Genomic DNA, 55,627 nt, shown 5'->3' on the forward strand with positions numbered 1-55,627 from the left:
CTTCCGATGCGGTCGTGCGTGCTGGCAGGTTGGTGGTGAATTCCGAAAAGTCGGCCATGAGAAATCCCGGTCTGGTTAGATTGAACTCGGATACGCACTATCTGCCTGGTGGAGCATGATCTTTCCCAAAACTGGTTTCGCTTCCGGGCATGCCTTAAATCTTGATGTCTGTCCTGATGGTGGTCTCGCCACCGGTGATTGATCGCGCCGCCTTGCGCTGCAATTCGTGGACCAGCGAGGTCGACAAGCTGCCCTGTTGATCGATCTCGGTTTTTTCCGGCCCGCCCGAAACCGGACCGACCGGCACGATGCGCTTGCCTTCGACATAGTGGTCGGCCAGCATCGACTTGGCGATGCCGATGCCGCCGCGCTCGGCCATGACGTCGGCCACCCGCTCGGCAAGCTGCGATTTCCACATGTCGCCGGCCAGGCCCTTGCCGTAGACGCCTTCGGTGTCTTTGGGCAGCATGTTCTGGATGAAGGTCTGCAGCACCATGGCCTCGAACTTCTTGAACTTCTTGGCGGGGTCGGTTGAAGCGGCGGCCTTGTCGGCGGTGGCGCGCGACAGGATCGAGCCGGCATTCACCGAAGCGGCGTCACCGACCGAAAATGCGCCAGCAGCACCACCGGCTCGCTTTGTAAGCGCGGCGCGGGCGGCTTCAATATCCGTCGGGTCGACGGCTCGGGCCACATCCATAACGATGTCGCTGGGTGGAGAAATCGCCAAGAAAGTCCGCCTTTTGTCGGTTTTCCTTAGCCAGACCATGCCTCAACAAGCTTGTGGCAGGCTTGCGCGGCGTAAGGGAGGAAAGCGAGATGAAGGCGTGTGGGCGTCAACCGGCGGTAACCGGCATTGTCGTACTTGTGCCCTTTGGCTGCTCGCCGAGCGCAAAGACGGAACTGGCCTTGCTGACGATGGAAACGTGATCCTTGGCGGCGTTTCCCGCAGTAACTCCGTCACCGCGCATGATCGCGGTGACGATGGCATCGTGCTCCTGCCAGGATTTGGCGAGCCGGCCTGGCAGCATGAACTGGGCTCGGCGGAACGGCGCCAGCCGACTGCGCGTCATCACGGTCATTTCGTAGATATGTGCGTTGTGGGCGCCGCGATAAAGCCGGCTGTGGAACTCGGTATTGAAGTATTCGTAGTCCTCCTCGGCGCCCAGACGCACCATTCGCGCCGAGGCCTGGTGCTCGACCTCGAGCGCGCGGCGCTCGCTGCTGGTCATGCGCTCGGCCGAGAAGCGCGCGCAGATCGCTTCCAGTTCGGCCATGCTCTCGAACATCGAGGCGAGATGCTCCTGCGTCACCACGGCGACGATGGCGCCGCGGTTGGGCCGCCTTTCGACCAGGCCCATGGCGCTCAGCTGGCCGAGCGCCTCTCGCACCGGGGTGCGTGATACGTCGAAGCGCGCGGCGAGCGAGGTCTCGTCCAGCTTTTCGCCGGGGCGCAAGAAGCCGGTGACGATCCGGTCACCGATCGCCCTCACCATCTGATCTACAGTCGTACCCGACCTGATCAAGCTGCGCTTCCCCGACAAGTTTCCTCCGTTTGGTCTTCTCGTTGGGCGGCTCAGCGGCCGTCGAATCGATATTTCTTGTTTATGCCTCTATTTTAATCTGCCTGTCAAACTGGCTGTTTTCAAGGCAAAAAGTGCATGCAATTGCCTTTGACGTGAGCAGGTGCGTTTCATGTAGGTGCTGATTTATTAGATAAATTTCGTCTTCAGAATTGGCACGGCGATTGCATGCACTTTCTCGAAGGCATGTTAACCGACCCGGAAAAGGGTCTTACAGGGGAGCATTCACTATGACCGCGAAATTCACGCTTAACCGCCGCGAGTTGCTCAAGACCTCCGCTGCCGGAGCCGCACTTGGGCTCGCGTCGGCATCCTTTCCCATCGGCCGCGCCTTCGCCGCTTCGGCCACTGTCGGCTTCATCTATGTCGGCCCGAAGGACGACTATGGCTATAACCAGGCGCATGCCGAGGGGGCCGCGTCGCTGAAGGGTATCGAAGGCCTCTCCATTGTCGAGGAGGAGAACGTGCCCGAGACCGTCGATGTCCAGAAGACGATGGAATCGATGATCAACCTCGACGGCGCCTCGCTGATCTTCCCGACCTCCTTCGGCTACTTCGACCCGCATATGCTGGCCATGTGCACGAAATTCCCCGACGTGCAGTTCCGCCATTGCGGCGGCATGTGGAACAAGGACAAGCATCCGAAGAATGCCGGATCCTATTTCGGCTATATCGGCATGGGCCAGTACCTGAACGGTGTCGTCGCCGGCCACACCACGAAGACCAAGAAGCTCGGCTTTGTCGCCGCCAAGCCGATCCCGCAGGTGCTGCTCAACATCAACTCCTTCCTGCTCGGCGCGCGCTCCGTCGACCCGACCATCACCTGCCAGGTGATCTTCACCGGCGAATGGTCCCTGGCGGTCAAGGAGGCGGAGGCCACCAACGCGCTGGTCGACCAGGGCGTCGATGTCGTCACCTGCCATGTCGACAGCCCCAAGGTCGTGGTCGAGACGGCCGCTGGCCGCGGCGCCTTTGTCTGCGGCTACCATGCCAATCAGAGCCCACTGGCGCCCGAGAAATACCTGACTGGTGCCGAATGGAATTGGGCAAAGGTCTACAAGATGTTCGTCGACGACCTCGTCGCCGGAAACCCGCTGCCCAATTTCACCCGCGGCGGACTGGCCGATGGCTTCGTCAAGATGAGCCCGCTTGGCCCGGCCGTCGGCGAGCCGGCGCGCAAGCAGTTCGACGCCACGCTGGCCGAAATGATGAAGGGCGGCTTCGCCGTCATCAAGGGTCCTCTAAACAGCAACAAGGGTGCTGTTGTAGCCACTGCGGGCCAGGCCTTCCCCGAGAACGCGATCGAACTCGAAAGCATGGACTATCTGGTCGACGGGGTCGTCGGCTCGACCGCCTGATCGAAGGGGAGCGGGGCGATGGCCGAGATAGTGACAGAAGTCGGCATGCCGGTGACGTTCGGCGCCAGGAGTCATCCGGCAGCGCTGGAATGGATGGCCCGGCGGGCCGAGGCCTTCGTCATTCCGCTGGCCGCGCTGGTCGTCGGCATGGCCCTGTTCAGCCTGTTCATCCTGGCTGTCGGCAAGTCGCCGGTCCAGCTCTATGAAACGATGTGGCGTGGCGGCTTCGGCTCGTGGTTCTCGATGCAGAACTCGTTGTCACGCGCCGCACCCCTGTTGCTGGCGGCGCTCTGCGTGGCGCTACCGGCGCGGCTCGGCCTCGTCGTTATCGGCGGCGAGGGCGCCATCGTGCTGGGCGGCGTCGCCGCCGCGGCTGCAGGCACGGCGCTCGACGGCGTCCCCTCCTTCATCGTCATTCTCGTCATGGGCGTGGCGGGCATGGCCGCCGGCGGCATCTGGATAGGTGCCGTCGGCGCGCTCCGCCATTACCGCGCCGTCAACGAGACCATTTCGAGCCTGCTGATGGCCTATATCGCCATCGCCCTGATGAACCAGCTGGTCGAAGGGCCGCTGCGTGACCCAGCGTCGCTCAACAAGCCCTCGACCCAGCCGCTGGCCGATATCTACCGCATCGGCGACATGCCGGGCATGGAGGTGCATTGGGGCCTTACCGTTGGCGTCATCGCCTGCGTCGTGTCCTGGGTGCTGATCGAAAAGACCCGCTGGGGCTTCGCCGCCCGCATCGCCGGCGGCAATGTCAGGGCCGCCCAGGTGCAGGGGCTTGCCGTCGGCTCGCTGATCGTCGGTTTCACCGGGTTGGCCGGCGCCTTCGCCGGTCTCGCCGGCATGCTGGAGGTCGCGGCGGTGCAGGGCAGCGCCAACGCCTCGCTTGCCGCCGGCTACGGCTATACCGGCATCCTCGTCGCCTTCCTCGCCCGCCACAATCCGCTGGCCATCATCCCGGTCGCCTTCCTCCTCGGCGGGATCGACGCCTCCGGGGGGCTGATCCAGCGCCGCATGGACCTGCCTGATGCCACCGTGCTGGTGCTGCAGGGCATGCTGTTCATCGTCATCCTGTTCAGCGAGACCTTCTACGGCCGCTTCAAGGCCTTCAACCCCGATCTGTGGCAGAGGAGCAACTGATGGACGCCAGCGGGATCGGCCTCTGGGGCGTGCCGCTCGCCATCCTCGGCGGCGCCATCCGCGTCTCCACGCCCTTCATCTTCGTCTCGCTCGGCGAAGCCATCACCGAGCGTTCGGGCCGGATCAACCTCGGGTTGGAAGGCACGCTGGTGTTCGGCGCCATGGCCGCCTATGCGGTGGCCGTTATAACCGGCTCGCCCTGGCTCGGCCTCGTCGCCGCGGCCTTCGCCGGCCTGTGCTTCGGCCTCTTCCACGGCTGGATCTGCAAATTCCCTCGGGTTAACGATATCGCCATCGGCATCGCCTTGATGCAGTTCGGCTCGGGCCTCGCCTTCTTCTTCGGCAAGCCGTTTATCCAGCCCTCGGCGCCCGACCTGCCGGCCATCCCCTTGGGCGCATGGTCCGACATTCCGCAGGTGCAGGCAGCCCTCGACGTCAACGTGCTGTTCCTGATCGGCGCCGCTCTTGCGGTGTTCCTGTGGTGGGCCTTCCGCAACACCCGCGCCGGCCTCATCGTGCGCGTCATTGGCGACAGTTCCGACGCCGCGCGCGCCATGGGCCTCAACCCCAACACCGTGCGCCTGATCGCCACCGGCGTCGGCGGCGCGCTCGCCGGCATCGGCGGCGCCTATCTGTCCCTCTATTATCCCGGCAGCTGGACTGAGCGCATCTCGTCTGGACAAGGGCTGATGGCGGTGGCGCTGGTCATCTTCGCGCGCTGGAACCCGCTCGGCTGCTTTGCCGCCGCACTTCTGTTCGGCGGTGCCGGGGCGCTCGGGCCGGCGCTGCAGTCGGTCGGCGTCACGCAAGGCTATTACCTCTTCTACGCCGCACCTTACATCCTCACCCTGGTCATCATGATCGCCACCTCGTCGCCGAGCCGCTCGCTCGCCGGCGCTCCGGGCGAACTGTCGATCACCAAATGAGACCGGAGTTTTTGCCATGAACGCCAGAGCCGGTATCACCCAGCGCTATATCGACGCCGATCCTTATCCATGGCCCTACAATGGCGAGCTTCGTCCAGACAACACGGCGCTGATGATCATCGACATGCAGACCGATTTCTGCGGGCCGGGCGGCTATGTCGATCATATGGGCTACGATCTGTCGCTAGTGCGTGCGCCGATCGAGCCGATCAAGTCGGTGCTGTCGGCGATGCGGTCCAAGGGCTACACGGTCATCCACACCCGTGAAGGCCATCGGCCCGATCTCGCCGACCTGCCGGCCAACAAGCGCTGGCGCTCGCGTCGCATCAATGCCGGCATCGGCGATCCCGGCCCCTGCGGGCGCATCCTGGTGCGCGGCGAGCCGGGCTGGGACATCATCCCGGACCTCTATCCGGCCGAGGGCGAGCCGATCATCGACAAGCCGGGCAAAGGCTCCTTCTGCGCCACCGATCTGGAGCTGATCCTCAACCGGCGCCGCATCGACAACATCGTGCTCACCGGCATCACCACCGACGTCTGCGTCCACACCACCATGCGCGAGGCCAACGACCGCGGCTTCGAATGCGTGATGCTGGAGGATTGCTGCGGCGCCACCGACTACGGCAACCATCTGGCCGCCATCAAGATGATCAAGATGCAGGGCGGCGTCTTCGGCGCGGTGTCGAGCTCGGCCTCATTCGTCGCTCAATTGCCGTGAGGAACCGAGGATGAACAAGATCACCGGCCACAAGGCCGTCGGCGTCGAGACCATCGGCATGACCATGCGCTTCGGCGCCTTCACGGCGCTGGGCGATGTTTCGATCAAGGTGCCGGCGGGATCATTCCATGCGCTGCTCGGGGAAAACGGCGCCGGCAAGTCGACACTGGTCAAATGCATGATGGGTTTCTACCATCCGACCTCCGGCGAGATGCTGGTCGACGGTCGCGAGGTGGCAATCGCCAGCCCCCAGGACGCCTCGGCGCTCGGCCTTGGCATGGTCTACCAGCATTTCACCCTCGTGCCGTCGCTGACCGGCGCGGAAAACCTGGTCATCTCGCGCGAAAAGGTGCCTGCCATCATCGACTGGCGCAAGGAGCGCGACGAACTTGCCGTGTTCATGGACCGGATGCCTTTCAAGCTTCCGCTCGATGTCAAGGTGGCCGAACTTGCCGCTGGCGAGAAGCAGAAGCTGGAGATCGTCAAGCAGCTCTATCTCGGCCGCTCCTTCATGGTGTTGGACGAGCCGACTTCGGTGCTCACCCCCGCCGAGGCGCAGGAGGTGCTCGGCCTCGTGCGCGCCATGACCAGGGCCGGCGACCTCACCGTGCTGATGATCTCGCACAAGTTCCACGAAGTGACGGCGTTCGCCGACGACGTCAGCGTGCTGCGCAAGGGCAGGCTCACCGGGACCGGCCGCGTCGTCGACCTCGACCACAGGCAGATGGCGGCGATGATGATCGGCGACCAGCCGATCGCGGCGCTCGACAGCCGCGCCGAGCCGAAGCCGGACGCCGAGATCGTACTCAAGGTCAAGGCGCTGAAGGCGCCTGATCGCACCGGGCTGAAGTCGATCCGGATCGAGGACCTCGGCGTGCGCTCCGGCGAGATCGTCGGCATCGCCGGTATTTCCGGCAACGGCCAGAAGGAATTCCTCGAAGTACTGGCCGGGCAGCGCCCGCGCGACGCCGGCGAAGTGATGGTGCGCGGCACTGCCTATGCGGCGACGCGCGCCGAGGCGCGTGCGCTCAACGTTCGCCTCATTCCGGAGGAGCCGCTGAAGAACGCCTGCGCGCCTAAGATGACCGTGGCCGAAAACATCTCCTTCCGCACCTTCGATATTGACGGCAATGGCAAGCCGGTGAGTTGGATCAGTGCCGGTGCCATCAAGGCCTTCAGTGCCCACCTGGTCGAGCAGTTCAAGGTCAAGACCGCCTCGCTATCCTCGCCGATCGCCTCGCTGTCGGGCGGCAATGTGCAGCGCGCCGTGCTCGCCCGCGAACTCACCGGCGAAGTCGACCTTCTGATCGTCTCCAATCCGTGCTTCGGCCTCGACTTCTCGGCAGTGGCCGAAATCCGCGCCCGCATCATGAAGGCGCGCAATGCGGGTGCGGCCGTGCTTTTGATGTCGGAAGACCTCGACGAGCTGCTCGAACTCTCCGACCGTATCCTGGTCATGTCGGACGGCGCACTGGTCTACGAGACGCCGATCGCGCAGGCGAGCGTGCAGACGATCGGCGCGCATATGGCTGGACATCATTGATGGCTGAAATCGCAGCGCAGCCGTTTCCGTTCGCCTTCAAGCGTGAGAGCATGGTGCTGGTCGTCATCGACATGCAGCGCGATTTCGCCGAGCCCGGCGGCTTCGGCGCCAGCCTCGGCAACGATGTCAGCCGGGTCGTGGCGATCGTGCCGACGGTGAAGCGGCTGATCGAGGGATTTCGCGCCGCCGGCCTGCCGGTGATCCACACGATGGAGTGCCATCGTCCGGACCTTTCGGATCTGCCGCCAGCCAAGCGCAATCGCGGCAATCCCACAATCCGCATCGGCGATGTAGGGCCGATGGGCCGCGTGCTGATCGTCGGCGAGCCGGGCACGGCGATCCTCGACGAGCTTGCGCCGCTGCCTGGCGAGATCGTCATCAAGAAGCCCGGCAAGGGCGCATTCTACGCCACTTCCTTTAACGAAGATCTTAAGAGGCTTGGCGCAGGGCAGCTGGTCTTTGCCGGCGTCACCACCGAGGTTTGCGTGCAGACGACGATGCGCGAGGCCAACGACCGTGGCTATGAGTGCCTGCTCGCCGAGGACGCGACGGAAAGCTATTTCCCCGAGTTCAAGGCCGCGGCGATCGCCATGATCAGGGCGCAGGGCGCCATCGTCGGCTGGACAGCGACCACCGATCAGGTACTCAAGGGAATTGCCAATGCCTAATCTTGCCTTTGCCGGCCTGCTCGACGGCGGCTGGCGCGATCTGGCGTTCGAGCCTTTCCGAGATGGAATCAGTGTGCACTGGCTGCTGAAGGGCGGGCCGGTGGAGCCGTCGGTCGCCGTCCTCAGCTACCGGCCCGGCGCCGGCGTGCCGCGCCATCGCCATGTCGGGCTGGAAACCATCGTCGTGCTGGAGGGAACGCAGAGTGACGAGAATGGCGACTATGCCACCGGCAGCGTGGTGCTCAATCCGGTCGGCACAGAGCATTCGGTGTGGACGAAAGACGGCTGCGTCGTGCTGATCCAGTGGGACCTGCCGGTGATCATTCTGGGGGAGGCCAAATGAGCGACCTGCGCTTCGACATAAGCAGCCTGCACGCCGCCTATCGGGCAGGCATTGGCATAGACGAAGTCATCGAGACGGTGTACGCCCGCCTGAGGGCCGCCGACGATCCCGGCATCTTCATCCATCTGGCCGACAAGGCCGCGCTGCTGGCGGCCGCCGCCGCCCTCTGCTCGTTCGACCCGGTGGCCCAGCCACTCTGGGGCGTCCCCTTCGCCGTCAAGGACAATATCGACGTCGCCGGCATGCCGACGACGGCGGCCTGCGCCGAATACACCTACTGGCCCGACAGGGACGCCACCGTGGTGGCGCGGCTGAGGGCGGCCGGCGCGCTGGTCGTCGGCAAAACCAATCTCGACCAGTTCGCCACCGGCCTTGTCGGCGTGCGCACGCCATGGCCGATCCCGCGCAACGCCATCGACGCCGAGCTGGTGCCGGGCGGCTCCTCGTCCGGGTCGGCGGTGGCGACGGCGCGCGGCATCGTCTCGTTTGCGCTCGGCACCGACACCGCCGGCTCCGGCCGCATCCCCGCCGGCCTCAACAATATAGTCGGGCTGAAGCCGACGGTCGGCGCGCTGTCGGCCGCCGGCGTCGTGCCGGCCTGCCGCACGCTCGACTGCGTGTCGGTGTTCGCATTGACCGTCGACGACGCCTATCGGGTGTTCTCGGTGGCGGCGGCGCGCGACGCCGCAGATCCATATTCGCGCGACATCGCTGTCCAGCCGCTCGCCGTACGCCCGCCCGTGCTGAGCGTCGGCATCCCGGCAAAGGCCGACCTGAAATTCTTCGGCGATGCGGCAATGCAAGCCGGCTTCGAGGCCTCGCTTGCCACGCTGTCGCGGCTCGGCTGCCGGCTGGTGGAAATCCCCTTCGGCGATTTTTACGCCACCGCCAACCTTCTCTACGAGGGCGCTTGGGTGGCCGAGCGCTATGCAGCGATCCGCGATTTCATGGAGGCCAACGAAGCGGCCCTGCATCCGGTGACGCGCAAGATCATCGGCGGCGCGCGCAAGCTTACGGCGGCGGACGCTTTCCGCGGTCTCTATGCCTTGCAGGCCCACAGGGCAAAGCTCGCTCCCGTCATCGCCTCTGTCGACTTGTTCTGTGTGCCGACCGCGCCGACGCATTACACAACCGCCGCTGTGCTCGCCGATCCGATCGAGACCAACACCCGCCTCGGCACCTACACCAATTTCGTCAACTTGCTCGACATGTGCGGCATCGCCGTACCGACAGGCACGCGCGACGACGGGCTGCCGATGAGCGTGACCTTGCTGGCGCCGGCAGGCCGCGATGCGCTGACAGCGGCGCTCGCCCGCGACCTGCATGCGGCGAGCGGCGCTTCGCTCGGCGCAACGGGCTGGCCCCAGCCCGGCCCGCAGCCGGCCGCCGTGCCGCCCTGCGACGGCATGATCGATCTGGTGGTGGTCGGCGCGCATCTGTCGGGCATGCCACTCAACGGCCAGCTCAATCAGCTCTGCGCGCAATTCCTGCGCGCCACCAGAACCGCCGCCGCCTACAAGCTCTATGCGCTGGCCGGGCAGTCGGTGCCGAAACCCGGCCTGATCCGCGTTGCAGATGGCGGCACGCCGATCGATGTCGAGGTCTGGCGGCTTGGACCGGAGGCCTTCGGCCGTTTCGTCGCCGCCATTCCGGCACCGCTCGGTGTAGGAACGATCGAACTCGAGGATGGCAGCGCGGCCAAGGGGTTTCTCGTAGAAACCGCCGGCCTAGCGGACGCGTCCGATATCTCCGCCTATGGTGGTTGGCGCAATTTTACCAACCGCGACCAAAAATATGGCTGATCAAACTGACCTCTGGTCCAAAAGGCCCGTCACTTCGAATGAACCCTAAATTCGGGCTCGGCTTCGTTGGTTTGCGCAAGCGGGTAGCGGATGCCAACTACTTCTCATGTCCCCGCTTCTGCGCAATCAGGTCCAGCCGCTCGCGGTCGGAGCGTTCACGCTCGTCGCGGTTGCGCACCTCCTTGTAGGCGCGTTCGACCATGTTGGTGCGCGCGGTTGCGGCGGCGATGAGGCTAGCTTCTTGCTTGGCGCTTGTCAGGTTCGCCTCCTGGCGGACGACGGCTTGGGCGATGCGACGGTGATAGAGATCGGGAAACAGGCCGGAGAGGGAATCGGCCTGGTCGAAATGCCCGACCAGATCGCGGGCTTCGGCCTCGGCGTTGCTGGCCGCGGCAAGGAAGGTGGCGTGACGGGTTTCGTGCAGCGCCTTCAACTGCTCCTGCACCTTGACCAGTTTCCTGAGACGGTCCTTGCGCGTGGTCATGGTCATCTCGCCAGCGTCAGGTCGACAAAACCGTCGACGAACAGCGACAGCATTGTGCCGATGGCGAAGTAGAAGATGATCATGCCGCCGGCGATGATGAAGGGCTGGGAGATGAAATAGATCGGGATCTGCGGGGTCAGCTTGTTGACGAAGCCGATCGTCAGATTGACGAGAATGGCATAGGCGACGAACGGGCTGCCGAGGCGGATGACCAGGAAGAAGGTGTCCGAGACCGTGTCGGTGACATCGACCAGTGCGGCCTGGGGGTTGAAGAAGATGTTGACCGGCGCGACCGTGTAGGAAGATACCAGCGCGCGCACGATCTCGTGGTCGAAATCGAAGACGAACAGCATCAGCAGCGCCGAAAAAGAGATGATGGCGGCAAGCGCCGCCTGGGGTTCGGGCTCCTCGATCGCCGGTCCGCCGGTGCCGCCATAACCGATCAGCATGGCGATGGCCGAGCCCATGAAGCGCAGGGCTTCCATGTAAAGCCTAGTCATCGCGCCGATCAGGCCGCCGACCAGCAGTTCCGAGATGATCATCGGCACCAGGATTTGCGGGCGCGGGTCGACGAAGGGAAAGATCTTGTCCCAGAGGAAAGCGAGCAGGCCGCCGGTGGCGGCGACCGCCACGAACAGCCTGACCTGGACCGGAATGCGGGCACTGGACAGGCCCGGCATCAGCATGAAGCAGGCGCCGATACGGCAGAAGGCGAGGAACGCCGCGATGACGACGCCTTGCGAGAGCACGCTCACGATATGGTTCCGAGCACCCTGATTTCGACGCCCTTGGCGATTTCGACATGGCTGAGCACCGGCAGCGTGGTGAACAGCCGCTCGATGATCATGCGCACATAGGGACGGGCATCGGGCGCGGTGACCAGCACGAAACGTTCGCCGGCTTCCAGATATTTCTTGATCGCCTTGGTCGCGTCCTGGCCGAACTCTTCCAACTGGCGCGGGTCGATGTCGAACTCACGCACTTCGCCCTTGGCGTCGCGCTTGAGGCTCTGGTGGAAGGCGAGGTCCCAGCGGTTGCCGAGGCGCAGCACCTTCAAAACGCCACCCTCGGAGAGGTCGCCACAGATCTGCTGGGCCATGCGGATGCGGACATGTTCGACGATTTGCTCGGTGCGGCGCACATGCGGCGCGATCTCGGCAATCGCCTCGATGATCAGATGCAGGTTGCGGATCGAGACCCGCTCGGCGAGCAGCAGCTTCAGCACCGCCTGCAGGCCTGGATAGGAGATGTGCGTGGTGCAAATCTCGTCGGCGAGCTTGCGATATTCCTGGTCCTGCCGTTCGAGCAGCGCCTTCATGTCCTTATAGGACAGAAGCTGCGGCAGGTTGTTGCGGATGACCTCCGAGAGGTGGGTGAGCAGCACCGACATGTTGTCGGCGAAGGTGTAGTTCTCGCGCTTAAGGTCTTCAGAGAAGGTTTCGAGCACGGAGTAGGCCCGCATGCCGAAAGCCGGCTCGCGAATTTCCTCGCCGGGTATTTCGGGCATGTCGCGGTTGCCGAGCAGCACCATGATCTCGCCGACACGCATCTGGTATTCGGCCACCACGGTGCCGTGCACCTTGATCTGATAGCTCTTCGGCGGGATGGCGAAATCGTCGGCGACGCGCACCTCCGGCACGACAAAGCCGTATTGGGTCGCGAATTTCTTGCGCATCTTGGCCATGCGGAAAACCAGTTCCTGATGCGACGTCAGCAGCCTCGTCGACAGCTGCTTGCCGATCAGCAGCTCGATCTCGGCGGTGGCGAGCGAGGCCTTGACCGAGTTCTTCTCCTCCTCGACCTTGGTCGCCTTTTCCTGGTCCTTGATCGCTTCAGCTTCGGCGAGGGCGCGGTTGTGGCGCATCGGGATGACGTAGCCGAGGCCGGCCATGCCGGCGGCGAGCGCAAAGAACGGGAACACCGGCAGGCCGGGCATCAGACCGAGCAGCACCAGCAGCGATGCGGCGACGTAGAGGGCGCGCGGATGGGCGCCGAGCTGGCCGAACACCGCCTGGTTGGTCGAGCCGCGGGTGCCGCCCTTGGAGACGAGCAGGCCGGCGGCGAGCGAGACGATGAGCGCCGGGATCTGGGTTACGAGGCCGTCGCCGACAGACAGCTTGATGAACACGTCGGCGGCTTCGCCCATGCCCATGCCGTGCCTGATGTAGCCTATGGCAATGCCGCCGACGATATTGATGGCGGTGATGATGAGGCCGGCGATGGCATCGCCGCGGACGAATTTCGAGGCGCCGTCCATCGAGCCGAAGAAGGAGGATTCCTCTTCCAGCTCGCGGCGGCGTAGCTGCGCCGTCTTGTCGTCGATCATGCCGGCGGAGAGATCGGCATCGATCGACATCTGCTTGCCGGGAATGGCATCGAGGGTGAAGCGGGCGCCGACTTCGGCGATACGGGTGGCACCCTTGGTGATGACGATGAAGTTCACCACGATCAGGATCATGAAGACGATGAGGCCGATGACGAAGTCGCTGGCCATCACCAGCTTGGAGAAACCGGCGATGACATAGCCGGCCGCGTGCGTGCCCTCATTGCCGTGCGACAGGATCATGCGCGTGGTGGCGATGTTGAGCGATAGCCTGAGCATGGTGGCGATGAGCAGCACGGTCGGGAATGACGAGAAATCGAGCGGCCGCTGGATCCACAGCGCCACCATCAGGATCAGTACCGAAAGCGCGATCGAGAAGGCGAGGCCGATGTCGATGAGAAAGGCCGGGATCGGCAGGAACAGCACGGCCAGTATGATGACGATGCCGATGGCGAAGAAGACGTCGCGGCCGTTCTTGGCCACCGCGCCGGGCTGGATGCTTTCGCTGATCGCCATGTCGTCCCCAAACCATAGACTGCCGAGCGCGCGACAGCCTGGTGAAGGTAGCCCGCCAAGCTTGCGCGAGGGTGGGAGACTGGCTAGTTCGAACGAGCATGCGCGGGTGGCGTGCGGGCCGGCTTGGCAAAGAAGGGAAAACCCATGCTTCTGATCATCGGCACCATCCGCTTGCCGCCAAACAAATTGGAGGAAGCCAAACCCGCCATGGAGCGCATAGTTTTGGCCAGCCGTGCCGAGGCCGGCTGTGTCCAATATTCCTACGCGCGGGATGTCTTCGATGCCGGGCTCATCCGGGTCACGGAAGTCTGGAGCGACAGGGCGGCGCTGGATGCGCATTTCGCCTCGCCGCACCTTGCGGACTGGCGTACGAGCTGGTCGGCACTTGGCATCGGCGAGCGCAACCTCGTGCTCTATGAAGCCGGCGAGCCCACGCCTACCTGATCGGTTTGCCACAATGGCGCCTCGTCTGTCGCCATTGTGGTTGCCATGCCCTGTCGCCGGGCGTATCAGGCGGCCTTTCCACTGCCTTTTGTGATGTCGGCGAGCCGCCCCGGTGCTTTCCAGAAACCACAGCGAAGTCTACGCCCGGCGGCTGCGCGCCGTGCTGATCCGATCGGTGCCGCTGCTCGAGGCTCGCGGCATAGCGGTGGTCATCCTGGCCGGTGCCGTCGGCGTGATGGCGGGCCTACTGGTCACGGCGATGAGCCAGATCGTGCAGGACCTGCACGGGCTGTTGTTCGGCGTCCAGCCCGGTGGTCGGCTTTCAGGCATGTTCTCGCTCACCAGTCCGGTACAGGCGCTGGTACCGGCGATCGGCGGCATCCTGCTTGGCCTAACGGTGATCTGGCTCAGAATCCGGAAATTCCGCACGCCGATCGATCCGATCGAAGCCAACGCGCTCTATGGCGGACGCATGTCGCTGACCGACACCTTCATCATCGCCGGCCAGACGATGATCTCCAGCGGTTTTGGCGCCTCGGTCGGGCTGGAAGCCGGCTACACCCAGGTCGGGTCCGGCCTGGCGTCACGGCTGGCGCGCTTCTTCAGGCTGCGCCGCAACGATGTCCGCATCCTGGTTGGCTGTGGTGCGGCCGGTGCCATAGCGGCCGCCTTCGATGCACCGTTGACCGGCGCCTTCTATGGCTTCGAACTGATTATCGGCATCTATTCGGTCGCGAATGTCGCGCCGGTCATGACAGCCGCGATCTCAGCCTCGCTGACCGCCGAAATGTTCGGCGGAGCGCCGTTTCCGCTTGAGCTTTCGGGCCTGCCGGCGCTCACCGCCAGCCAGTACGTGCCGTTCCTGCTGCTTGGTCTGCTCGGCGGGGCCGTGGCGATCGCCATCATGCATCTGGTGACGCTGATCGAGCGCGGCTTTGCCAGGCTGTCGATCGATGCGTCGCTGCGCCCCGTCATCGGCGGCGTCGTCGTCGGCTTGTTGGGACTGATCACGCCGCAGGTGCTGTCCAGCGGCCATGGCGCCCTGCACCGCGAATTCTCGATGAATTACGGGCTGGCCGTGGTGGCCAGCGTCTTCGTGCTCAAGCTGGCGGCATCGGCGGTCTCGCTGGGATCGGGCTTTCGCGGCGGATTGTTCTTTGCCTCGTTGTTCCTCGGCGCGCTGCTCGGCAAGGCGTTTGCGGATGTGATGGTCATCGTCTCCCCGGCAGCCGGCATTGACCCTGCCGTCGCCGCCGTCGTCGGCATGACGTCGCTCGCCGTCGGCGTCGTCGGCGGACCGCTGACTATGACCTTCCTGGCGCTGGAATCGACCCGCGACCTGACTCTGACCGGCGTCGTGCTGGCGGCCTCGCTCATGTCGGCGATCCTGGTGCGGGAAACCTTCGGCTACTCGTTCTCGACTTGGCGCTTCCATCTGCGCGGCGAGACCATCCGCAGCGCCCACGACGTCGGCTGGATGCGCAGCCTTACCGTAGGCTCGATGATGCGCAAGGATATCAAGACCATCTCTGCCTCGACGACGCTGGCAGCCTTCCGCAGGCAAGTGCCGCTCGGCTCGGCCCAGCGCGTCATCGCCATCGATGCGGGCGACCACTATGTCGGCGTGCTGATCGTGGCCGAACTGCACAGCGATCTATCCGACGGCGAGGTCGCGGTGCGCGATCTTGCCAAGTACAAGGACGCGGTGCTGGTGCCCAGCATGAACGTGCAGGCCGCCGCCGAGACCTTCCAGCGCGCTGGCGCCGAAGAACTCGCCGTGGTCGAGGATTTCACCGACCATATCGTGCTGGGGCTGTTGACCGAAGGCCATTTGATGCGGCGCTACGCCGAGGAACTCGACAAGGCGCGCCGGGACCTGTCGGGCGAGGGTTAGCGTAACCCAGGGCAAAATCCTTACGAGAGCCGGCGCGGTTGCCAAGCCTAATGCTCGATCGGCCCCTTGGCCATCACGAGAGCGGTGCCGGCGGTCGTCGGGCGCTCGATCATGCGCCGCACGCGCGGCGGCTCGTCGCCGCTGTGCAGCGCCCGCACGCGCTCGCCGATGACGGCGTCGGCATGGGTGATGCGTCCATTGTGGCGCACATATTCGATCCAGGTCGGCGTATGATAGTGCTCGATCCAGATCGCCGGATTTTCGAGGTCGCGCGCCAGCGTCCAGTTGCGGGCGCCGTCACGGCGGCGGACACGGCGACGTTCGGCCATGATGGCGAGGAACTCGGGTACGTCCTTTTCGCGGATGACGTATTCGATCATGATGGCGATCGGCCCGCTGCGCGGCTTGAGGTCAAGCGCCAGGTGCGGTTCCCTGAAGCGGTTGAGTGGATCGAGGTTAAGCACCTGCTGTTGTGGCAGCGGCAAGAGCAGACCGATGGCGCCGCCGGCCAGCATGGCGATGCTGGCCGCGATCAGCGCGGTTTCGGCGCCATGGGCATCGGCAACGACGCCCCAGATCCAGCTGCCGAGCGCGATGCCGCCGAAGGTCGCGGTCTGATAGACCGACAGCACCCGGCCGACCACCCAGCGCGGGGTGGCCATCTGCACCGTGACATTGAAATGCGACAGCGCGATCACCCAGCAAGCACCACCGACGAGCAGGCCGAGTGAGGTCTGCCAGGCATGATGGCTGAAGGCGGCATTGAAGGCGCAGACGGCGAAGCCGGCGAAAGCACAGCGCACCATCGTCTCGCTGGACAGCAATTGCCGCAGCCTGACGCTGATCAAGGCGCCGCCGACTGCGCCGATGCCGAAAGCGCCAAGCATGATGCCGTAGGTCAGGGCGTCGCCGTTGACGACATCGCGCGCCACCAGCGGCAGCAGTGCCAGCACGGCGCCGGCGCTGAAGCCGAAAGCAGCGCCCCTGACCAGCACCTTGCCGATGTTGGGCGACATGGCGACATAGCGCAGGCCGGCGCCCATGGCGGCACCCAGCGACTCGCGCGGCAAGGTCGATACCGGCACGTCCGGCTTCCAGCGCGCCAGGACGACGATCAGGCCGATATAGCTCACCGCGTTTGCCGCAAACGCGGCCGCCGCGCCGGCAGCGGCGACGATGATGCCGCCGATCGCCGGGCCGACGCTGCGGGTAAGATTGAAGCCCATCGAATTGAGCGCGACGGCGGCCGGCACCTTGTTACGGGGCACGATGTCGCCGACGGAGGCCTGCCATGACGGGCTGTTGAGCGCGGTGCCGCTGTCGATCAGGAAAGTAAAGGCAAGCAGCGTCCACGGCGTGATCAGGCCGGAATAGGTGAACAGGGTCAGGAACACCGAGACCACCAGCATGAAGGTCTGGGCGATCAGCATCACCTTGCGCCGGTCGAAACTGTCGGCAATGGCGCCGGCGACGAGCGCAAACAGCATGATCGGCAAGGTGGTCGAAGCCTGGACCAGGGCCACCTGATAGGGGGAGGTGGCAATCGTGGTCATCATCCAGGCGGCGCCGACGCCCTGGATCAGGCCGCCGAAATTGGAGACGAGACTTGCACCCCAGACGGCGCGGAAAATGCCGTGCCGGAAGGGCGCCAGTGCCGAGACGCTCTCGCTGTCCGGCTTTTCGTCAATCATCGGTGGTTCCTGCCATGTCGTGCCGATTCGTCAGACGATCCGTTTGCTCAGGCCGTTTGCCGAAAGTAGGGCATGGCGCCGCAAAGGGCGAATGTCTTTCGAAAAAGCCCATGGTCCAACAATGGGATAGAGGAGGTCCACGCCTATCTGCCGCCAGACCTGAGGAGATGCATCGGGTCTGCAAGCGACCTGCCCGAATGCAAAGGACAATCTAGCCGCAGCCGTCTGCAAGCCTTGGCACTCGTTCCAACACAGTCGGATAGCTGCCGCTCAGAAGCCGTTCTGGATTCGCTCGAAGATGACGTTGGTGAAGGCTGATATCTGGCTGCCGATGAAAGGGCCGGTCAGCGCCACCACCAGCATGATGGCGACGATCTTCGGCACGAAGGTCAAGGTGATTTCCTGGACCTGCGTCAGCGCCTGGATGAGGGCGATGCCGATGCCGACCACCATGGCGACAAGCACCACCGGGGCGGACGCGGTGAGCACCGTCCACACCGCGTACTGGACGATATCGAGAGCGTCGGCCTCGTTCATGGGACTTGCTCTCTGTCGAAAGCGTCAGCTCGCTGCCTTGACCGAGACTCCCGGCCCGACCGCGACTTCGGTGCCGTTCTGCAGCACTGCGATGAGGCCGCTGGTGGCGAGGCGCACCGACGCCACCGTGCCTGTCGTGTTGCCATCGGCGGAGGTTATCGATCGCCCGATCAGCGCGTCGGCCTGCGACAGCGCCGAGGACTGCATGATCTGGTCGAGCTTGGTGTTGCTTTGCACCGATTGCTCGACCTGCGAGAACGTGGCGAGCTGGGCGACGTACTGCGTCGAGTCCATCGGCTTGGTCGGATCCTGGTTCTTCATCTCGGCGATCAGAAGCTTCAGGAAGGACTGATAGTCGACCGCTGCCTTCGACGTCGACGCGGTGGCTTGGTTGGCGCCGGTCGGTATTTTCGTCGTCATGTCCACGTTCATCAGTATCGTGCTCCCACAGCCAGCGGGCGCTCGGCACCCGGAACGTCGTCGTTGCCGCCCAGGGCGCGGCGTTCAAGCGGATAGAGCGCGCGAATTGCTTTCAGCGCCTCGTAAATATAATCCTCGCCGACCATGCGGTCGATCTGTTTCAGCGCGCCGCAGATCTGGGTGTCTTCGAAGCTTACAAGCAGCAACGGCAGCGAGCGGCGGAACATGTCGCGCGCGGCCGCCGCGCCGGCCGGGTTCATCAGCATGACCTGCAGGATGAAATACAGCTGCTTGAGCGGCGTCGAGGCATCTTCGGCCTGGATCACGTGGCTTTCGAGCAGGAACTGCACGTCGTTCATCAATTCGACGGTGACCTTGCGGTCGACACGGATGACGGCGCCGTTAATGTAGATCTTTTCATTCGGCTTGAGCGATATCTTCAGTGTGTTGGTCATTGAATGCCGTCCCTGATGATCTGGGACACTTCGATCAGCCCTTCGAAATTGTTGGTGCGGCCCTGGCGAATGTCCTCCGCCTCGCGCAGCAGCCACAGACCGATGGAAATGAGGTTGGCGCGCAGTTCCTTGGGCAGGGCGTTGTCGCTGGAGCCGAGGTCCTCGACGAAGGCGGTCCAGACACGGTTGGTGAAATTCAGTGCCTCGATCGCCTCCATCGAACTGTGGCCGGCCGCCGCCGCTGCCGCCAGCATGTCGATCGAGCGGGTCAGGAGTTCCCGCTCGCGGTCCTTCGCATCGGCTACTGAGGTGCTCTGGATGTCGGCGTAGGAGAATTGGTACATCGTTGGGGCTCTACCGTTCCGTTAAGCGTTGTCAGGTCAGGTAATTCAGCAGGCTGAGCTGCTGCAGGCGTGCGGTCAGCGCGAAGGACGTTTCGATGTGCTGCGTCAGGTCGGCGACGCGGGTCGCGGCTTCGGCTGGATCGACGCCAACCAGATCGACAATATGCCGTTCGAACAGATCGGTCTGAGTTTTCATACGGTCGTTTGCGTCGGACAGCCGCTTCTGGACGATGCCGGTCTCGGACTGAACCTGGGCAATGCCGCTCAGCGCTTCGCCGACCAGCAACGTGGAGCGGCTGACGACCGTGTTCTTCGCAGCCTGGCTGATGTTGCTGGACATCAGGCTGGCAACCATGGTTGCCGCCATGGCGAGCTTCTGGATGCCGTCGCTGTTGGCACTGCTCGAGGTCGGTGTGGTTTCGTTGAGCGCGATGCGGCTGACGATCTGCTGGTCGGTGGCGTTCGACCAGTTGCCTTGCCATCCCGGACCCATGAACTGCGGTACGACGTCGTTGGTGATGAAATCGTCCATCTGCGCGGCAGTGATGTTGGCGGCTGCCGGGTCATCCGGGGTGAAACCGAAATTGGTGACGAAGGAAGCATCGAATGCCGCCTTTGCCGGCGAGCCGGCGGCGCTGAAGTCGTTGATCGGCTTGACGTCGGTGTTGGTGCCGGCGAACAGGTACTCGCCGTTGACGCTGGTGTTGAGGATCGAGGTCAGCTGCTGGATGGTCGCTTTGCCGGAATCCCGGGTGAGACTGTTGGAAGAATCGCTTGATGAGGCGGTGGTCAGGGCAGACAGGAATGTCTGAGCGGCGCCGGAGAGCTGGCCAAGCGAGGTCTGCGTCGAGGAAAGGCGAGCGCCGACCAGGCCGTTGGAGTCGATGATGACATTGAGCCGGTCGAGATCGCGCTGGAAGGTGACGGACTGGGCAGTGCGCCCTCCGAGAGCTAGACCGACATCGGCGACCTTGCCACTCGAGGACTCTTTCGTAGCTTTGACGAGATCGGCCTGCATGCGCATCTGCTGGGAGCGCATGGCGTTCGATATGGCGGCTGACGAGACAGAAGTCATGGATTATCCCACCGCGTTGAGCAAGGCCGCCATCATGTCGTCGACGGTTTTCATCATCCGGGCCGACGCCTGATAGGTGTGCTCGAGGTCGAGGAGCAGCGACATTTCCTGGTCGACATTGACGCCGGTTGCGTTGGACAGCGCCTCGGCGCTGCGCGAGGCCAGTGCTTCCTTGGCGTCGGAAGCGGTCGATGCCTGCTGGCGCATGCCCTCGAACCAGCCGATCGAGTTGGCCGCGTAATCGGAAACGCTGGACGTAGCCGAAACCCCGGCGGCGGGATCGAAGGCCATCGGCTGGTCGAGCCGATCGCCATAGGCAATCAGCAGGGTGGAATAGGATGCGCCACCGGTGTTGGCGACATAGGCCGCACCGTTGGCACCGCCGTCGCGCAGCAGCGTCGGATTGCCGCCGCTGCTCGGGTCCATCACCGCATTGACGCTGATGGATGCGGCAAGCCCGTTGACCAGCGTGCCCGCTGCCGGCACGGCCGGCGCGCCCGACCATGTGAAAAGGCCGGTTTTGTTAGGTTGCGATGGCGCCGTTTCGGCAAAGGCCGTGATCAGGCCGCGCGCGGTCTCGTCGAGCTGGCTCTGCATGGTCGAGGCGACGCCGTCGCGCAGTTGCAGCAGGCCGGCAAGCGTGCCACTGGCGCTAGTGTTGCCGCCGGCTCCCGCCGAGATCGGCACATTGTCGATATAGACTGCATTGCCGGCGGCGCCCGCGGTATAGCCAGCCGACGCCGCGAAACTGACCGTGCGCGGTATCGTCTCGAACAATGTCGTGCCGTCACCGGTGGTGATGACCATGTCATTGTCGCCCCGCGAGAAAGTCGACACCGGGACATAGTTCGAAATCTTCTTCAAAAGCGCGTCGCGCTGGTCGAGCGCATCGGAAACATCGTTGCCGGAGCGGGTTCCGGTCATGACGGCCGTGTTGGCATCCTGGAACTGGCTGAGCAGCGAGTTCAGGTCGTCAACCGCCGTGGCGATCTGGCCATCGGTCTGGGTGCGGAAATCCTGGACGGCCTTGGAGCCCTCGTTCAGCGAACGCACAACCTGCTTGGCGGCGTCGATGACGCTGGCTCCGAGGTTCTGGTTGGACGGGGAAGTGGCGTAGAGCTGCAGCGCCTGCTGCAGGTTGGCGATCGCGGACGAGGGCGAGGACGCATTGTCGACGCCGTTGACCGCAACTCCCAGCTGATCCATGCCGCTGAAGAGCGCGTTCTGGCCGCTCCAGGCCGACAGTGCGCCGAGATTCTGGCGGAACAAGAGGTCATTGGTGACGCGTTGAATATCAACCGACCGCGCGCCCGGCGCCGTGCTGGTGACGATGGCCTGGCGGCGCGAATAGTCCGGATTGGAGGCGTCGGCAACGTTGCGCGAGACAACGCTGGTCTGTCGCGCGGTGTTCATAAGCGCGGACTGGGCGATACTCAATGCGGTAGACAGTGACATGCGGTCTTTCGCGGGGCGGTGCCCGTTTTATCTCTTCAGGTTGACAAGGACGTCCATCAGATCGGAGCCGGTCTGGAAGACTTTCGAATTGGCGGTGTAGCTGCGCTGCGCTGCGATCATGTTGGTCAGCTCCTCGGCGATGTCGACGTTGGAGTTCTCGATCGCGCCGGAGATAATGGAGCCAAGCTTGCCTTCATTGGCGAAGCCGACACGGACCGCGCCCGACTCGGTGCCCTGCGAGTAGACATTGCCGGGCAGTGCGGTGAGTTGATCCGGGCTCTGCACGTCGGCCAGCGGGATCTTGTAGAGCGGTTTGGTGGAACCGTCCTTGTACTGGGCGTAGATGGTGCCGTCCTTGCTGATCTGGACCTTGTCGATGGTGCTCGGCGCGTTGCCGTTGACCTGGGCATCGGAAACGGTGAAGCCGGTGCCAAGCTGGGTCAGCGCCGACAGATCGAGCGAAAAGGCAGAGCCGTTCGGCACGGTGAATGAAACGCTGGTGGGCGTGCCGGTGAGCTTGCCGGTGGTGGTGTCGAAGGTCAGATTGGCCGAACCGAGCGCGCCGCCTGTGTAGGGAAATGAGGTTCCGGCAGTGGCCTTCGACTGGTCGAAGACCGCTACCTGCCAGGTGCCGGTGCCGGTGTTGGTGAAATAGACGTCGAGCAGCTTCTTGTTGCCGAGATTGTCATAGGCGACCATCGAGGATTTCGACGTGTATTGTGCGCCCGCAGCGTTGGCGGCGGGCAGGTTGGCGGTCGCGACCGGTGTCGCGCCTGCCGGCAGGTTGCCGGCATAGCTACCGTCGGTGCTCGGCGTCGCGGTCATTCCCTGGTCGGAGATGACAACCGGGACCAATCCCTCGAAGCCGTTGACCGTCGCTGCCGGCACGCCGTTGTCGTAGCTATAGGCCATCAGCTGGAAGCCGGCCGAGTTGACCAGCCTGCCCTGCCCATCGGGCACGAAGGCGCCGGCGCGGGTCAGGTAAGGTGTGCCGCTCGGATCCTGAACGACAAAGAAACCATCGCCGCTGACAGCAAGATCCGAGACCGAGGTCGTGTATTGAAGCACGCCCGGATCGCTGACCGCCTGACGGATCGTCGTGGTGATGCCGCCGGAATTATAAGCGCCGCCTGTAGATGGCATGACCAGCGTCGAGAACTCTGCGAAGGACCGCTTGTAACCGGTGGTATCGGAATTGGCGATGTTGTCGGCGACCGTCGACAGGCGGTTTGCTTGCGCGTTCATGCCGGAAACGCCGGTCCGCATCATTCCGTAGAGGCTCATCGAAACGTCTCCCCAATGTGCATGCCGCTGGCTCCAAAGTGGATGCCACTGGCAACGAGGCTACGCGTGTTTTCTTGCGCGAAGCTGGCGCGGCGCTGCATCAGAAGACCAGCCGGTAGCCAAGAAAGCGCTTGGAATCGATCGGATCGCTGCCCAGCTTTTCGCGCAGCTTCTTGCGCAGTTTGCTGATGTGGCTTTCGACCACGTTCTCCTCGACCTCTTCGTCGAAGATGCCGTAGATGGCGTTGAAAACCTGGGTCTTGGTGACGCGACGCCCGCGATTGCTGGCCAGATATTCGAGGATGCGGCGCTCACGGCGCGGCAGGGGCAGGGGCAGGCCGTCGATTTCTGGGTCGCGGCCGTCCATGAAGATGCGCATGGCGCCGATCTCGGTGTAGGCGACATCTTCCTGGGCGCGACGGCGGATTGCGGTGATGCGGGCCAGTATCTCCCTGATGTGGACGGGCTTGCGAATGACGTCGTCGACGCCGCTCTCAAACAACCGCAGCGTGTTCTCCAGGGAGTGCTGTTCGCTGAGCGCGATGACCGGAGCGCCGGTGCGATCGCGGATATGGCGGGGAGAGATGGAGCCATCGCGGCAGTCGCCGATGAGGAAGGCCCTGACCGAGCGAAGATCGGTGTCGGCGGCCGAGTTCACCCACTCACCAAACTCGCCGGATGCAAAGCCTGCACAGGCGATGCCCTCACGATCGAAAAGTGAATTGTATCCCTCTGTTACGAGCTCGCGCTCGTCAACGATAACAATCATCGGCCCGCCTCCGAATCAAATCATTTGCCCCGTGAAGAAAGGCGTATCCGCTGGCGAGAATCCTGAACAACCGTCATTTCTTGTAGCTAGTTTCTTGGGAGTCCGGAATCGTATCGGTTGCATTAGCATGCAGCCAAATATGCTTTCGAGGGTAAGAGCCGACTTGGTCCAAGCGACGAGTCAGGGTTGCGGGATCGACTCGCTGAACCGGGAAATACGCTTATGGGTTGCAAAAGCCGCGAGCGTTCGCGGTCCATTTTCCAAAGCCTGTGGCGACCATGTTGGCAATGACGCGGCAGACATAGATCTTCTGTGCCGGATCGTTGTCGGGACCGGCATGATAGCGGGCGACAGCCATCGACCAGGTCTCGTGACGGGCATGGAGGCCGGCCAGGAAGCGCGCCGCGTAATCGACGTTCTGGCGTGGGTCGAGCATGTCCTCGACGCTGCGAAAATGCGAGGCGTGGTAGTGATGGTTGATCTGCATGCAGCCAAGATCGATCAGCGTCTTGCCCTCGCGGCGGGCATTGGCAAAGGCGGCAAGGGCTTCGGCCCGGCTTTGTGGAAAGACCGCTTTTCCCTCTATATTCAAGGCGTTGGGTTGAAGGCTGCCCTTGTTTCCGGTCTCCGTCAGGCCAACGGCATAGAGGATGCCGGCGGGTACGCCATAGCGATCGGCGGCGCGCAGGATCTCCGGCTCGCAAGGGTTGGCCACAGCAGCGGCAGCGCTTGCCGCGCTAGATAATGATATCGCCGCCAGAGCGCTCGCGAGAAGGCGAAGTGCCGCGGCCGTAATCCTGCGCATCATCGTTGCGTTTTCCCGAGGGTTGCTGACCCGATTTCTGGCCGCCGGCTCCACCATTGCCGCTGCCCGAATTCCCCGGTTGAAAGGACGACGGATCGCGGCCCGTTGCCGCCGGCAACGGTGCGGTTGCATCAGAGCGGGTTGTGGCGGGGACTGCTACCGAAGGTTGCAGGATTGTGACCTTGTCGACCTCGAAGCCAAGCCCGCGCAGCGATTTGACGATGGCCTCGCTGTCGGCTGACAGACGACGATAGGCGTCATGTGTTTCAGGCTTCAGCTCAATCGAAAGTTGTTCTCCGGAGAGGCGAAGATGGGCCGTAACCATACCGAGTTCTGCTGGGTGCAGCTCGATCTTCAACATATGTGTCGGAACGGCAACAGAGCTGGCTACCTGGGCGGTCGTGGATGAGGCTGAAACTGCCTTTTGCGGGCCGCTATCGGCGGCTATGGCGTTGATCACATTGAGAGCTGCCTGGCTGATGGGACTTTGCGGCGTTGCTGGGTAGCTCCGTTCGGACACCACGTCGATGCGTGTCGCGGAGGGAGACTTTTTTCCCGCTTCGGGCCGCATCGCGGACTGGACGTCCTCAATGCTCTTCATTGCCGGCGCGGCGTGCTTCGACCGTACGCCGAGCGCCTCGGTAGCCGGCGCGTCCGGCAGCTTCTGGGTCGCCACCGTGTTGTCGCGTTTCGACGTGCTCGAGGCAGCACCGGCAGCACTCGGCGGCTTAGCATCAAGCTCCGTCAGAGACCCCTCGACGATCGAGACCTGCTCCGGCTTCGATACGGTTTCGAGGGCTTCGCGTCCGGCCGTCAATTTCGAGCGGTAGGACTTCGGCAGGGGAGCTTGCCCGTCGAGCGTCGGGGCCGGCGGGCTCTCGCCAGTTGATGCCTCGCGCCCGGCTGCTTTGGACGATGTCGAGAAATGGCGCAGGTCATGAAACGCGATCAGCAGCGGCAGGTCGTCATGAAGCGGCGCGGCATCGGCTTTCGGCGCTGTCTTTTCGGCATCGGCATCGTCCCTGTGTGACTTTGGTCCCAGGTCGTCCTTGCTGGCTTTCACGGCCGGCCCTTTGGCGGCGGCGAGTTGTCCTGGATCGGCCGACGGCGGCTCGGCCTTGCCGACATGGCCGGCAAGGCCGACAGCGAGCTTGCTCCAGCGCGGGTTGCGTGTTCCCGCTTCGGTCGTCGGCTGCCGTTGGGGGTGGGCAGAACCGGTGTCGCCGCGCAGCATCTTGCCGAAGCCATCGTCATCGTTCCTGCCATTTGCGGCCGGTCGCTCCGACGTCGCACGCGTGGAGGCAGATCCTGGCAGGGCCGGGCCGAGTCTGGTGGTCATTTGGGGGCGGCTCCAAGCATCTGGTCGATCACGTCGAGCTGTCGACGTGTTCTGGTCATGGCGGCGTCGGTCGGGTCGGTGGGCTGGGGACTGGCAGCAGGCGACGGTGCCGACGCCGGCATGACAGCCGCCGCATCGGCAGGCGCGGACGGAACCGCGTGCGTGTCCGGCGCACTGGCAGCTGGTCCGCCGGAGGCTGCGGCGGCGGCAGGTTGCTCCGAGATCGCGCCTTCGACCGGTGGCAGTCCGCTGACATCGGCGCCTTGCGGTGTAGCGGTCTCGAGCACCGGTGGTTGCCCGACCGTAACAGGGGCAGGCTTTTCCTCGGGAAGGGCGGTGGGCGGCGCCACGACTTCGCCCGCAATGGCCTGCGCGGCGTCGAGCAAGGCGCGGTCGCCATCCGACAACCGGCTGCGGTCGATCTTGCCAAGCTTGCCGCGAACATCCTCGATAGTGCCCGAGGTGACGGTGGAAAGGCTGGCATAGAGCAGGGCGCGGGGATCATCCTGGTTGGTGTTGCCGTCGCGGCCCTGCTCGGCCCGCGCCGAGGCGAAGGCCGACAGGTCGTTCAGGCCGTCGATCGCGGCGCGGCGGGCGATGCGTAGATAGATCACCTTCTCGCGCTCGGAATCCATCATCGAGGTGATGTCGGCGAGCTTGTCCTGGCTGATCGACATATGCAGTGCGATGACGCCGGAGACGAAAGAGTCGGCGAACTGGCTGGCATAGGGTGAATAAAGATAGCGCTCGACATATTGGGTGGAGGCAAGCGCGAAGCGTGCCGCGTCACCTTGCGCGACTGCAATGCCGACCGAACGGCGAAGTGCCGCTTCCTCGACCAGCGTGCCGGGGCTGAGCAACCTTGCCTCGTCGAGCAGACCAAGTGCGGCCGCTGGCTGGTCGCCGGCAAGCAACGAGCCTTTGACCAGCGCAAGGAAAGCGCCGAGATCTGGAGGCAGCGCCATGGGATCGATCGGCTTCAAGGCTTCGATCGCCTCGCCGGGCCGGCCGGTCAGGTAGTCGATCACGCCTTTGGCTAGGGCAAGGTTTTGCGGGTCCGTCGTGGCGCGCGACGCGGCAGCCTCCACCGTCACCGGGTTGCCGCCGCTCATGCCGTAGACAAGCAGGGCGCGAAAGTTCTTGGGGTCTTTAAAGTCCTCAGCATCGGCCGTGCGCAGGCGCGCATCCGCCATCTCCAGCAGCTTGGCCTGCATCGGCAGGGCGGCATGATCGCCGGTGGCTATGCGATCCTGCACCAGCTGCAGCGAGCGCACCAGCTGATATGGCTGCAGCGCTTCCTGAGCGAAGCCGGCCGACGGGTGTCCGACGGCCAGCAGCAGCAGGCCAATCAATCGGCTGGTGGCGGCCGTTCGCCTCATCCGTCGGTCGCCATCAGGATTTCGATGCGGCGGTTCACGGCCGCCAATGGATTCGCGGGGTCCTTCGGCTGGCGGTCGGCAAACCCTGCGACCTCGGTGATGCGGCGTTCGTCGACGCCACCGCGCACGAGCATGTAGTAGGCGGAATGCGCGCGCGCCGTCGACAGTCGCCAATTGTCGTAGCTGTCGCTGCGGAAAGGTCGCGCGTCGGTGTGGCCGTTGATGCTGATGGTGCCCTTTTGGCTGTTGACGATGCGGCCGATCTTCTCCATCGCCAGCACAAGTTCGCGTCTCGGCAGCGCCGAGCCAACCTCGAACATGCCGAAGTCGAACTGGTCGGTGATCGAGATGACGACACCCTTGTCGGTGGCTTCGACCGAGACGCCGTCGTGCAGCTTGTCGCCGGATTTGAAGGCATCGGCCAACTGCCGCTTGACGTCTGCCGCGGCCTTGACAGCGGCCGCGGTCGGCGCCTTCTCGCTGGTTTCGGGCTTGGCAGCCTTTTGCGCCTCGGCGTCGGCCTTGGCTGGGTCCGCGGCCTTGATGTCGTTCGGTTTGGTCTCGCCTGGTTTGGTCTCGCCTGGTTTGGTCTCGCTTGGTTTGGTTTCGCTTGATTTCGTGTCGCCGACCTTCGCCATTTCCGGATTCGTGGCCTGCTTGCCGATCGCATCCTTGGCCAGCGGTTCGAGCGGTGCGGCAGCGACAGGCGGTACGGCTTTGACTTTCGGCACTTGCGTTTCGGCGGCCTTGTCGCCGGGCTTGACCGGATCGCCCTCGATCCTGGTGCGCTCGGCACTGGCCTCCGCGGCGGGCGCCGCCATTTGTTGCGACCAGAAATCCGGCTCGAAGGGATCGCGGTAGGAGGCGCCGCCAGAGGCGCCTGTCGCTGGGCCGGCAGCCTGCGCGCCGCCGTCGCCCTTCTGACTGACGTTCTGCATGACGCCGGTGTCGGTGGCGATTTCCGAAAGCACCGCATAAGGATCGGCGAACAGATGCTCGTCGGAGTGCTCCGCCTGCGGCAGTTCCTGCTTTTCCTGCTTGCGGTCCGCCGAGCCGTCGCCGTCCTGGCCGGCCTTGTTGGTCGCCTTCTGCGGATTGTCGGCCGTCGTGCCGATCGCGCGCGGACCGTCGCCGAGATCCTCCAGGCCCTTGCGGCTCGAATTGCGGTCGACCAGCTTGACTGGGTTGAAGTAGCTGGCGACGGCCGCCTTGGTCTGCTCGTTGGCGGCGTTGATCAGCCACATGACCAGGAAGAAACACATCATGGCCGTCATGAAGTCGGCGAACGCGATCTTCCAGACGCCGCCATGATGGGCGTCGTCGTGGTCGCCCTGCGCATGCCGCACGATGATGATTTCGTGGGGGGCGTGTCCGGCCTCTGCGACGCTCATGCCAGAACCTCTGACAGGGTCGTCGACCATTCGGCCATGCGCGTTTCGAACACCGCCTCGTCGATGGCGACAGTGAGGTCGAAGCCCGGTGTCTCGACGAAGTCGAGATTGGCGGCGCGTGGCCCGAGCGATGCCTTCAGCGTTTCGAATAGTGAGAGCGGCCCGCGGACGGCGATGCGCACCGCTTCAGCATCGCCGACCGCCTCGCGTATCGCACTGGCGAGCACCTCGATCGAGCGTTTCTGCAGATCGTCGCTAATGATGCCGCCAATGATGCGAGCGACCGTGGCGGCGACAAGTCCGGTCACACGCGCCTCCATGGCATCGATACGCTGCGAGACCGCCTTGCCGATATCGTCGCCAAGGCTTTCGAGAAATACCCTTGCTTCTTCTGCATTGGCCTGGCGTTCGGCTTCGAGCGCTGCTTCATGCGCAACCGAAAGGCGCGCCTCAAGCGCAACCTCGGCCTGGACAACCGCTTCCGCGATCAGCGTGCCGATATCGGCTTGCGGGGCAGGGGTCTCCTGATTGTGTTGGGGATCGACCGTGGCCCGGCTGGCACGTTGCGTGCGTGTGCCGAAATCAGGCAGAAGGTCGAAGAGGGCTGCGGAGGGCATGGTCTACACCGCAACTTCCTGGGCTGCCCATTTGCGCAGGATCTGCGCGGTACGCTCCTCGTTGAGGTCGACCATTCGGGCAAGCCGATCCTGCGGCGCCGGCCTGATCTTCTGGCGAAGATCATCGAGCGGTGTCGGACCTGGTCGCGAACCGGGCAAGGCGCCAACCGCGACATTGTCGGCGACCGCCGTGGCTTCCGGCATTGGCAGCGAGCGCTGGACGTCATCGAAGCTGGGGCCCGACAGGGCCGGTGTTGCCTTAGCCGTCAGCGCCGACGCCATTGGCCTCAGGCCGAAGAAGGCGACCAGGAACACCACGACGATGAAGGCGCCGGCGTTGATCAGCGTGCCGGCATGCTGGCCGATGGAATCGAGCATTCCGGCCTGCGGGATCGCCTCGCCCTCCAGCCCGTCGATGAACTCGACAGCCGAGACATCGATGACGTCGCCGCGCTTTTCGTCCAGGCCGGTGGCCGAGGTCACCATCTTCTGGATGTCGGCGACGCGCTTGGCAATCTGCTCCGGCGTGGCGTCCTTGCCGAGTATGGTCATCAGCCGCTGCTGGTTGACGACGACGGCAATCGACATCTTGGTGACGCTGTAGCCGTTGGAGACGGTGGCGATCTTCTTTGAATTGATCTCGTAGTTGGTGATCTCTTCTCTGCGATCGTTCTGCGAAGAGGACTGCGGACCATCGGTGGCGGTTGCCTGGGTCTCGGGCAGGTTCTGTTCGACGCTGGCCGGGGTCGAGGCCTGCTTCTGATTGTTGTTCTCGTTGGCGCGCACCGATTGCACCGAGCGTTCGACGCGGGAGTTCGGATCGAAGATGGTTTCTTCGGTCTGGCGGGTGTCGGTGTTGACCTCGGCCTTGACGCTGGCGCGGAAATTATCGGGGCCGAGATAGGCAGTCAGCGCACGGCGGATGTTGTCGCCGATCTGAGCCTCGACGGTCTGCTCGACGCCGAGCGTGCGGGCGGCGCTGGTGTTGGAAGGGTCATCGCCCGCGGCCAGCAGATTGCCGCTGGAATCGAGCACCGTCACCTTGTCGGCCGACAGGCCGGGGACGGCGGCGGCAACGAGATGGCGGATCGACATGGCGCTCTTCTCGGCGTCGATGCCGGCGTAGCGGATGACCACCGAGGCGGAAGGCTGCTGCTCGTCGCGGCGGAAATTGGCGCGTTCGGACATGACGATATGGACGCGCGCCGCCTTGATGCCCGATATCGACTGGATGGTGCGGGCGATCTCGCCTTCCAGCGCACGCACGCGGGTGATCTGCTGCATGAAGGAGGTGAGGCCGAGCGAGCCGACATTGTCGAACAGTTCGTAGCCGGCATTGGCGCTTGTCGGCAGCCCCTTTTCGGCCAGCAGCATGCGCGCCTGCGCGGTGGTGCCGGCCGGCACCAGCACCGAGGTTCCGTCGGCACCGACGTCGAAGCCGATGCCGGCTTCGCCCAGCACCAGGCCGATCTGGTTCACGTCGGCGCGGTCGAGGCCGACATAGAGCGTGTCGTAGGCGGGGCGGTTGAGATAGACCGAGGCGATGCCGATGACACCCATCACCAGAACCGCGATGCCCGCCAGCATGGCGAGGCGCTTCACGCCAAACCCGCGGAGATTCGAGATGATGCTCTGGATCTGTTCCGGCACGGTTCAACGACTCCCAGCATGATTGTCCGCCGGAACAGTAGCCTTCGAAGCTTGTGCGAAAATGAAATCGGGCCGCGCTTGCGACGCGGCCCGTCAATCGGGATGAGTGGGGATCGCGCTAGTGGCGCCTGTGATCAGTTCTTGAACAGCGACAGGATCGACTGCGAGGCGCTGTTGGCGATCGACAGCGCCTGGATGCCGAGCTGCTGCTGCACCTGCAATGCCTGCAAGCGGGTCGATTCCTTGTTCATGTCGGCATCGACGAGCTGGCCGACGCCGCGGTCGATGGAGTCCATCAAGCTCTGGGTGAAGGTCTTCTGTAGGTCGATGCTGCTCTTGGCGGCGCCGAGGATGGTGGCGGAGTCGGTCAGCTGAGCCATGACCTTGTCGATCCTATTCACCATCTGCGTGATGATATCGTCGGTCACCCCGGCCGCCGTGATATCGAGGTTGTAGGCCGAGATGTTGTCAATCTTGGCGGGGGTGCCGGTAACAGCGGCCTGGCCCGCGGTGTTCGCGGCGATATCAGTCCCTCCGCCGGCGATCGCGGCAGCATAGGCTGTGTCATACTCCGTCTGGGCGGCTCCTGTGGAATAGATGGAAGTCTGGCGATCGAGGGTGCCATAGTTCTTCACGTCGCTGGCAAGGCCGTAGTCAAAGAGCTTAGTGCTCTCGACATCGATGTCGATCGTTCCGATCGAGATGGCGCCGGATGAGGAGCGATTGAATGAAGAAACAATCTGGGAGTCGGGCTGGACGCCGTCATTGGCGGCCGCGACCTGCTTGGAGGTCACCGCAAGGAAATTAGATCCCGAGAAGGTGGCTGCATCTGCAAAGGACTTCATCTGCGCCTGAAGGGCCTTGATCTCGGTCTGGGTCTTCGCCTTGGCGGCATCCGTCTGGCCGACGGTCGAGAGCACCTTTGTCTTGATCTGGCCGATCGTCGTCAGCACATTGTTCAAGCCGGTGTAGGCGGTATCGACTTTCGAGGCGCCGAGGCCGAGTGCGTCCTGGACCGTCGACAGGGCCTGATTGTCCGAACGCATCGTGGTGGCGATCGACCAATAGGCGGCGTTGTCGGAGGCCTGCGAGACCCGATAGCCCGTCGATATACGAGCCTGCGTCTGTTCGAGCGACTTGCTTGTGGCGCTGAGGCTTTGGAGTGCGGTTAACGCCGAAGCGTTTGTCATGATGCTCGCCAAGAAAGTCGCTCCTTCTCAAAAGCCGACATGCTCAGACACGCCGGATAGGACTGTTCAACGCTGCTATCGTGCCGGTAGGGCCGATTCGCCAACTGTTGTAAGCTATTGGTTAACCATAATTAGCGCGACATGGTTAACAGCCTGTTAAACGCTGGCTTCCAGAGTTAAGGAGCGACGGTTGCGCGGGGCTGGAGCAAAACGCAAATCGGGCCGCGGTTTGGGCGCGGCCCGATTTCTTGGTGCGAAATGTGGTGGAGCGGAGGCGATTAGCCGCGGAAGAGCGACAGAATCGACTGCGAGGAACCGTTGGCGATCGACAGCGCCTGGATGCCGAGCTGCTGCTGGACCTGCAGGGCCTGCAGACGGGTCGATTCCTTGTTCATGTCGGCGTCAACGAGCTGGCCGATGCCGCGATCGATGGAGTCCATCAGGTTCGAGGTGAAGGTCTTCTGCAGGTCGATAGAGCTCTTGGCAGCGCCGAGCTTGGTGGCGGCGTTGGTCATGTCCTTGAGCGCCGCGTCGACGACGGTCATCTGCTGCGCGATCTGACTATCGCTGGCAGCAACGCCACCCGAGAAGATGGTCAGCGAGGCGACCGAATAGGTATCGGTGACCAGTGCAGCCGCGCCCAGGGCTGACTGCGAGCCCGAGGCTGCGGCCGCAGCGCCGGTGGTGCCGAGGCGGGCCGTGTCGAGGATGCCCTTGGCGGTCGGCGCGGCGCCGGCGTCATAGAGCTTGATGCTTTCCACTTTGACGTCGATGGTCGAGATCGAAACCGCACCGGTGGAGCTGCGATTGAAGGCCGAAACGATCTTGACGTCTGCCGCCGTGCCCGAAGCCGTGGACACCGACAGCATGTTGGTGCCGGAGAAGGTGGCGCCGTCAGCGTAGGCTTTCAACTGGTTCTGAAGAGCGGCGATTTCGACCTGGGTTTTTTCCTTGGCCGCATCAGTCTGACCGTAGGATGCGGTCAGCTTCTGCTGGATCTGGTTGATCGTGCTGATCGCGCTGTTCATGCCGGTGTAAGCGGTGTCGACCTTCGAAGCGCCGAGGCCGAGCGAGTCCGAAACGGTGGACATTGCCTGGTTGTCGGAACGCATCGTGGTGGCGATCGACCAGTAAGCGGCGTTGTCGGAGGCCTGCGAGACCTTGTAGCCGGTCGAGATGCGGGACTGGGTGGCTTCGAGGTTCTTGTTGGTGGAGTTCAGGCTCTGCAGTGCCGTCAACGCGGCAGTGTTCGTCATGATGCTGGACATGGCTACTCGTACCCTGATTTTACACGTGTTTTTTTGACATACCGGCTCTACCGGTATGACGGTGCGGCATCATGCCAATGATCTCTGGAAATCGATCACCCGCCATCTGCGAGCGAATATGCGGGCAAGTCCCTACCAAAGGGCTAAACCGGACGGTTAATCGAAAATATATTGCGTGAATTCTGCGCCGGAGTAGCGCGCCAGAGCGGCGCTGGAGGATTCAGTCGCCCGGGATCAGTTGAAGGAGCGCACCAGACTGCCGACGAGCAGATTCCAGCCGTCGATCAGGACGAAGAACAGGATCTTGAACGGCAGCGACACCACTGTCGGCGGCAGCATCATCATACCCATCGCCATGGTGATCGTCGCGACGATCATGTCGATGACCAGGAATGGCAGCACGATCAGGAAGCCGATCTCGAAGCCGCGCCGGATCTCCGAGATCATGAAGGCGGGCACGAGAATGCGGAGGTCGACGGTGTCGCGCGAAACTGTCTGGCCGCGCTCGCGGGCGAGATCGGCGAACAGGTCGAAGTCCTTGTCGCGCACGTTGTGCAGCATGAAGGTGCGGAACGGATCCGAAATCCTCTCGAACGCCTCGGTCTGGGTGATCTGGTTGTCCATCAGCGGCTTGACGCCGGTGTTCCAGGCCTGATCGAAGGTCGGCGCCATGACATAGAAGGTCATGAACAGCGACAGCGAGATGAGAATGAGGTTTGCCGGCGTCGACTGCAGGCCGATGCCGGCGCGCAGAATCGAGAAGGCGATTACGAAGCGGGTGAAGCTGGTCACCATGATCATCAGGCCCGGCGCCACCGACAGCACGGTCAGCAGGCCGAACATCTGGATGATGTAGCCGACGGTGGTGCCATCGGCCTTACCGATGCCGCCGAGATCCAGCTGCTGGGCCGCCGCGACGGACGTGGCGGCGGCGATCAACGCCATGGCGAGAAGGAACTTTCTCATTCGAGCAGCAATGTCCTGATGAGAACCTGTTTGGCGTGACCCTGGCTGCGGATCGAGGCGCGTTCCTCGAGATCGGCCTTCAGGTGCTGGTAGCCGCTGGCGCCCTCGATCTGATGCATCTTCAAGGTGCGCACCAAGGCCAGAAGATCCTGGTGGATGTCGTCCGACATTGCCTGTGGCTGCGGCCCATCATAGACGACGGAGACCTCCATCCTGATCCAGGTATCGGCAGGCGAAGCGATGTTGGTGGTGATCGGCGCCAGCACGACGAGCGTTGGCCCCACGCCTGGCTGCTCGGCCGCAGCCTGCTGCTCGGTCTTGCCTTGGTTCTCAGGCGCCGCCGGTACCGTCGGAGGTGCGCCGACGCCCTTCAGGTAGCCGCCGGACATCCAGCCCATGCCGATGGCGGCCGCCGTCACAACCAGCAGCATGCCGCCCTGGACGGCGAGCGAAGGACCCTTGCGGGGCTGAACCTGTTCGATATTTGCCACGGCTCGGTGTTCCCCAATCCTAGAACGGAAGAACCTGGTCGAGCACCTGCTGGCCGTAGGCAGGTTGCTGGATCTCGGTGATGCGGCCGCGTCCGCCATAGGAGATGCGCGCTTCGGCGATGCGTTCGTAGGGGATGGTGTTTTCGGCGCCGATATCGGCCGGCCGCACGATGCCGGCGATGGTGAGCACCCTGAGTTCGGCGTTGACGCGCACTTCCTGCGATCCCTTGATCATCAAATTGCCGTTCGGCAGGACATCGATGACGATGGCAGCGACATTGAGATCCAGGGTTTCCGATCGCTTGATCTCGCCATCAGCCGTCGTGTCCGTGGTGGAGTTCAGAGCGCCAGCACCCTTGCCGGCGGTGCTGCCGATCTTGTCCCATTGCGCGCTGATATCGAAACCGAGCTTGCGGTTGGCAGTGCGGCTCCTGTCGTTCTGGTTCTTGAAGTTGGCGCGGTCATTGATCCTGATCTTGACGGTCAGGATGTCGCCCTGGGACAGCGCCCGCGGATCGGTGAACAACCGGCTCTGGCGGTCATCCCACAGCGAGAATTTCCTGGGCGGCGCAGGCGGCGTTTCCGGATAGCGATAGAGGGAGGAGTCGGTGCTGCCACCGTCGATGCCGGAGCCGACCGGTGACAGAGCCGGTTCCCTGCCGACCTCCTTCAGGTTGGTTCCACAACCGGACAACATGACGACCGCGCACAGGACGAGCATTTTGCGGATCATGACGGGTCTGCCCTTCGGGCTGCGCTGGCCATGATGCCGGTGAGCGTCGCCGCCGCCTTCTGGTCCATTTCGTTGAGGATGACGCTCGCTTTGCGGGGGTCGAGCTTCATCAATACGGCCGCCGCCAGATCGGCGTTGACGATGGCCAGCCGCTCGGCGGCGGCGTCAGGCTTCATGCCGGCATAGATCTGGACCACGCCATCCTCGGCCCGGGCCAGGAAAACCTCGCGTCGCTTCAGCCACGTCTCGTATTCGGCCTTTTTTTCCTCCAGCGCCTTCATACGCTGGTCGATGCCGGCCTGGAGCTGTTTCAGTTCCTCCGCCTGCAAGACATAGCGGCGGTCGCGGGCGGCGTCTGCGATGTTGGAGCAAAAACGCTCGATCTCGCTTTGGTCGGGTGCCTTCTCTCGCGCCAATAGCTGCGGCGCCGCTGCGACCGGCGCTCCCGGCAGGACCTGACGGACCGCCTCCTCACCGCGTGCGGTATCGCCGGCAAAGGGCAGAGCCGCGAGAACGGCGGTCACGAGCAGGATAGCGACGGGGCGATATCTTTCATGGCGTGGGAAGGAGCGTGTCATCGGCATAGCCTATTGCAGAACCAGGTCGGCCTGCAGGGCTCCGGCCGATTTAATGCCCTGCAGAATGGCAATGATGCCGTCCGGCTTGACGCCGAGCCGGTTGAGACCGGAAACGAGGGTCTGAAGATCGGGACCGTCGAGCACGGCAACGCGGGCGTCGGGCCGGCTGGCTTCGATGGCGGTGAACGGTTCGACGGCGGTCTCGCCCTTGGAGAAGGGCTCGGGCTGCACGATGCGCGGTGCTTCGGTGATGCGCACGGTGAGCGTGCCGTGACTGATGGCGACCCGCGAGATCTTGACGTCGTTGCCGATGACGATGGTGCCGGTGCGCTCGTCGATGACGACACGGGCCGGCGTGTCCGATTCCACAACCAGGTTCTCGATCTCGGCATAGAAGCGAGCCGCCGAAACACCCTTTGGCCTTCTGATCTGCACGGTGCGCGAATCGCGCTCGGCCGCTACGCGCGCACCGAAACGCTGGCTGGTGTAGTCGTTGATGGCATCGGCGATACGGATGGCGGTCGAGAAGTCGGGATTGCGCAGTTGCAGCGTCAGTGTTGCCTGATCGTCGAACTCGGCCTGGACGGCACGCTCGACGATGGCACCGTTCGGCACGCGACCGGAGGTCGGCACGCCTTGCGTCAGCTGCTCGGCCTGTCCCTTGGCGGTAAAGCCGGAAACGATCACCGAGCCCTGGCCGACGGCGTAGATCTCGCCGTCCGCCGCCTTAAGCGGCGTCATGATCAGCGTTCCGCCGGCGAGCGAAGTCGCGTCGCCCATCGAGGAGACGTCGATGTCGATGCGGGCGCCCGACTGCACGTAGGGCGGCATGTTGGCGGTGACGATGACGGCGGCGACGTTCTTGGCGCGCGCGCTGCCGCCTTCGGTGGCGATGCCGAGATTTTCGAGCATGGCGCGGATCGACTGTTCGGTGAACGGCGAGTTGCGCAAGCTGTCGCCCGATCCGGCAAGGCCGATGACCAGGCCGTAGCCGACCAGCTGGTTGTCGCGCGAACTCTGTAGCTGGGCGATGTCCTTGATGCGCGAGGCGACCTGGCCCGGCGGCAGCGAACTCGGTCCGGTCGAGACCCGAAACATGCGGCTGGTGGTGGCCGGATCATATTCTGGATCGTTATAGACGCCGCCATTCTTGGCGGCGAGATCGCGTTTGGCCTTCGGTGTCAGGCCGTCGGCCAGTGCCGGCTGCAGGCCAAGTACGGCCGCCAATATCAGGGTAAGTCCGCGCATCATGAAGCGCTGACCTGGATGGTTCCATCCGCCATCACCGTGCCGGACAGGATCTTGCCGCTGTCGATGTTGCGGACCTTGACGAGGTCGCCCGCGGCACCTGGCTGCAGCGTCACGGCGGTTGCCGAGATCGTCAGGCCGCCGGCGATGAAGAAGACCTGCACGGACGCACCCTGTTCGACCAGCCAGGCTTCGCGGATGGCGGTAGAAGGGATGTAGCGGCCGGGCAGCAGGGTGCGCTTGGCGACCTTGCCGTCGAGTTCCTCGGCCCTTGTGACGACCCCGTCCGGCTTGTGCTTGCCGGCCATGAGGGTCACCTGTTTCAAAGCCGTAAGTTCGATGGTCTGGCCGGGATAGATGACCCGGTTGGGTATCAGCACGACGTCGCCGACAGGTTGATTGCCGGCGATCTGGGTGGCTGACTGATCGACCGATTGGTTTGTCGACTCCTGGGCAAAAGCCGGCATGCTTCCCGCTACCAGCGCAAGGACGAGCGCGGTGCGGCGGAATGCGGACAGGAGGCCGGGCGTCGACATCATGCGTTACCGGATGTTCTTGGAGACGACGGAGGCCATGTCGTCGGCGGCCTGGATAACCTTGGAGTTCATCTCATAGGCGCGCTGTGCCGAGATCAGCTCGGTGATTTCCTTGACCGGATCGACGTTCGAGGCTTCGAGATAGCCCTGCTGGATGGTGGCAAACCCTGGATCGCCCGGGACACCGACATTCGCCGGACCGGAGGCCGTGGTTTCCTGGAACAAATTGTCGCCGAGCGGCGCCAGGCCCGCCTCGTTGGCGAAGTTGGCGATCTGAAGCTGGCCGAGATTCTGGAGGTCGGTCTGTCCGTCGATGCGCGCGAAGACCTGTCCCGTCTTGTTGACGATAACCTCGACGGCATCGACGGGGACGTTGATGGCCGGAATGACGGCAGCGCCGTCGACTGTCACCAACTGGCCTGTCGCGTTGGTGTTGAGGGCGCCGGCGCGGCTGTAGAGCGTGCCGCCGTCGGCGCCTTCGATCTGGAACCAGCCCCTGCCGGTCAGCGCCAGGTCGAAACTGTTGCCGGTGCTGGTCAGTTCGCCCTGCGTGTGAACGTTGCGCACGGCCGTCGTCTTGACGCCGAGGCCGATCGAGACGCCCTCCGGTACCAGCGAGGCATTGGAGCGGTTGGGCACACCTTGCGTGCGATCGACCTGGTAGAGGAGGTCGGAGAATTCGGCACGGGCGCGCTTGTAGCCGGTGGTGTTGATGTTGGCGATGTTGTTGGCGATGACTTCCAGATTTGTCTGCTGGGCATTCATGCCGGTGGCGGCGATGGCGAGTGCTTTCATGGCGGAATTCCTCAGATGCCCATTCGACTGACTTCGAGATAGGCGGAAACCACCTTGTCGCGGATGGCGACGGCGGTCTGAAGCGCCTGCTGCGCGCTCATCACGGCGTCGACCACCTGCCGGGTGTCGGCGTCGCCCTTGAGCGCCTGTATCGACACCTGTTCGGCGTTCTGCATCGTGTTGACCGTCTTGGAGGCGGCCTGGCTCAACGCTTCGGCGAAGGAGGTGCCGACATTGCCACCGGCCGAAGATGTCGCGCTGCCCTGGAGAAGGCTTGTCATCGCATCGTCGCCGCCGATCGGCGACTTGAACTGAAGGGCTGCGAGGCCGCTGATCATTACTGGTTCCTCATCAGGTCGATGGTCATCGAAATAAGGTCGCGCGCCTGCTTGACGACCTGAAGATTGGCTTCATAGGAGCGGTTGGCCTCGGTCATGTCAGCCATCTCGATCAGCACGTTGACGTTGGGCATCTTGACGTAGCCCTTCTCATTGGCGGCCTCGTTGCCGGGCTGGAACTCGACCGGAAAGTCACTGGGATCACGATCGATCGAGTTCACTGCAACCGTCGAGCTGCCGGAGGTCCGGTCGAGCTCGGAGACGAAGCTGATGGTCTTGCGGCGATACGGATCGGAGCCGGGAGCAGTTCCCGTCGACTGGGCGTTGGCTAGGTTTTCGGAAACGACGCGCAGCCGCTCCGATTGGGCGCCGAGGCCGGATGCTGCGACTTTGAGGGCTGCGGTCAGCGCGTCCATGGTCAGCTCTTCACCGCCATCATCATCATGGAATGGAACGCCTTGACGATCGCCGTGTTGAGCTCGAAGGAGCGGCGCACCTCGCCGGCCTTCATCAACTGGTCTTCCAACACGACCGAGTTCTTGGACGGCATGATGACGCCGTCATCTTCCTGCGGCTTGATGGTGAAGCCGGCATTGGTCGCTGCGTTACCGAGATGACCGGCCTGTGTGGCCTGAAGCGACACGGCTGTGCGGTCGAGCACCTTTTCGAACGGTTCGACATCGTTTGCCGTGTAGCCCGGCGTGTTGGCGTTGGCGATGTTGCCGGCGACGGCCGACTGGCGCACGGCCAGCCACTGGGCTTGCTTGGCGGCGAGGTCGAAAAGGGAAACGGGCTCCATGGGAATCTCCGGGCGGGTTCCCGAAGACTAGGCCGCCAGTCTTGCGCGGACCTTGCGGATAGCAGCAGGCTTCAGACGGGGCGCCTATCGGGAGAGTTGGATCACCTGGTTGGTGCTGGTGACCATCACCCATTTGCCGTTGCGCTGCTCGATGGATGACACCTGGCTGGTATCCGGCAGTATCGAGCCAGGCTGGACGATCCAGAGGCCGGCGTCGTCCTCAATCATGGCGCGGCCATTGGCGACATGGACCATGCGGAATTTCGCCGCGTCGGCCGGAAAGGGCTGATCGTCGGGTGCCGGTGAGGGATTGGCGTCATCCTGCACGGTTCCCGTGGCGAGCAGATCGAGATTGGTGGCCGGAACGTCTTTGGCCGTCAGCGGCGCGCTGCGTTGGGCGACCACGCCGCCGCCCGCCCGTCCTGAATTGGTGCCGGTGCCGCCGAACTTGATCGCCTGTACGCCGAATTGGTCCTGATTGAAGAATATGTACCACGGAAACAGGGCGCAAATCAGCCCGAGCGTGATGCCGAGCGCGGCAATGACGAAGTCGCTGCGCCGGTCCGATTTCTTTTTCAGCCTGGGAAACTGCGCCTTTGGCGGCTGCGGCCATTCGGTGCGCGGGAACAGCCCGTCGATCAGCGATTCGCGGCTGGCTTGAGTCATCTCGGCGGCCCCGGCCCGGGGAACCCTGGGCAGGGCGGGCTCGGCGACCTTGGTCAGAACGGAATCGGCTTTGGCAACCCGTGGCAGGGCTGGCTTTACGGCTCTGGCCAGAACGGCCTCGGCTTTGGCAGCGATCGCACGGGCAACCTTTGCCTTGGCGGTTCTGGCTTCGTCAGCTCGGGCTTTCTCCGCCGCGTTGGCCTCGGCGATCATGTCGCGCAGGATGCGCTCGGTATATTCGCGTTCAGTCTCCGGCATCGGCATTCAGCTTGCTCTTGAGGTGGCGGGCGAGATCGGAGAACGGATCGGTTGACGGGCGGTCCTTCGGCGTTTGCGTCAGCGCTTCGTAGATCAGCGGCACCTGGCGCACGGCAATATCGAGCTCGGCATCGACGCCGCCCTGGTAAGCACCCAGCAAGCGGATGTCGCGCGTATCCTCGAACCGCGAGATCATCGACTTCAGTCTTGTCACCAGCGCGCGCTGTTCGGTGCTCCACGCCTTGTCGGCCAGCCGCGATATGGACGACAGCGGATTGACCGGCGGGTAGCGGCCCTGTTCGGCAATCGTGCGGTCGAGCACGACGTGACCGTCGAGAATGCCGCGCACGGAATCAGCGACCGGGTCGTTGTGGTCGTCGCCGTCGACCAGCACGGAGATGATGGCGGTGATCGATCCTTTGCCTTCCGTGCCTGGCCCGGCACGTTCGAGCAGCTTGGGCAGTTCGGTGAACACCGAAGCCGGGTAGCCGCGCGCGACCGGTGGCTCGCCGGTTCCCGTCGCCACCTCGCGCAGCGCGTGGGCGAAGCGGGTGATCGAGTCCAGCACCAGGAGCACGCGGTGGCCCTGATCGCGAAAATGTTCGGCGATGCGCATGGCGGTGTCCGGCGCGCGCCGGCGCATCATGGCGCTCTCATCACTGGTGGCGACGACGGCGACGGTCTTGGCCATGCTGTCGCCGATCGTGTCCTCGAGGAATTCGCGGACTTCGCGGCCGCGTTCGCCGATGAGCGCCACGACGACGGTGTCGAACGCGTCGGCGCCGGCAAGCATGGCGAGCAGCGTCGACTTGCCGACGCCGGAGCCGGCGAAGATGCCAAGGCGCTGGCCGAAGCAGAGCGGCGTGAAGATGTCGATGACCTTGACCCCGGTCATGAAGGCGGTGCCGACACGCTGCCGCGCCATTGCGCCGGGCGTCGTCTGGGCGCCGCTCGACGCGTCGTCACCCCTGACGAGCGGCGCGCCGCCATCGATTGCCCTGGTGAGCGCGTCGATGGTACGGCCGCGCCACGAGGCATGCGGCGCCACCGCGAGCGGACCGCGGCGGAACACGGCATCGCCGATGCCGGCATCTGCACTGCGTTCGAAGGGCGCCACGACGACTTCGTCGCGGCTGATCTTGACGATCTCGCCATGGCGCGTGCCGCCATGGCCGCGCTGCTCGACGATGTCACCGAGCCTGGCGAAATCGGATAGGCCGTGCACCTTGTAATGCGTGGGCGTGACTTCGGTGACGCGGCCTCCGCGCTTGAGTAGCGTCTCGGCGTCGGCGAAACGCTGCCATACCCGTTCCAGCGCGGCAAGCCGGTCTTTCGGGGCTGGCTGGAGCTGCCTTTCGGATGCGCGCAGGGATGGCTGGTCAAGTGACATGGACTATTTCGAGCCGAGCGTCTTGATTGCCTCGTCAGTGGAGGAGTCGGTCTGCCGCATAAGGGCAGCGGTGTTCTCGAAGGCGCGCTGGACCATGATCAGCCGGGTGATCTCCAGCACCGGATTGACGTTGGATTCTTCGAGAAACCCCTGGGCGATGCCTATATCGGAGCGATCGGTAACAGGCTCCGGCGTGCGTGCCGGAACGATGCCGGAATTGCCGTAGCGGACAAAATTCTCGCCCGGATCGAAATTGTAGAGACCGATCGAGCCGACAAGCTGACCGTTCTGGCGCAGCGAACCGTCGGCCCCGGCCTTGGGTGGGCCGTTGCGCGGATCGAGCTGGATCGGCGAGCCGCCGGCATCGAGCACGGCGTGGCCTTCCATCGACATGAGTTCGCCGTTCTCGTTCATCGAAAAGCGCCCGTCGCGGGTCATGACAGTTCCGACAGGTGTATCGATGGCGAACCAGGCATCGCCCTGGACGGCGAAATCGAAGGGATTTCCGGTCTCGCTCAAGGCTCCGTGAGCGCCGGAAAGGTACGTCTTGCCGGAGGATGCGAAGGACACCGATTTCGACCCGGTGCCGGAGACGACGTCCTCGAACTTCACGCCGGTGGCGCGAAAACCGATCGTCGAGGCGTTGGCGACATTGTCGGCGATCGTATCGAGGCGGCGCTCGAGCGCGATCTGCGAGGAAAGGGCGACGTACAGACTGTCCCGCATGATGCTCTCAGAACCTCAGCTTCTGCATGGCCATCATCAGGTCGGTGGAGATGCCGACCGTGATCGGCTGCGCAAAGAGCACGCCGACCGAGGTGACCGCCGATGACGTCGGGTTGTTGATCTCGTACATGCTGGTGAAGCGTGTCAGAAACTTACCGAGCTTCTCGGGGTCGGAGAAATCCGAGATGTCGAGTTTCTGCTCGAACAGCTGCGCCTGCTTGTCGACATCGGCGGTGGCGAAGGAATCGGGCAGCCCGAGCACGGTGCGCACGACGCTGGCAAGCGCGGTGTCGGCCAGCACGTCGAACCAGCTGGTGATATCAGGCGCCTTGCGGTCGAAATAAAGCGCCAGCCGCACGCCCTGGTTGGTCTTGCCGGCATCCTCTTCGAGGCTCTGGCGCATGTATTTGTCGACGGTCGGCTGCTGTGCCGGATTGATGGTGGTGGTGTTCGCACCATAGGCTTCGAAATTGAAGGCGGAGGCAAGTGCGGCGTAGGTCTTGTCCGTCATCTTGTTGGCGACGCTGTCAGGATCGCGGACGCCACCTTGCAGAACCCGCTTGATGAGGTCCTTGTCCTCCGTCGCCGAATCGAGACCGAAAGAAGCCAGCGCATATGTGTAGAGCCGATTGTTCGACATCAGATCGTCGATCGACTTCACCTTTGTGATGTTGGCGAGATAGTATGTGGTCTCGCCCTTCACATAGGCCGAAGCCGGATCGAGGCCGGCGATTTCCGCCTGCGTGGCGTAATTCTTGGTCACCATCTGCTGCGTCTTGTTGTAGATGGTCGCATTGGGGCCGTTGGCGGCGAAATTGAAGGCGCTGACGAATTCGGCATAGCGCTTATCGGTCAGCTTGTTGGCGAAACTGTCGGGATTGGAGATACCTTCCTTCAGGGCCTTGACCATGAAGGCCTTGGCGTAGTCCATGTCCTCGAGCCCGTAGGCTTTCATGGCGTATTTGAACAAACGGTCATTTTTGACGAAATCGTCGATCGATTTCACCTTGGTTATGTTGGCGAGATAATATTTGGTGTCGCGATCAACCACCGGCTGCTGCTCGATCCTGTCGATCGACTTCGAGATGTCCTTGGTGATGAGCTGGTAGCTGGTAAAGGTATTCAGCAAAAACGTGCCTCCGGCCGAAGCTATGTCAGGACAATATCCCTACTTCCTTGCGCGAAACTGAATCGGATCCGGCGGCTTCGATTCAAGCCTCACACAAGGCACGAGGGCTATTCCTTGCTCCTGATGTGAAATGCGGAAGGACCTTTCGTGGGCATTCTGATTGGACTTGTGGTGACGCTCGGCTGCGTCCTTGGCGGCTTCATGGCCATGGGCGGCCATCTTCATGTGCTGGTACAGCCGTGGGAAGCCGTGGTCATCTGCGGTGCGGCGCTCGGCACCTTCCTCGTTGCCAACCCGATGAAGACGGTCAAGGACACCGGCAAGGCCATCCTCGAAGCGTTCAAGCAGGCTGTGCCGAAGGAGCGGGACTATCTCGAAACGCTGGGCGTGCTGCACTCACTGATGCGAGAGCTGCGCTCGAAGTCGCGCAGTGAGGTCGAAGCCCATATCGACAATGCCGAGGAGTCGGCGATCTTCCAGGCATTCCCGACCGTGCTCAAGAACCATGATCTGACGCATTTCATCTGCGACTACTGCCGCATCATCATAATCGGCAATGCTCGCTCGCATGAGATCGAGGCGCTGATGGACGAGGAAATCCAGACCATCAAATCCGACAAGATGAAGGCCTATCACGCGCTGATCGCGGTTGGCGATGGCTTGCCTGCGCTCGGCATCGTCGCTGCCGTCCTTGGCGTGGTCAAGGCGATGGGCGCGCTCGACCAGTCGCCGGAAATCCTAGGCGGCTTGATCGGCGCGGCCTTGGTCGGCACTTTCCTCGGCATCTTCCTGTCCTACGCGGTGGTCGGGCCTGTCGCCACCAAGATCAAGACCGTGCGTGAGAAGAAGAATCGGCTCTACATCATCGTCAAGCAGACGCTGCTGGCCTACATGAACGGCGCGCTGCCGCAGGTGGCGATCGAGTTCGGCCGCAAGACCATCTCATCCTACGAACGACCGACGATCGACGCCGTCGAGCAGAGCACGATGAACACCGGCGCCGTCGAAAAGAAGGCCGCCTGAACGATGCGCGACAGATCGGTCCCAGCACTGTCATGACCAGTCCGGGCAGCCCATCGGAAGCGCGCTCGCTGATCATCGAGCGCCTTGTCGGTGACAGCGGCGAGGCCGCGCAGGTCATCGATGCAGGTCGCGCCATGGCCGAGCGCGCTGTGCCGCTGCTGCAGAAAAGCCTGACCGGCGAGCTTGGCGTTCCGGTCATTGTCGATCTCAAAGCGGTCGAGATCAGCCGCGTTCCCGAGGCGCGTTCCAGCGCCGGTGAGAATTTCGCGATGACCGTCGTTGCCTCGCCGACGTCTTCCGATGCAGTGACCCTCGTCATCGATGGCGCCGCGATCGCCATCATGGTCTCGACGCTGTTTGGGGGTGACCCGGACATGCCAGTGTCGCCGATCGAGCGTGACCTGTCGCCGATCGAGACCGACGTTTCGACGATGGTGTTTCAACAGGTCGCGCAGGCGCTGAACGGATCCGGTCGGCGCTCGCTTGAGCTACGGCTTCCGGCGCCGCGGGCGATGTCTGGGATGGAGGCCAAGCGACACGTGTTGCGCGACGGCGCCGCACTGCGCATCGTCCTCGGCGTCTCGACGCCGGCCGACAGCGGCACCATTACCGTGACGATGCCGCAGCGTATCGTGCTGGCCGGTCGGGACGGCGTTGCCGCGGTCAGCGAGAAGGATCAAAACGCCAGCTGGCGCGCGCGCTTTTCGGAAGAGGTGATGCGCTCAACGGTAGCGCTCGAAGCCACCATGCCACTGGCCCGGCTGACGCTCGGCGACCTCGCCAACTTCGACATCGGCCAGATCATCGAATTCGAGGAAACGGCGCAATCCCAGGCGCGTCTCAGTGCCCGCGGCCAGACGCTGTTCGTCTGCGAATTCGGCAAACTGGGACAGAATTATACCGTCCGAATCAAGCATCCCTACGATGCCGGGCAGAATTTTATCGACGGGCTGATGCCGGCTGCCGCCGGACGCGCCTGAGCACTGGAGACAATCATGGCCAAGACCAAGGTGGAAGCCGACCTCGACCAGCCGGACGAACAACTCGACCGTGCCATTGAAGAATTGCGCGGGGTCCTGCACGAAGAGGAACAACGCCCGGATGCGGCGTTCAGGGCGGCCTCCGGCGCCAATTCAAGCGTCATCATGAACATCCCCGTCGATGTTCAGATCATCCTCGGCAGCACCGAGATGCCGGTCTCTGACCTGATGGCGCTCCAGAAGGGCTCGACGGTGGCGCTTAATCGTCGTATCGGCGAACCTGTCGACGTTGTGGTCAACGGCCGCAAGATCGCGCGCGGCGAGATCACCGTGCTGGAAAGCGATCCGTCGCGCTTCGGCATCAGGCTGACCGAAATCATCGCTGGCACGAAGGGCGCCTAGACATGGGTTGCGGAGCTTGCCGGTGGCAGCGAAGGCGAGTGGCATGACGACGCCGGCCACCTTGACCCGCGCGCAGAAGGCAGCCGCCATACTGGTGGCGATGGGCAAGCCGTCGGCCAGCCGCCTGTTGAAATTCTTCAAGCAGGAAGAACTGAAGGCGCTGATCGAGGGCGCCCGACTGCTGCGGACGATTCCGCAAAGCGATCTCGAGCGCATCGTCGCCGAGTTCGAGGCCGAGTTCACCGAAGGGGCGGGATTGCTCGATTCCGCCGACAGGATGGACACCATCCTCAACGAGTCGCTGTCGCCCGAAGAGATGAGCGCGATCATGGGCGACAAGAGATTCGAAGTCGCCCCGGAAGGCCCGCCGCCCATCTGGCCCGAGCTCGAAAAGCTCGAGCCGGCGCGGCTTGGCGCCTTCCTGGCGGGCGAGCACCCGCAGACTGCGGCCATGGTGCTGTCGAAGCTGGCGCCGCAGGTTGCGGCGAGCGTGCTGCTGACGTTGACCAAGCCGATGCGTGGCGAAATCATCAAGCGCATGGTGACGATGGCCAATGTTCCGGACGCCGCCAGCAAGATCGTCGAAAACCGGCTGCGCACCAGCGTGTTGGCGGAAACCTCGACCAAAGACACTTCTGCCGGGCAGGCGCGTGTCGCCAGCGTTCTCAACGAACTGGACAAGCCGCTGCTCGAGGAGGTCATGCAGGATCTGGAGGCCGCCGGCACGCCCGACCTCGATGGTGTGCGGGCCCGCCTGTTCGCCTTCGATGACCTGCCGCTGCTCACCCAGAAAGCGCGGGTGCTGCTGTTCGACGGGCTATCGACCGAACTGGTCACACTGGCCTTGCGCGGCGCGCAGGCGGGACTTGCCGAATCCGTGCTGTCGGCGATCGGCGCGCGGTCGCGGCGCATGATCGAAGCCGAACTCGGACAAGGTTCGGAAGGAGTTCCTCTTGCCGATATCACAGCAGCACGCAAGACGATCGTGACGACGACGATCCGGCTGTCGCGCGAAGGCGCCTTCGAACTTCCGTCGACCCAAGACGCCGCCTAAGACCGCGCCATGGCTGACGCGGTCGACAAGGATTCGAAAACCGAAGAGGCGACGGAAAAGAAGATCCGCGACACTGTCGAACAGGGCAAACTGCCCCATTCGCGGGAAACGGCGCTCCTTGCATCCTTCGTTGCCATACTGGTGTTCACCGTCTTCTACGCCAAGGACGCGGTCATCGATCTCGGCATGTTCCTGTCGATGTTCCTGGAGAAGCCGGAAGCCTGGCCGATGGACACCGAGACGGACGTCATCGCGCTCTACAAGACTGTCATTTTCGAGGTGGGCCGGGCCGTCATCAGCCTGTTCGTGCTGCTGACTGTCGCCGGTGTCGGCGCCTCGGTGTTCCAGAACATGCCGCAGTTCGTCGGCGAGCGGGTGCGGCCGCAACTCTCGCGCATCTCGATCCCCAAGGGGTGGAACAGGCTGTTCGGCATTCAGGGTTGGGTCGAGTTCCTGAAGTCACTCGGCAAGGTCGGCTTTGCCATCGTCGTGCTGAGCTTCACTCTGTCGGAAGACCACCGCAAGCTGCTCGCCGGCATGATCACCAATCCGGTCGCTTTCGGACTCGTCATCCGAGGCATTGCCGTCGACATCCTGGTGGCGATCGTCTTCGTCATGGGGTTGATCGCGGCAGTCGACATCGTCTGGTCGCGCTTCCACTGGAAGCAGGATCTGCGCATGAGCAAGCAGGAGGTCAAGGACGAGTTCAAGCAGTCCGAGGGCGATCCGATCGTCAAGTCGCGACTGCGCTCGCTGGCGCGCGACCGGGCGCGCAAGCGGATGATGACGGCGGTGCCGCGCGCGACGCTGATCATCGCCAACCCGACGCACTTCTCGATCGCGTTAAAATACGTGCGCGACGAGGACTCGGCACCAATGGTGTTGGCCAAGGGGCAGGATCTGGTGGCGCTGAAAATCCGCGAGATCGCACGCGAAAACAACATCCCGATCTTCGAGGACGTGGCGCTCGCCCGCTCCATGTACAAGCAAGTTTCGGTCGATAGTGTTATCCCATCGCAATTCTACCAGGCCGTCGCCGAACTGGTGCGGATCGTCTACTCGAAAAAGGCTGAGCGCAGACAGATTTCATGAACCGTCAACCGCATGCAAAATCCCGCGAGATCATCGTCGCCAGTGCCATCGAGCAGGTGGTGGGTGAACTGAGGCTGATCGATGTCGCCGACTATATAGCGTTCATCCGGCTGGAACATTTCGCATGCCTGTCGGATCTCGTCGATTCAGCGGTGGAGCTGTTCTTCATGCCTGGCACACTGCGGCTCGGCCATGGCGGCGAGGCGCATGTCGACTGGACCGGCAGCCCGCGCATCGTGCTTGATCTGGAGTTGAGGCCGCCTGGGGTCACCGTCTATTTCCAGCTGACGCTGAGCGAGAACGGCGCGTCGGTGGTGGTCAACTACGTTTCGTTCGAGAAGCCGGGCGAAGACCCGGAGCACAACACGGCCTTGCTCGAGGCGGTCATCGAACAGGCGCGTATCCGCAAGGTCGAGCCGCGGGCCTTTCGCGGAACATCGACCGCTTCCGACAGAAGCGGGCCAATCCTATAGTTGCCTTATTCGATCAGGCCAAGCCGCAGCGCCTTGGCAACGGCCTGGTTGCGGTTGACGGCGTTGAGTTTCTGGGTCGACTGGGTCAGATACTGGTTGGCTGTGTGCACCGACAGTTTCAGCAGCCGCGCTATCTCCTCGCTGGTGTTGCCATTGGCGGTCAGCTTCAGGCATTCGAGTTCGCGCTTGGAGATAGAGCGCATGCGGCCCGCATCGCCGGGACGGATGCGCGCCACGGCGGCGAACAACGAGAAGCAGCGGGCGTGGATCTCGTAGAGCGCGTCCTGCGGCAAGGCTATCTCAGAGCCCATGAAAACGACGAGTCCGCACTGCCCACGATCGGCGTGGACGGGAAAGGCGATGCCACTGGTGCCGGGCGCCAGCGGGGCCATCTGCTCGGTCCAGGCGAGGTTGCCGAACATCGCCGCCATGGCGGCTGCGCCGTCATCCGTCCACCAGCGCGGTTCCGTCGAGATGCGGGTGTGGCGCACGATCTCCTCGCCATTGGCGCCTGAAATGAATTTCGTCGCCACCGAAATGCCGGGATAGTCGGAATCAAGGCAAGGGACGAGCCGTGCGCGTTCGGGCGAGGGGCTGACAAAGAACAGGCCGAAGGCGGAGGCGTTGATGTCGACTGATATCCAGCGGCAGCGGCGCACGGCATCGGGAATGGTGACGGCGTGATGGGTCTCGGAGCCGAGAGAAAAGGCGCCGAACGGATTGCGCTGTTCGTTGAAAAGGGCTTCGGCAGCTTCTTTGATATCGGCGTGTTTCAAATGATGCCGCTCCTGATCGCCGTGGCGATGGCCATCGCACGGTTGCTGGCCGCGAATTTCTGGATGGCGTGGGTGATGTAGCTGTTGACGGTGTTGGAGGAGACGCCAAGGATAACGGCGACCTCGTCGGTGGTCTTGCCTTCGGAGACCCAGAACAGGCATTCGCGCTCGCGATCCGACAGCGGATCCTGCATCGCGGCGGCGGCAATCAGCTGCGGGATGTGCGACAGCGCATAGCAGCATTTCAGCTGCGCCCGCATCAGCGCCGGCTGGTCGATATTGCCGGCAGTCGCCGCGGAGAACAGGGCGAACAGACGCTGCCGGCCGACATTGAGGCGCAGCGAATAGATCTCCGCATGGCCAAGCACGTCGAGAAGGCGCGCTTCCTCACCGGTGATCAACCCGTCAGCCTCGGGCGCCTGGGATGCCACCAGAGCGATCGGGCGGATACCCGGCCCCACCGTGAGCGCTCCTTGCGCAAGCCCGGCGATCAGCCGCTTGCCGGTCAGTTCGATGGCGTCGAAAATCCAGTTGGACGAGACGATGCGCGCATCGTTGCGGTCCTGATCGTGGACGATGGCGACCAGCATATAGCTGTCGGCACCGATCTCGGCGGTCAGCTGCATGAAAAAGCTGGTGAGGTCGCCGCGCGACGTCAGGCGCGAGCCCAATGTGTCGGATTGAAGTGGCGCTGCGGGACTGCTCATTCTGTTGCTTTTGGCCGGAATCGTTTCTGCCGCCCGGTTGCTGGAAGCCAGCCGCCGAACCCGAATACGCATCACTTTGACGAAGACACACGCGTGGCGCAGGGCTGCGCCAACCAGTTTCGAATCCATTCAGGGAACGCGAAGCCGTCCGCGTCTGGTGCCGGAAAAGCTCCGGAACAAGAGACTTTGGGTGGTCGCCGCGCCCCCCGAGGACCGGCTGATTCGGGTCTAATCTACCCGCAGTTGAATCCGACATCAAACGCGATTTGACAAAATCGAATCCGGTGGACTCACGTACGACTCAGAGGCGGACTCCAAGCCGTTTTGCCGCCCTGACGCACCTGAAACGTCGGCACAAAAAAAGCCGGCCTTGTTGCAAAGCTGCCGTATCGAAGACTGATCGATTCCGATAGGTTTTCGCTGATCGACAGGGATGGGCGTCCCTTCGATCCGACCGGGCGAGATGGGTAGCCCTTGTTGGCGGCCATCGGCATGGGGCGGTACGCAGATCCACGCTGATTGACAGGTTCAATGCGCGGCCGCCGGCCACGCTCAAATTTTAGCACCAGTGGTTTCGGGGGAAACAATGAGCGATTCATTTCGGGAAGTAACATCCGTCTCGTGGTTCGGGCGGATCAAGCGCGCGGTCGGCGGGGTCATCTTCGGCCTGCTTCTGGTCGTGTTGATGGTGATCGGGCTGTTCTGGAACGAGGGCCGCGCGGTACAGACGGCGCGCTCGCTGGCCGAAGGGGCGGGTGCCGTGATTTCGGCCAGCGCCAACAGCGTGGATGCCGGCAATGACGGAAAGCTGGTGCATGTCAGCGGGCCGGTGACGGCGGACAGTGGTCTCGCCGATCCGGATTTCGGCATTGCGGCGCAAGGGCTGCGGCTGTCGCGCAGCGTCGAGATGTACCAGTGGAAGGAAGAATCCAAATCCGAGACCACCAAGAAGCTGGGTGGCGGCGAAGAGACGGTGACCACCTACAGCTATTCGAAGGTGTGGGACGACAGCCAGATCGACTCGTCGGATTTCAAGAAACCGGACGGCCACCAGAATCCGCCGATGGCGATCCACAGCCGCACCTTCCAAATTCCACAAGGCAAGCTCGTCGCCTTCGATCTCGACACGCCGGTGCTCGATCACATCGAGGGCGACAAGGACTATCCGCTATCGTCCGACCAGTCTGCCGCGATCAAAGCCGCGTATACCGGCAGCCGGCCGCTCAGCATCGTCGACGGCGAGATCTATCTCGGCGCAGACACGACAACGCCGGCGCTGGGTGACTACCGCATCAGCTACGACCTGGCGCCGCTCGGCGTGGTCAGCATCGTCGCGCGGCAGGCCGGCAGCCGGTTCGAGCCCTACCAGACCGAGGCGGGCGATGCGTTGCTGATGGTCGATACCGGCACTGTCCCCGCCGACAAGATGTTCGCCGAGGCGGTCAGTGCAAACACCCTTATCACCTGGCTGCTGCGCGCCGCCGGCCTTTTGCTGCTGACCATCGGCTTTGCCCTGTTCCTCAGCCCGATCGGCGTGATCCTCGACGTCATCCCGTTCCTCGGCAGCATGGCGCGGATGGGAACAGGCATCATTGCCTTCTTCCTGGCGATCCTGGTCGGCACGACGACAATTGCTATTGCCTGGTTCTGGTATCGGCCGGTCCTGGCGGCGGGTATCCTGGTGGCCGGCGTCATCGCGGCGGCGGGGGTCTACTACCTCGGCCGCTCGCGCAAACCGGCCGAGCCAGTTGTCGCGCCTAGCATCGGCGCCGCGACCTGAACGAAATCCGGGCGGCATTGCCGCCCGGTCCTGGTGGTCTTCTACCTATGCCTGTCGTTGTCCCGGAACCGCTACACACTTTTGGGCGACAGGCATTACCGATCCTCGAAGCCGGTCAGCACGCCGACGGCGTTGATGCCGATCTCTTCGACGGCATAGCCGCCTTCCATGACGAACAGCGTCGGCAGGCCGAGCCTGGCGACGCGGCGGCCGATCTTGGGATAGTCTGTCGTCTTCAGCCTGAACTGGCTGATCGGGTCCTTCTCGAACGTGTCGACACCCAGCGAGACGATGACGACATCCGGGGCGTAAGCGGCAAGCTTGGCGCAGGCGTCCTCGAGCGAGGCATTCCAGGCGTCCCAGTCGGTGCCGAAGGGCATCGGATAATTGACGTTGAAGCCTTCGCCTTCGCCGGCGCCACCTTCGTCGGCATGGCCGAGGAAGAACGGGTACTCGACCAGGGGATCGCCATGCAGGTTGAGGACCTGCACGTCGGCGCGGTCGTAGAAGATCTCCTGCGTGCCGTTGCCGTGGTGGTAGTCGACGTCGAGAATGGAGACACGGGCAGCGCCCTGGTCGCGGAACCATTGGGCGGCGACAGCGGCGTTGTTGATGTAGCAATAGCCGCCCATGAAGCCTGCACCGGCATGGTGGCCGGGCGGACGGCAGAGCGCGAAGGCGGAAGCGTCGCCGTCCTTGACCAGGCCGGCAGCGGTCAGCGCCACGTCATAGGACGACTTGATCGCAGCCCATGTGCCTTCGACGAAGGTGGCGCCGGCATCGAAGGAATAGTAGCCAAGCAGGGCGTCGATGCGCTTCGGCGGCACGTCGCCGCGCAAGCCGCGCGTCGGCCAGGTGAAAGGCATCGCCGTGCCCTTCAGGCCGGCTTCCACCCATTGCGGCCAGACCGTCGGCAGGAAGTCGACATAGTCTGATTTGTGGATGCGCTTTGCGGCGGCAAGATCATGCTCGAGCGGCAGGACGATCGGTCCCAGTCTCTCGCTTTCGACCCGCGCCTTGATGAATTCGGCCCGCGAGGGCTTCTCGAAACCCGGCACGATCGCACTCGTAACCAGTTCCATCTGGCCGGCATGGCCAGCGTGTAGCGGCGAATAGACAGTCTTCATCAAATTCCTCTCGAAATGCGAAATCATTCAAGGTTGAGATAGGGTGTCACCAGAGCGAGCCACATGGTTTCAACATCGTCCTCGATGAGGTCGTATGTCCTGCGGTCCTTTTTCAGCCCTACAAGCCGGCAGGCATGGCCGACCTCCATCATCAGCACGCCAAGCCGGCTGGCGACCTTGTCTTCAAGAGCCGGGTTCACATGCTGCAGCCATGCGGCATAGAGGGCGATGATCTGGTCGTCATATTCGTTTTGGATCGGCCGGAGATCGGCATTGCCTGAAATAGCCTCGATCACCGGCATCAAGGTGGCATTATCGAGATAGAGCCTGGACGTGTCTTTGAAGAGCTTGCGCACTTCACGCCGGAACTCTTCGCGGTTGGTGGGCGGGGCGACCTTGATGCGCCTCGCGATCACCTCGGGAAAGGATGACAGCCAGCGCCGGGCGAGATCCAGAAGAATGGCTTCCTTGTTGGGAAAGTACTGGTAGACCGAACCGACCGACAGGCCCGCGCGCTGCGCAATGGCGAACGTCGTCGGCGTCCTGGTTCCTTGCTCCCGCGTCAAGACCAGCGCGGCGTCGAGGATCCTGTCGACCACCTTGCTCGACCGTTGTTGCCGCGGCTGCTTGCGCGGCTCCAGCGCTATCCTGGTTTTGCGGTCGAGACTGCGCTTCACGGCTTGCTGTCCTCGTTCCCCGCCCGGTCTCAACACAGGCGGAGCGTGCTGTCCACAATACATTCGATATTCCGCATGTTGACAAACGCGAATAATCAGTCGCATTCTTTATCCACGCTGTCTCTTGGCATAACAAGGGAAATTTCGAAGACGGCGAGTTGACATCACTTCTGTCCGATAGCGCCGCTCCAGTGGAGTGGCAGGTTGTGGACACCGGGGTTGTCGGTCTCAGTCGGTCGTCAAAAACGCGGAGTCGCGATGTCAGTCACGGGTGCGGGTCAAAACGCGGATCTGATCGTCATCAACGGTCGCGTGCTGACCATGGACGACGACAATCCCGCCGCCGAGGCCGTTGCCGTCAAGGACGGCGCCATCGTCGCCATCGGCAGCCGCACCTCCATCGAACAGCTCAAGGGACCGGCCACCAAGGTCATCGACGCCAAGGGCGGTTCGGTGATCCCGGGTTTCATCGAAGCCCACATGCATCTGTTCGGCGGCGCTGCCGAACTCGATAATCTGCATCTGGCTGGCGTGCACGGCTTCGACGCCTTGCGCGATGCGATCCAGACCTTTGCGGCGGCACGGCCCAACGCCAGGCTTCTGATCGGCGCCGGCGTCGACTATGCGATCCTTTCCGAGCCGGTTACGCGACATCATCTCGACCGCATGATCCCCGACCGCCCCTTTGCCATGTCGGCTTCCGACCACCATACGATGTGGGCGAACACCATGGCGCTGGAGCAAGCAGGGCTTCTGCACGGCCGCCAATTGGGACCGGGTAACGAAATCGTCATGGGCGCCGACGGGCTCGCCGCAGGCGAATTGCGCGAAGGCGAGGCATTCGGCCCGATCCTGGAATTCTTCGGCCAGAACCGCACGCGGCTTGGCCTGACCGGCGGCGAGCCCGAGCCTTACCCCTTGGCCGAGGAACTGGCGGCCGACCGCGATCTGATGCATCGCGGCCTCGAATGGTGCGCCAGGCACGGCATCACGTCGATCCAGAATATGGACGGAAACCTCTACCAGCTTGAGCTGCTTGCCGGCCTGGAACAGGAGGGGCGATTGCTATGCCGCACAAAAATTCCTTTCCACTTCAAGAACTTCATGGACATAGACATGCTTGAAAAGGCATCGACGATGGCCTCGACCTACAAGTCGGAATGGCTGTCGTCGGGCATGGTCAAGGTTTTTTACGACGGTGTGCTCGATTCATGGACGGCGGTGATGGTCGAGCCATATGCGGATCGTCCGGACTGGGTCGGCGAGCCGCTGTTTACGCCAGAACATTTCGCGCAAGTCGCGGTGGAGGCCGATCGGCGCGGCCTGCAGATCGCGGTGCATTCCATCGGCGACGGAGCGGTACGCGCGGTTCTCGACGGCTACGAGGCGGCGCAAAAGGCCAATGGCAAGCGCGACAGCCGGCATCGGGTCGAGCACATTGAGGTCATTACCGAAGCCGACGTGCCGCGCTT

59 protein-coding genes (2 of these 59 cut by a window edge) are annotated in these 55,627 nt (G+C 63.4%); 18 read left to right on the plus strand and 41 right to left on the minus strand.

Features of this window, described 5'->3' with window-relative positions:
• From NKJ89_RS02845 to NKJ89_RS02855, 3 genes are all read right to left on the minus strand, one after another.
• Positions 1–58: the 5' portion of a hypothetical protein gene (locus NKJ89_RS02845; RefSeq protein ID WP_352599685.1), read on the minus strand. It extends 368 nt beyond the left edge of the window; 58 of the gene's 426 nt are visible here — the first part of the coding sequence; its start codon is at positions 56–58; its stop codon lies beyond the left edge, outside the window.
• Between the two features lie 96 nt (positions 59–154).
• Positions 155–766 (minus strand): rod-binding protein, encoded by a 612-nt coding sequence (locus NKJ89_RS02850; protein ID WP_352599687.1) that lies wholly within the window; start codon positions 764–766, stop codon positions 155–157.
• Between the two features lie 67 nt (positions 767–833).
• Positions 834–1,523, minus strand: a complete 690-nt coding sequence (locus NKJ89_RS02855; protein WP_352599689.1) for a GntR family transcriptional regulator — start codon at positions 1,521–1,523, stop codon at positions 834–836.
• A 287-nt stretch (positions 1,524–1,810) separates the two neighbouring features.
• Between NKJ89_RS02855 and NKJ89_RS02860 the strand changes: the two genes are divergently transcribed.
• From NKJ89_RS02860 to atzF, 8 genes are read left to right on the plus strand one after another with little or no spacing between them, the layout of a single operon-like run.
• Positions 1,811–2,938 carry a BMP family ABC transporter substrate-binding protein gene (locus NKJ89_RS02860; protein WP_352599691.1) on the plus strand — a complete coding sequence of 376 codons (1,128 nt, stop codon included), beginning with the start codon at positions 1,811–1,813 and terminating at the stop codon, positions 2,936–2,938.
• 45 nt (positions 2,939–2,983) lie between these two features.
• Positions 2,984–4,081 carry an ABC transporter permease gene (locus NKJ89_RS02865; protein WP_352599837.1) on the plus strand — a complete coding sequence of 366 codons (1,098 nt, stop codon included), beginning with the start codon at positions 2,984–2,986 and terminating at the stop codon, positions 4,079–4,081.
• A complete protein-coding gene (locus NKJ89_RS02870; RefSeq protein ID WP_352599693.1) occupies positions 4,081–5,007 on the plus strand; it encodes an ABC transporter permease in 927 nt (308 codons plus the stop codon). The genes NKJ89_RS02865 and NKJ89_RS02870 overlap by 1 nt, the downstream gene beginning before the upstream one ends.
• A 16-nt stretch (positions 5,008–5,023) precedes the next feature.
• Entirely contained in the window at positions 5,024–5,725 is a 702-nt protein-coding gene (biuH, locus tag NKJ89_RS02875; RefSeq protein WP_352599695.1) for a biuret amidohydrolase, read from the plus strand.
• Between the two features lie 10 nt (positions 5,726–5,735).
• The gene (locus NKJ89_RS02880; protein ID WP_352599697.1) at positions 5,736–7,268 is read left to right on the plus strand and encodes an ABC transporter ATP-binding protein; all 1,533 of its coding nucleotides are present in this window, start codon (positions 5,736–5,738) and stop codon (positions 7,266–7,268) included.
• Positions 7,268–7,936: a cysteine hydrolase family protein gene (locus NKJ89_RS02885; protein WP_023759783.1), complete on the plus strand. Its 669-nt coding sequence runs from the start codon at positions 7,268–7,270 to the stop codon at positions 7,934–7,936. Before NKJ89_RS02880 ends, NKJ89_RS02885 begins: the two co-directional genes overlap by 1 nt.
• Entirely contained in the window at positions 7,929–8,279 is a 351-nt protein-coding gene (locus tag NKJ89_RS02890; protein WP_023759784.1) for a cupin domain-containing protein, read from the plus strand. Before NKJ89_RS02885 ends, NKJ89_RS02890 begins: the two co-directional genes overlap by 8 nt.
• Positions 8,276–10,081 (plus strand): allophanate hydrolase, encoded by a 1,806-nt coding sequence (gene atzF / locus NKJ89_RS02895; RefSeq protein ID WP_352485509.1) that lies wholly within the window; start codon positions 8,276–8,278, stop codon positions 10,079–10,081. The genes NKJ89_RS02890 and atzF overlap by 4 nt, the downstream gene beginning before the upstream one ends.
• Before the next feature lie 97 nt (positions 10,082–10,178).
• On the opposite strand, the gene NKJ89_RS02900 is transcribed toward atzF, so the two are convergent.
• Genes NKJ89_RS02900 through flhA form a run of 3 tightly spaced genes read right to left on the minus strand, consistent with a single transcriptional unit; the run spans position 10,179 to position 13,404 of the window.
• Positions 10,179–10,565, minus strand: a complete 387-nt coding sequence (locus tag NKJ89_RS02900; RefSeq protein WP_352599699.1) for a hypothetical protein — start codon at positions 10,563–10,565, stop codon at positions 10,179–10,181.
• 2 nt (positions 10,566–10,567) lie between these two features.
• Positions 10,568–11,320: a flagellar biosynthetic protein FliR gene (gene fliR / locus NKJ89_RS02905; protein WP_023761712.1), complete on the minus strand. Its 753-nt coding sequence runs from the start codon at positions 11,318–11,320 to the stop codon at positions 10,568–10,570.
• The gene (flhA, locus tag NKJ89_RS02910) at positions 11,317–13,404 is read right to left on the minus strand and encodes a flagellar biosynthesis protein FlhA (protein WP_031260872.1); all 2,088 of its coding nucleotides are present in this window, start codon (positions 13,402–13,404) and stop codon (positions 11,317–11,319) included. Before flhA ends, fliR begins: the two co-directional genes overlap by 4 nt.
• Before the next feature lie 144 nt (positions 13,405–13,548).
• On the opposite strand from flhA, the gene NKJ89_RS02915 reads away from it, so the two are divergent.
• Both NKJ89_RS02915 and NKJ89_RS02920 read left to right on the plus strand, forming a co-directional pair.
• A complete protein-coding gene (locus NKJ89_RS02915; RefSeq protein ID WP_352599701.1) occupies positions 13,549–13,848 on the plus strand; it encodes a putative quinol monooxygenase in 300 nt (99 codons plus the stop codon).
• Positions 13,849–13,960: 112 nt separating this feature from the next.
• Positions 13,961–15,742, plus strand: coding sequence for a chloride channel protein (locus NKJ89_RS02920; RefSeq protein WP_352599703.1), 1,782 nt, complete (start codon positions 13,961–13,963; stop codon positions 15,740–15,742).
• A gap of 47 nt (positions 15,743–15,789) precedes the next feature.
• Here NKJ89_RS02920 and NKJ89_RS02925 read toward each other — a convergent pair whose 3' ends face one another.
• The 31 genes from NKJ89_RS02925 to NKJ89_RS03075 form a co-directional block, all read right to left on the minus strand.
• Positions 15,790–17,433 (minus strand): MFS transporter, encoded by a 1,644-nt coding sequence (locus tag NKJ89_RS02925; protein ID WP_352599705.1) that lies wholly within the window; start codon positions 17,431–17,433, stop codon positions 15,790–15,792.
• Between the two features lie 270 nt (positions 17,434–17,703).
• Positions 17,704–17,970, minus strand: coding sequence for a flagellar biosynthesis protein FliQ (gene fliQ, locus NKJ89_RS02930; protein ID WP_023761707.1), 267 nt, complete (start codon positions 17,968–17,970; stop codon positions 17,704–17,706).
• A gap of 24 nt (positions 17,971–17,994) precedes the next feature.
• Positions 17,995–18,402 carry a flagellar hook assembly protein FlgD gene (gene flgD, locus NKJ89_RS02935; RefSeq protein WP_352599707.1) on the minus strand — a complete coding sequence of 136 codons (408 nt, stop codon included), beginning with the start codon at positions 18,400–18,402 and terminating at the stop codon, positions 17,995–17,997.
• Positions 18,402–18,845 (minus strand): flagellar biosynthesis repressor FlbT, encoded by a 444-nt coding sequence (gene flbT, locus NKJ89_RS02940; protein ID WP_023761705.1) that lies wholly within the window; start codon positions 18,843–18,845, stop codon positions 18,402–18,404. The genes flgD and flbT overlap by 1 nt, the downstream gene beginning before the upstream one ends.
• Complete coding sequence (gene flaF, locus NKJ89_RS02945; RefSeq protein ID WP_023761704.1) at positions 18,842–19,189, minus strand: flagellar biosynthesis regulator FlaF; 348 nt, start codon at positions 19,187–19,189, stop codon at positions 18,842–18,844. The genes flbT and flaF overlap by 4 nt, the downstream gene beginning before the upstream one ends.
• A gap of 31 nt (positions 19,190–19,220) precedes the next feature.
• Positions 19,221–20,264: a flagellar hook-associated family protein gene (locus tag NKJ89_RS02950; protein ID WP_352599709.1), complete on the minus strand. Its 1,044-nt coding sequence runs from the start codon at positions 20,262–20,264 to the stop codon at positions 19,221–19,223.
• A gap of 3 nt (positions 20,265–20,267) precedes the next feature.
• A complete protein-coding gene (gene flgK / locus NKJ89_RS02955) occupies positions 20,268–21,719 on the minus strand; it encodes a flagellar hook-associated protein FlgK (protein WP_352599711.1) in 1,452 nt (483 codons plus the stop codon).
• Between the two features lie 27 nt (positions 21,720–21,746).
• Positions 21,747–23,003, minus strand: a complete 1,257-nt coding sequence (locus tag NKJ89_RS02960) for a flagellar hook protein FlgE (protein WP_352599713.1) — start codon at positions 23,001–23,003, stop codon at positions 21,747–21,749.
• Positions 23,004–23,103: 100 nt separating this feature from the next.
• Complete coding sequence (locus tag NKJ89_RS02965) at positions 23,104–23,772, minus strand: response regulator transcription factor (protein WP_352599715.1); 669 nt, start codon at positions 23,770–23,772, stop codon at positions 23,104–23,106.
• Between the two features lie 220 nt (positions 23,773–23,992).
• Positions 23,993–24,580, minus strand: a complete 588-nt coding sequence (locus NKJ89_RS02970; protein WP_352599717.1) for a transglycosylase SLT domain-containing protein — start codon at positions 24,578–24,580, stop codon at positions 23,993–23,995.
• Positions 24,510–25,916 carry a flagellar hook-length control protein FliK gene (fliK, locus tag NKJ89_RS02975; protein WP_352599719.1) on the minus strand — a complete coding sequence of 469 codons (1,407 nt, stop codon included), beginning with the start codon at positions 25,914–25,916 and terminating at the stop codon, positions 24,510–24,512. Before fliK ends, NKJ89_RS02970 begins: the two co-directional genes overlap by 71 nt.
• Entirely contained in the window at positions 25,913–27,295 is a 1,383-nt protein-coding gene (locus NKJ89_RS02980) for a MotC family chemotaxis protein (RefSeq protein WP_352599721.1), read from the minus strand. The genes fliK and NKJ89_RS02980 overlap by 4 nt, the downstream gene beginning before the upstream one ends.
• Positions 27,292–28,686 carry a MotB family protein gene (locus NKJ89_RS02985; protein WP_352599723.1) on the minus strand — a complete coding sequence of 465 codons (1,395 nt, stop codon included), beginning with the start codon at positions 28,684–28,686 and terminating at the stop codon, positions 27,292–27,294. The genes NKJ89_RS02980 and NKJ89_RS02985 overlap by 4 nt, the downstream gene beginning before the upstream one ends.
• The gene (locus NKJ89_RS02990; RefSeq protein WP_023761694.1) at positions 28,683–29,303 is read right to left on the minus strand and encodes a hypothetical protein; all 621 of its coding nucleotides are present in this window, start codon (positions 29,301–29,303) and stop codon (positions 28,683–28,685) included. The genes NKJ89_RS02985 and NKJ89_RS02990 overlap by 4 nt, the downstream gene beginning before the upstream one ends.
• 3 nt (positions 29,304–29,306) lie before the next feature.
• Positions 29,307–30,953, minus strand: a complete 1,647-nt coding sequence (fliF, locus tag NKJ89_RS02995; RefSeq protein ID WP_352599725.1) for a flagellar basal-body MS-ring/collar protein FliF — start codon at positions 30,951–30,953, stop codon at positions 29,307–29,309.
• Between the two features lie 134 nt (positions 30,954–31,087).
• A complete protein-coding gene (locus NKJ89_RS03000) occupies positions 31,088–32,155 on the minus strand; it encodes a flagellin N-terminal helical domain-containing protein (protein WP_031260865.1) in 1,068 nt (355 codons plus the stop codon).
• A gap of 266 nt (positions 32,156–32,421) precedes the next feature.
• The gene (locus NKJ89_RS03005) at positions 32,422–33,411 is read right to left on the minus strand and encodes a flagellin N-terminal helical domain-containing protein (RefSeq protein WP_023761691.1); all 990 of its coding nucleotides are present in this window, start codon (positions 33,409–33,411) and stop codon (positions 32,422–32,424) included.
• 234 nt (positions 33,412–33,645) lie between these two features.
• Positions 33,646–34,377, minus strand: coding sequence for a flagellar type III secretion system pore protein FliP (fliP, locus tag NKJ89_RS03010; protein ID WP_023761690.1), 732 nt, complete (start codon positions 34,375–34,377; stop codon positions 33,646–33,648).
• On the minus strand, positions 34,374–34,868 hold the full coding sequence (locus NKJ89_RS03015) for a flagellar basal body-associated FliL family protein (protein ID WP_023761689.1): 495 nt from the start codon (positions 34,866–34,868) through the stop codon (positions 34,374–34,376). Before NKJ89_RS03015 ends, fliP begins: the two co-directional genes overlap by 4 nt.
• 19 nt (positions 34,869–34,887) lie before the next feature.
• A complete protein-coding gene (gene flgH, locus NKJ89_RS03020) occupies positions 34,888–35,601 on the minus strand; it encodes a flagellar basal body L-ring protein FlgH (protein ID WP_352599727.1) in 714 nt (237 codons plus the stop codon).
• Positions 35,598–36,185 carry a MotE family protein gene (locus NKJ89_RS03025; protein ID WP_352599729.1) on the minus strand — a complete coding sequence of 196 codons (588 nt, stop codon included), beginning with the start codon at positions 36,183–36,185 and terminating at the stop codon, positions 35,598–35,600. The genes flgH and NKJ89_RS03025 overlap by 4 nt, the downstream gene beginning before the upstream one ends.
• A gap of 3 nt (positions 36,186–36,188) precedes the next feature.
• On the minus strand, positions 36,189–37,430 hold the full coding sequence (locus NKJ89_RS03030; protein ID WP_352599730.1) for a flagellar basal body P-ring protein FlgI: 1,242 nt from the start codon (positions 37,428–37,430) through the stop codon (positions 36,189–36,191).
• Positions 37,427–37,966: a flagellar basal body P-ring formation chaperone FlgA gene (flgA, locus tag NKJ89_RS03035; protein ID WP_352599732.1), complete on the minus strand. Its 540-nt coding sequence runs from the start codon at positions 37,964–37,966 to the stop codon at positions 37,427–37,429. The genes NKJ89_RS03030 and flgA overlap by 4 nt, the downstream gene beginning before the upstream one ends.
• A 3-nt stretch (positions 37,967–37,969) precedes the next feature.
• Positions 37,970–38,758 carry a flagellar basal-body rod protein FlgG gene (gene flgG, locus NKJ89_RS03040; protein WP_013529795.1) on the minus strand — a complete coding sequence of 263 codons (789 nt, stop codon included), beginning with the start codon at positions 38,756–38,758 and terminating at the stop codon, positions 37,970–37,972.
• A gap of 11 nt (positions 38,759–38,769) precedes the next feature.
• Positions 38,770–39,096, minus strand: a complete 327-nt coding sequence (gene fliE, locus NKJ89_RS03045; RefSeq protein ID WP_352599734.1) for a flagellar hook-basal body complex protein FliE — start codon at positions 39,094–39,096, stop codon at positions 38,770–38,772.
• Complete coding sequence (gene flgC / locus NKJ89_RS03050; RefSeq protein ID WP_023761683.1) at positions 39,096–39,512, minus strand: flagellar basal body rod protein FlgC; 417 nt, start codon at positions 39,510–39,512, stop codon at positions 39,096–39,098. The genes fliE and flgC overlap by 1 nt, the downstream gene beginning before the upstream one ends.
• A gap of 2 nt (positions 39,513–39,514) precedes the next feature.
• A complete protein-coding gene (flgB, locus tag NKJ89_RS03055) occupies positions 39,515–39,895 on the minus strand; it encodes a flagellar basal body rod protein FlgB (RefSeq protein ID WP_023761682.1) in 381 nt (126 codons plus the stop codon).
• Between the two features lie 84 nt (positions 39,896–39,979).
• A complete protein-coding gene (locus NKJ89_RS03060) occupies positions 39,980–40,825 on the minus strand; it encodes a hypothetical protein (protein WP_023761681.1) in 846 nt (281 codons plus the stop codon).
• A complete protein-coding gene (fliI, locus tag NKJ89_RS03065; RefSeq protein WP_352599736.1) occupies positions 40,806–42,209 on the minus strand; it encodes a flagellar protein export ATPase FliI in 1,404 nt (467 codons plus the stop codon). The genes NKJ89_RS03060 and fliI overlap by 20 nt, the downstream gene beginning before the upstream one ends.
• Before the next feature lie 3 nt (positions 42,210–42,212).
• Complete coding sequence (gene flgF, locus NKJ89_RS03070) at positions 42,213–42,935, minus strand: flagellar basal-body rod protein FlgF (protein ID WP_352599738.1); 723 nt, start codon at positions 42,933–42,935, stop codon at positions 42,213–42,215.
• Between the two features lie 7 nt (positions 42,936–42,942).
• Positions 42,943–44,064, minus strand: a complete 1,122-nt coding sequence (locus NKJ89_RS03075) for a DUF1217 domain-containing protein (protein ID WP_352599740.1) — start codon at positions 44,062–44,064, stop codon at positions 42,943–42,945.
• 147 nt (positions 44,065–44,211) lie between these two features.
• On the opposite strand from NKJ89_RS03075, the gene motA reads away from it, so the two are divergent.
• From motA to NKJ89_RS03105, 6 genes are read left to right on the plus strand one after another with little or no spacing between them, the layout of a single operon-like run.
• A complete protein-coding gene (gene motA, locus NKJ89_RS03080) occupies positions 44,212–45,087 on the plus strand; it encodes a flagellar motor stator protein MotA (RefSeq protein ID WP_023761677.1) in 876 nt (291 codons plus the stop codon).
• 32 nt (positions 45,088–45,119) lie between these two features.
• Positions 45,120–46,067, plus strand: a complete 948-nt coding sequence (locus tag NKJ89_RS03085) for a FliM/FliN family flagellar motor switch protein (protein ID WP_352599742.1) — start codon at positions 45,120–45,122, stop codon at positions 46,065–46,067.
• 15 nt (positions 46,068–46,082) lie between these two features.
• Entirely contained in the window at positions 46,083–46,469 is a 387-nt protein-coding gene (fliN, locus tag NKJ89_RS03090; RefSeq protein ID WP_023761675.1) for a flagellar motor switch protein FliN, read from the plus strand.
• 43 nt (positions 46,470–46,512) lie between these two features.
• Positions 46,513–47,523: a flagellar motor switch protein FliG gene (locus NKJ89_RS03095; RefSeq protein ID WP_023761674.1), complete on the plus strand. Its 1,011-nt coding sequence runs from the start codon at positions 46,513–46,515 to the stop codon at positions 47,521–47,523.
• A 9-nt stretch (positions 47,524–47,532) separates the two neighbouring features.
• Complete coding sequence (gene flhB, locus NKJ89_RS03100; protein ID WP_352599744.1) at positions 47,533–48,615, plus strand: flagellar biosynthesis protein FlhB; 1,083 nt, start codon at positions 47,533–47,535, stop codon at positions 48,613–48,615.
• Positions 48,612–49,088, plus strand: coding sequence for a BspJ family T4SS effector nucleomodulin (locus NKJ89_RS03105; RefSeq protein WP_352599746.1), 477 nt, complete (start codon positions 48,612–48,614; stop codon positions 49,086–49,088). Before flhB ends, NKJ89_RS03105 begins: the two co-directional genes overlap by 4 nt.
• 5 nt (positions 49,089–49,093) lie before the next feature.
• On the opposite strand, the gene NKJ89_RS03110 is transcribed toward NKJ89_RS03105, so the two are convergent.
• Complete coding sequence (locus NKJ89_RS03110) at positions 49,094–49,864, minus strand: helix-turn-helix transcriptional regulator (protein ID WP_352599748.1); 771 nt, start codon at positions 49,862–49,864, stop codon at positions 49,094–49,096.
• Positions 49,861–50,571, minus strand: coding sequence for a helix-turn-helix transcriptional regulator (locus NKJ89_RS03115; RefSeq protein WP_352599750.1), 711 nt, complete (start codon positions 50,569–50,571; stop codon positions 49,861–49,863). Before NKJ89_RS03115 ends, NKJ89_RS03110 begins: the two co-directional genes overlap by 4 nt.
• A gap of 586 nt (positions 50,572–51,157) precedes the next feature.
• Between NKJ89_RS03115 and NKJ89_RS03120 the strand changes: the two genes are divergently transcribed.
• The gene (locus tag NKJ89_RS03120; RefSeq protein ID WP_352599752.1) at positions 51,158–52,351 is read left to right on the plus strand and encodes a TMEM43 family protein; all 1,194 of its coding nucleotides are present in this window, start codon (positions 51,158–51,160) and stop codon (positions 52,349–52,351) included.
• Between the two features lie 95 nt (positions 52,352–52,446).
• On the opposite strand, the gene NKJ89_RS03125 is transcribed toward NKJ89_RS03120, so the two are convergent.
• Both NKJ89_RS03125 and NKJ89_RS03130 read right to left on the minus strand, forming a co-directional pair.
• The gene (locus NKJ89_RS03125) at positions 52,447–53,478 is read right to left on the minus strand and encodes a histone deacetylase family protein (protein ID WP_352599754.1); all 1,032 of its coding nucleotides are present in this window, start codon (positions 53,476–53,478) and stop codon (positions 52,447–52,449) included.
• Between the two features lie 23 nt (positions 53,479–53,501).
• Positions 53,502–54,155 carry a TetR/AcrR family transcriptional regulator gene (locus NKJ89_RS03130; protein WP_352599756.1) on the minus strand — a complete coding sequence of 218 codons (654 nt, stop codon included), beginning with the start codon at positions 54,153–54,155 and terminating at the stop codon, positions 53,502–53,504.
• Positions 54,156–54,413: 258 nt separating this feature from the next.
• Here NKJ89_RS03130 and NKJ89_RS03135 point away from each other — a divergent pair, with 258 nt between their 5' ends.
• Positions 54,414–55,627: the 5' portion of an amidohydrolase gene (locus tag NKJ89_RS03135; protein WP_352599758.1), read on the plus strand. Its footprint extends 460 nt past the window's final position; 1,214 of the gene's 1,674 nt are visible here — the first part of the coding sequence; it begins with the start codon at positions 54,414–54,416; the stop codon falls past the right edge of the window.

The organism is Mesorhizobium sp. M0047 (genome assembly GCF_040323315.1).
Taxonomy (GTDB): Bacteria; Pseudomonadota; Alphaproteobacteria; order Rhizobiales; family Rhizobiaceae; genus Mesorhizobium.

Excerpts from the sequence above, each read along its gene's own strand:
- flgH (WP_352599727.1), bottom strand. The coding sequence starts at position 35,601 with ATGATCCGCAAAATGCTCGTCCTGTGCGCGGTCGTCATGTTGTCCGGT.
- NKJ89_RS02950 (WP_352599709.1), bottom strand. The coding sequence starts at position 20,264 with ATGACTTCTGTCTCGTCAGCCGCCATATCGAACGCCATGCGCTCCCAG.
- NKJ89_RS03025 (WP_352599729.1), bottom strand. The coding sequence starts at position 36,185 with ATGCCGATGACACGCTCCTTCCCACGCCATGAAAGATATCGCCCCGTC.
- NKJ89_RS02865 (WP_352599837.1), top strand. The coding sequence starts at position 2,984 with ATGCCGGTGACGTTCGGCGCCAGGAGTCATCCGGCAGCGCTGGAATGG.
- fliK (WP_352599719.1), bottom strand. The coding sequence starts at position 25,916 with ATGACCACCAGACTCGGCCCGGCCCTGCCAGGATCTGCCTCCACGCGT.
- flgG (WP_013529795.1), bottom strand. The coding sequence starts at position 38,758 with ATGAAAGCACTCGCCATCGCCGCCACCGGCATGAATGCCCAGCAGACA.
- NKJ89_RS02885 (WP_023759783.1), top strand. The coding sequence starts at position 7,268 with ATGGCTGAAATCGCAGCGCAGCCGTTTCCGTTCGCCTTCAAGCGTGAG.
- NKJ89_RS02850 (WP_352599687.1), bottom strand. The coding sequence starts at position 766 with ATGGTCTGGCTAAGGAAAACCGACAAAAGGCGGACTTTCTTGGCGATT.
- NKJ89_RS02860 (WP_352599691.1), top strand. The coding sequence starts at position 1,811 with ATGACCGCGAAATTCACGCTTAACCGCCGCGAGTTGCTCAAGACCTCC.
- flgC (WP_023761683.1), bottom strand. The coding sequence starts at position 39,512 with ATGGACGCGCTGACCGCAGCCCTCAAAGTCGCAGCATCCGGCCTCGGC.
- NKJ89_RS03060 (WP_023761681.1), bottom strand. The coding sequence starts at position 40,825 with ATGCCGATGCCGGAGACTGAACGCGAATATACCGAGCGCATCCTGCGC.
- NKJ89_RS03120 (WP_352599752.1), top strand. The coding sequence starts at position 51,158 with ATGAGCGATTCATTTCGGGAAGTAACATCCGTCTCGTGGTTCGGGCGG.
- NKJ89_RS02960 (WP_352599713.1), bottom strand. The coding sequence starts at position 23,003 with ATGAGCCTCTACGGAATGATGCGGACCGGCGTTTCCGGCATGAACGCG.
- fliI (WP_352599736.1), bottom strand. The coding sequence starts at position 42,209 with ATGTCACTTGACCAGCCATCCCTGCGCGCATCCGAAAGGCAGCTCCAG.
- biuH (WP_352599695.1), top strand. The coding sequence starts at position 5,024 with ATGAACGCCAGAGCCGGTATCACCCAGCGCTATATCGACGCCGATCCT.
- NKJ89_RS02965 (WP_352599715.1), bottom strand. The coding sequence starts at position 23,772 with ATGATTGTTATCGTTGACGAGCGCGAGCTCGTAACAGAGGGATACAAT.
- flaF (WP_023761704.1), bottom strand. The coding sequence starts at position 19,189 with ATGTACCAATTCTCCTACGCCGACATCCAGAGCACCTCAGTAGCCGAT.
- flbT (WP_023761705.1), bottom strand. The coding sequence starts at position 18,845 with ATGACCAACACACTGAAGATATCGCTCAAGCCGAATGAAAAGATCTAC.
- NKJ89_RS03005 (WP_023761691.1), bottom strand. The coding sequence starts at position 33,411 with ATGTCCAGCATCATGACGAACACTGCCGCGTTGACGGCACTGCAGAGC.
- NKJ89_RS02980 (WP_352599721.1), bottom strand. The coding sequence starts at position 27,295 with ATGAGGCGAACGGCCGCCACCAGCCGATTGATTGGCCTGCTGCTGCTG.
- NKJ89_RS02880 (WP_352599697.1), top strand. The coding sequence starts at position 5,736 with ATGAACAAGATCACCGGCCACAAGGCCGTCGGCGTCGAGACCATCGGC.
- NKJ89_RS03105 (WP_352599746.1), top strand. The coding sequence starts at position 48,612 with ATGAACCGTCAACCGCATGCAAAATCCCGCGAGATCATCGTCGCCAGT.
- NKJ89_RS02970 (WP_352599717.1), bottom strand. The coding sequence starts at position 24,580 with ATGATGCGCAGGATTACGGCCGCGGCACTTCGCCTTCTCGCGAGCGCT.
- NKJ89_RS02900 (WP_352599699.1), bottom strand. The coding sequence starts at position 10,565 with ATGACCACGCGCAAGGACCGTCTCAGGAAACTGGTCAAGGTGCAGGAG.
- flgB (WP_023761682.1), bottom strand. The coding sequence starts at position 39,895 with ATGGAGCCCGTTTCCCTTTTCGACCTCGCCGCCAAGCAAGCCCAGTGG.
- flgF (WP_352599738.1), bottom strand. The coding sequence starts at position 42,935 with ATGCGGGACAGTCTGTACGTCGCCCTTTCCTCGCAGATCGCGCTCGAG.
- fliN (WP_023761675.1), top strand. The coding sequence starts at position 46,083 with ATGGCCAAGACCAAGGTGGAAGCCGACCTCGACCAGCCGGACGAACAA.
- flhA (WP_031260872.1), bottom strand. The coding sequence starts at position 13,404 with ATGGCGATCAGCGAAAGCATCCAGCCCGGCGCGGTGGCCAAGAACGGC.
- atzF (WP_352485509.1), top strand. The coding sequence starts at position 8,276 with ATGAGCGACCTGCGCTTCGACATAAGCAGCCTGCACGCCGCCTATCGG.
- flgA (WP_352599732.1), bottom strand. The coding sequence starts at position 37,966 with ATGATGTCGACGCCCGGCCTCCTGTCCGCATTCCGCCGCACCGCGCTC.
- NKJ89_RS02990 (WP_023761694.1), bottom strand. The coding sequence starts at position 29,303 with ATGCCCTCCGCAGCCCTCTTCGACCTTCTGCCTGATTTCGGCACACGC.
- NKJ89_RS03115 (WP_352599750.1), bottom strand. The coding sequence starts at position 50,571 with ATGAGCAGTCCCGCAGCGCCACTTCAATCCGACACATTGGGCTCGCGC.
- fliE (WP_352599734.1), bottom strand. The coding sequence starts at position 39,096 with ATGATCAGCGGCCTCGCAGCCCTTCAGTTCAAGTCGCCGATCGGCGGC.
- NKJ89_RS03030 (WP_352599730.1), bottom strand. The coding sequence starts at position 37,430 with ATGATGCGCGGACTTACCCTGATATTGGCGGCCGTACTTGGCCTGCAG.
- flhB (WP_352599744.1), top strand. The coding sequence starts at position 47,533 with ATGGCTGACGCGGTCGACAAGGATTCGAAAACCGAAGAGGCGACGGAA.
- flgD (WP_352599707.1), bottom strand. The coding sequence starts at position 18,402 with ATGAACGTGGACATGACGACGAAAATACCGACCGGCGCCAACCAAGCC.
- fliP (WP_023761690.1), bottom strand. The coding sequence starts at position 34,377 with ATGAGAAAGTTCCTTCTCGCCATGGCGTTGATCGCCGCCGCCACGTCC.
- flgK (WP_352599711.1), bottom strand. The coding sequence starts at position 21,719 with ATGTCACTGTCTACCGCATTGAGTATCGCCCAGTCCGCGCTTATGAAC.
- NKJ89_RS02870 (WP_352599693.1), top strand. The coding sequence starts at position 4,081 with ATGGACGCCAGCGGGATCGGCCTCTGGGGCGTGCCGCTCGCCATCCTC.
- NKJ89_RS02915 (WP_352599701.1), top strand. The coding sequence starts at position 13,549 with ATGCTTCTGATCATCGGCACCATCCGCTTGCCGCCAAACAAATTGGAG.
- NKJ89_RS03095 (WP_023761674.1), top strand. The coding sequence starts at position 46,513 with ATGACGACGCCGGCCACCTTGACCCGCGCGCAGAAGGCAGCCGCCATA.
- fliQ (WP_023761707.1), bottom strand. The coding sequence starts at position 17,970 with ATGAACGAGGCCGACGCTCTCGATATCGTCCAGTACGCGGTGTGGACG.
- NKJ89_RS02890 (WP_023759784.1), top strand. The coding sequence starts at position 7,929 with ATGCCTAATCTTGCCTTTGCCGGCCTGCTCGACGGCGGCTGGCGCGAT.
- NKJ89_RS02925 (WP_352599705.1), bottom strand. The coding sequence starts at position 17,433 with ATGATTGACGAAAAGCCGGACAGCGAGAGCGTCTCGGCACTGGCGCCC.
- NKJ89_RS02985 (WP_352599723.1), bottom strand. The coding sequence starts at position 28,686 with ATGAGCGTCGCAGAGGCCGGACACGCCCCCCACGAAATCATCATCGTG.
- NKJ89_RS03085 (WP_352599742.1), top strand. The coding sequence starts at position 45,120 with ATGACCAGTCCGGGCAGCCCATCGGAAGCGCGCTCGCTGATCATCGAG.
- NKJ89_RS03125 (WP_352599754.1), bottom strand. The coding sequence starts at position 53,478 with ATGAAGACTGTCTATTCGCCGCTACACGCTGGCCATGCCGGCCAGATG.